General features: G+C 59.5%; 53 protein-coding genes and 12 tRNA genes. 27 read left to right on the forward strand and 38 right to left on the reverse strand.

Annotation, left to right across the window (positions count from 1 at the left end; translation table 11 throughout):
• Positions 1–5: 5 nt before the first annotated feature.
• From FCL40_RS16760 to gltX, 4 genes are all read right to left on the reverse strand, one after another.
• Positions 6–81, reverse strand: a tRNA-Glu gene (locus FCL40_RS16760).
• Positions 82–218: 137 nt separating this feature from the next.
• A tRNA-Glu gene (locus FCL40_RS16765) sits at positions 219–294 on the reverse strand.
• A 71-nt stretch (positions 295–365) separates the two neighbouring features.
• Positions 366–441: transfer RNA gene (locus tag FCL40_RS16770), tRNA-Ala, on the reverse strand.
• An 83-nt stretch (positions 442–524) separates the two neighbouring features.
• Positions 525–1,928 carry a glutamate--tRNA ligase gene (gene gltX, locus FCL40_RS16775; protein ID WP_136854454.1) on the reverse strand — a complete coding sequence of 468 codons (1,404 nt, stop codon included), beginning with the start codon at positions 1,926–1,928 and terminating at the stop codon, positions 525–527.
• Between the two features lie 331 nt (positions 1,929–2,259).
• Between gltX and FCL40_RS16780 the strand changes: the two genes are divergently transcribed.
• The 5 genes from FCL40_RS16780 (at position 2,260) to FCL40_RS16800 (ending at position 3,162) form a co-directional block, all read left to right on the forward strand.
• Positions 2,260–2,335: transfer RNA gene (locus FCL40_RS16780), tRNA-Val, on the forward strand.
• 39 nt (positions 2,336–2,374) lie between these two features.
• Positions 2,375–2,450, forward strand: a tRNA-Val gene (locus FCL40_RS16785).
• Positions 2,451–2,500: 50 nt separating this feature from the next.
• A tRNA-Val gene (locus FCL40_RS16790) sits at positions 2,501–2,576 on the forward strand.
• 50 nt (positions 2,577–2,626) lie between these two features.
• Positions 2,627–2,702: transfer RNA gene (locus FCL40_RS16795), tRNA-Val, on the forward strand.
• A gap of 223 nt (positions 2,703–2,925) precedes the next feature.
• Positions 2,926–3,162, forward strand: a complete 237-nt coding sequence (locus tag FCL40_RS16800; RefSeq protein ID WP_136854455.1) for a hypothetical protein — start codon at positions 2,926–2,928, stop codon at positions 3,160–3,162.
• On the opposite strand, the gene yfcC is transcribed toward FCL40_RS16800, so the two are convergent.
• The gene (gene yfcC / locus FCL40_RS16805) at positions 3,156–4,613 is read right to left on the reverse strand and encodes a putative basic amino acid antiporter YfcC (RefSeq protein WP_136854456.1); all 1,458 of its coding nucleotides are present in this window, start codon (positions 4,611–4,613) and stop codon (positions 3,156–3,158) included. The genes FCL40_RS16800 and yfcC overlap by 7 nt on opposite strands.
• Positions 4,614–4,785: 172 nt before the next feature.
• Here yfcC and FCL40_RS16810 point away from each other — a divergent pair, with 172 nt between their 5' ends.
• Entirely contained in the window at positions 4,786–6,015 is a 1,230-nt protein-coding gene (locus FCL40_RS16810; RefSeq protein WP_136854457.1) for an MFS transporter, read from the forward strand.
• Here FCL40_RS16810 and FCL40_RS16815 read toward each other — a convergent pair.
• Entirely contained in the window at positions 5,990–7,456 is a 1,467-nt protein-coding gene (locus tag FCL40_RS16815; RefSeq protein ID WP_136854458.1) for a carboxypeptidase M32, read from the reverse strand. The two genes, FCL40_RS16810 and FCL40_RS16815, sit on opposite strands and share 26 nt — an antisense overlap.
• 108 nt (positions 7,457–7,564) lie before the next feature.
• Here FCL40_RS16815 and FCL40_RS16820 point away from each other — a divergent pair, with 108 nt between their 5' ends.
• The gene (locus tag FCL40_RS16820) at positions 7,565–8,452 is read left to right on the forward strand and encodes a LysR family transcriptional regulator (protein WP_136854459.1); all 888 of its coding nucleotides are present in this window, start codon (positions 7,565–7,567) and stop codon (positions 8,450–8,452) included.
• Positions 8,453–8,501: 49 nt separating this feature from the next.
• Here FCL40_RS16820 and maiA read toward each other — a convergent pair whose 3' ends face one another.
• The 13 genes from maiA to pspA form a co-directional block, all read right to left on the reverse strand.
• A complete protein-coding gene (gene maiA / locus FCL40_RS16825; RefSeq protein ID WP_136854460.1) occupies positions 8,502–9,146 on the reverse strand; it encodes a maleylacetoacetate isomerase in 645 nt (214 codons plus the stop codon).
• 16 nt (positions 9,147–9,162) lie between these two features.
• The gene (locus FCL40_RS16830) at positions 9,163–10,143 is read right to left on the reverse strand and encodes a fumarylacetoacetate hydrolase family protein (RefSeq protein ID WP_136854461.1); all 981 of its coding nucleotides are present in this window, start codon (positions 10,141–10,143) and stop codon (positions 9,163–9,165) included.
• A 10-nt stretch (positions 10,144–10,153) separates the two neighbouring features.
• Positions 10,154–11,284: a homogentisate 1,2-dioxygenase gene (locus FCL40_RS16835; protein WP_136854462.1), complete on the reverse strand. Its 1,131-nt coding sequence runs from the start codon at positions 11,282–11,284 to the stop codon at positions 10,154–10,156.
• A 43-nt stretch (positions 11,285–11,327) separates the two neighbouring features.
• Positions 11,328–12,395, reverse strand: a complete 1,068-nt coding sequence (hppD, locus tag FCL40_RS16840; protein WP_136854463.1) for a 4-hydroxyphenylpyruvate dioxygenase — start codon at positions 12,393–12,395, stop codon at positions 11,328–11,330.
• Between the two features lie 201 nt (positions 12,396–12,596).
• Entirely contained in the window at positions 12,597–14,144 is a 1,548-nt protein-coding gene (gene tyrR / locus FCL40_RS16845) for a transcriptional regulator TyrR (RefSeq protein WP_136854464.1), read from the reverse strand.
• A gap of 214 nt (positions 14,145–14,358) precedes the next feature.
• Positions 14,359–14,697: a 4a-hydroxytetrahydrobiopterin dehydratase gene (locus FCL40_RS16850; RefSeq protein ID WP_136854465.1), complete on the reverse strand. Its 339-nt coding sequence runs from the start codon at positions 14,695–14,697 to the stop codon at positions 14,359–14,361.
• 9 nt (positions 14,698–14,706) lie between these two features.
• Positions 14,707–15,498: a phenylalanine 4-monooxygenase gene (gene phhA, locus FCL40_RS16855; protein WP_136854466.1), complete on the reverse strand. Its 792-nt coding sequence runs from the start codon at positions 15,496–15,498 to the stop codon at positions 14,707–14,709.
• Complete coding sequence (locus FCL40_RS16860) at positions 15,495–16,703, reverse strand: trans-sulfuration enzyme family protein (RefSeq protein WP_136854467.1); 1,209 nt, start codon at positions 16,701–16,703, stop codon at positions 15,495–15,497. Before FCL40_RS16860 ends, phhA begins: the two co-directional genes overlap by 4 nt.
• Before the next feature lie 131 nt (positions 16,704–16,834).
• Positions 16,835–17,824, reverse strand: coding sequence for a TIGR01620 family protein (locus FCL40_RS16865; protein WP_136854468.1), 990 nt, complete (start codon positions 17,822–17,824; stop codon positions 16,835–16,837).
• A complete protein-coding gene (locus FCL40_RS16870) occupies positions 17,821–19,218 on the reverse strand; it encodes a YcjX family GTP-binding protein (protein ID WP_136854469.1) in 1,398 nt (465 codons plus the stop codon). The genes FCL40_RS16865 and FCL40_RS16870 overlap by 4 nt, the downstream gene beginning before the upstream one ends.
• 63 nt (positions 19,219–19,281) lie before the next feature.
• Positions 19,282–19,665, reverse strand: coding sequence for an envelope stress response membrane protein PspC (gene pspC / locus FCL40_RS16875; protein WP_136854470.1), 384 nt, complete (start codon positions 19,663–19,665; stop codon positions 19,282–19,284).
• On the reverse strand, positions 19,655–19,885 hold the full coding sequence (pspB, locus tag FCL40_RS16880) for an envelope stress response membrane protein PspB (RefSeq protein WP_136854471.1): 231 nt from the start codon (positions 19,883–19,885) through the stop codon (positions 19,655–19,657). The genes pspC and pspB overlap by 11 nt, the downstream gene beginning before the upstream one ends.
• Positions 19,886–19,913: 28 nt before the next feature.
• Positions 19,914–20,582 carry a phage shock protein PspA gene (gene pspA / locus FCL40_RS16885; protein ID WP_136854472.1) on the reverse strand — a complete coding sequence of 223 codons (669 nt, stop codon included), beginning with the start codon at positions 20,580–20,582 and terminating at the stop codon, positions 19,914–19,916.
• Positions 20,583–20,768: 186 nt separating this feature from the next.
• Between pspA and pspF the strand changes: the two genes are divergently transcribed.
• The 10 genes from pspF to FCL40_RS16935 all read left to right on the forward strand — a co-directional run bounded on the left by pspF (position 20,769) and on the right by FCL40_RS16935 (position 30,079).
• Positions 20,769–21,824: a phage shock protein operon transcriptional activator gene (pspF, locus tag FCL40_RS16890; protein WP_136854473.1), complete on the forward strand. Its 1,056-nt coding sequence runs from the start codon at positions 20,769–20,771 to the stop codon at positions 21,822–21,824.
• 69 nt (positions 21,825–21,893) lie between these two features.
• Positions 21,894–23,498, forward strand: a complete 1,605-nt coding sequence (locus tag FCL40_RS16895) for an ABC transporter substrate-binding protein (protein ID WP_229360367.1) — start codon at positions 21,894–21,896, stop codon at positions 23,496–23,498.
• A complete protein-coding gene (locus FCL40_RS16900; RefSeq protein ID WP_136854474.1) occupies positions 23,499–24,530 on the forward strand; it encodes an ABC transporter permease subunit in 1,032 nt (343 codons plus the stop codon). It abuts the gene before it with no gap.
• Complete coding sequence (locus FCL40_RS16905; protein WP_136854475.1) at positions 24,517–25,407, forward strand: ABC transporter permease subunit; 891 nt, start codon at positions 24,517–24,519, stop codon at positions 25,405–25,407. The genes FCL40_RS16900 and FCL40_RS16905 overlap by 14 nt, the downstream gene beginning before the upstream one ends.
• Positions 25,407–26,405 (forward strand): oligopeptide/dipeptide ABC transporter ATP-binding protein, encoded by a 999-nt coding sequence (locus tag FCL40_RS16910; protein ID WP_136854476.1) that lies wholly within the window; start codon positions 25,407–25,409, stop codon positions 26,403–26,405. Before FCL40_RS16905 ends, FCL40_RS16910 begins: the two co-directional genes overlap by 1 nt.
• On the forward strand, positions 26,402–27,190 hold the full coding sequence (locus FCL40_RS16915) for a peptide ABC transporter ATP-binding protein (RefSeq protein WP_136854477.1): 789 nt from the start codon (positions 26,402–26,404) through the stop codon (positions 27,188–27,190). The genes FCL40_RS16910 and FCL40_RS16915 overlap by 4 nt, the downstream gene beginning before the upstream one ends.
• A 5-nt stretch (positions 27,191–27,195) precedes the next feature.
• Complete coding sequence (locus FCL40_RS16920; protein ID WP_136854501.1) at positions 27,196–27,426, forward strand: GDCCVxC domain-containing (seleno)protein; 231 nt, start codon at positions 27,196–27,198, stop codon at positions 27,424–27,426.
• A 427-nt stretch (positions 27,427–27,853) separates the two neighbouring features.
• Positions 27,854–28,438 carry a DarT ssDNA thymidine ADP-ribosyltransferase family protein gene (locus FCL40_RS18930; protein ID WP_407644158.1) on the forward strand — a complete coding sequence of 195 codons (585 nt, stop codon included), beginning with the start codon at positions 27,854–27,856 and terminating at the stop codon, positions 28,436–28,438.
• 3 nt (positions 28,439–28,441) lie between these two features.
• The gene (locus FCL40_RS16930; RefSeq protein WP_136854478.1) at positions 28,442–29,137 is read left to right on the forward strand and encodes a DarT1-associated NADAR antitoxin family protein; all 696 of its coding nucleotides are present in this window, start codon (positions 28,442–28,444) and stop codon (positions 29,135–29,137) included.
• A gap of 156 nt (positions 29,138–29,293) precedes the next feature.
• Complete coding sequence (locus FCL40_RS16935; RefSeq protein WP_136854479.1) at positions 29,294–30,079, forward strand: BRO-N domain-containing protein; 786 nt, start codon at positions 29,294–29,296, stop codon at positions 30,077–30,079.
• 224 nt (positions 30,080–30,303) lie between these two features.
• Here FCL40_RS16935 and FCL40_RS16940 read toward each other — a convergent pair whose 3' ends face one another.
• Both FCL40_RS16940 and FCL40_RS16945 read right to left on the reverse strand, forming a co-directional pair.
• Complete coding sequence (locus FCL40_RS16940) at positions 30,304–30,813, reverse strand: hypothetical protein (RefSeq protein ID WP_136854480.1); 510 nt, start codon at positions 30,811–30,813, stop codon at positions 30,304–30,306.
• Positions 30,813–31,529, reverse strand: a complete 717-nt coding sequence (locus FCL40_RS16945; RefSeq protein ID WP_136854481.1) for a caspase family protein — start codon at positions 31,527–31,529, stop codon at positions 30,813–30,815. The genes FCL40_RS16940 and FCL40_RS16945 overlap by 1 nt, the downstream gene beginning before the upstream one ends.
• Positions 31,530–31,874: 345 nt before the next feature.
• Here FCL40_RS16945 and FCL40_RS16950 point away from each other — a divergent pair, with 345 nt between their 5' ends.
• Positions 31,875–32,441 carry a recombinase family protein gene (locus FCL40_RS16950; RefSeq protein ID WP_136854482.1) on the forward strand — a complete coding sequence of 189 codons (567 nt, stop codon included), beginning with the start codon at positions 31,875–31,877 and terminating at the stop codon, positions 32,439–32,441.
• A complete protein-coding gene (locus tag FCL40_RS16955; RefSeq protein WP_136854483.1) occupies positions 32,438–33,397 on the forward strand; it encodes a ParB N-terminal domain-containing protein in 960 nt (319 codons plus the stop codon). Before FCL40_RS16950 ends, FCL40_RS16955 begins: the two co-directional genes overlap by 4 nt.
• A gap of 265 nt (positions 33,398–33,662) precedes the next feature.
• Here the strand turns inward: FCL40_RS16955 and FCL40_RS16960 are convergent, their stop codons facing one another.
• Positions 33,663–35,387 carry a recombinase family protein gene (locus tag FCL40_RS16960; protein ID WP_136854484.1) on the reverse strand — a complete coding sequence of 575 codons (1,725 nt, stop codon included), beginning with the start codon at positions 35,385–35,387 and terminating at the stop codon, positions 33,663–33,665.
• Between the two features lie 52 nt (positions 35,388–35,439).
• The gene (locus FCL40_RS16965) at positions 35,440–35,922 is read right to left on the reverse strand and encodes a YajQ family cyclic di-GMP-binding protein (protein ID WP_136854485.1); all 483 of its coding nucleotides are present in this window, start codon (positions 35,920–35,922) and stop codon (positions 35,440–35,442) included.
• 150 nt (positions 35,923–36,072) lie between these two features.
• On the opposite strand from FCL40_RS16965, the gene FCL40_RS16970 reads away from it, so the two are divergent.
• Together FCL40_RS16970 and FCL40_RS16975 are read left to right on the forward strand one after the other, a co-directional pair.
• Positions 36,073–36,438, forward strand: coding sequence for a VanZ family protein (locus FCL40_RS16970; RefSeq protein ID WP_407644157.1), 366 nt, complete (start codon positions 36,073–36,075; stop codon positions 36,436–36,438).
• Positions 36,423–37,316 carry a ketopantoate reductase family protein gene (locus FCL40_RS16975; RefSeq protein WP_205729154.1) on the forward strand — a complete coding sequence of 298 codons (894 nt, stop codon included), beginning with the start codon at positions 36,423–36,425 and terminating at the stop codon, positions 37,314–37,316. Before FCL40_RS16970 ends, FCL40_RS16975 begins: the two co-directional genes overlap by 16 nt.
• A 637-nt stretch (positions 37,317–37,953) precedes the next feature.
• Here FCL40_RS16975 and thiI read toward each other — a convergent pair.
• The 3 genes from thiI to pomA all read right to left on the reverse strand — a co-directional run bounded on the left by thiI (position 37,954) and on the right by pomA (position 41,244).
• The gene (gene thiI, locus FCL40_RS16980) at positions 37,954–39,408 is read right to left on the reverse strand and encodes a tRNA uracil 4-sulfurtransferase ThiI (RefSeq protein ID WP_136854486.1); all 1,455 of its coding nucleotides are present in this window, start codon (positions 39,406–39,408) and stop codon (positions 37,954–37,956) included.
• Between the two features lie 118 nt (positions 39,409–39,526).
• A complete protein-coding gene (locus FCL40_RS16985; protein ID WP_136854487.1) occupies positions 39,527–40,471 on the reverse strand; it encodes a flagellar motor protein MotB in 945 nt (314 codons plus the stop codon).
• Positions 40,472–40,479: 8 nt separating this feature from the next.
• Positions 40,480–41,244, reverse strand: coding sequence for a flagellar motor protein PomA (gene pomA / locus FCL40_RS16990; RefSeq protein WP_136854488.1), 765 nt, complete (start codon positions 41,242–41,244; stop codon positions 40,480–40,482).
• Positions 41,245–41,421: 177 nt separating this feature from the next.
• Here pomA and xseB point away from each other — a divergent pair, with 177 nt between their 5' ends.
• The 4 genes from xseB to FCL40_RS17010 all read left to right on the forward strand — a co-directional run bounded on the left by xseB (position 41,422) and on the right by FCL40_RS17010 (position 45,296).
• Complete coding sequence (gene xseB, locus FCL40_RS16995; protein WP_136854489.1) at positions 41,422–41,661, forward strand: exodeoxyribonuclease VII small subunit; 240 nt, start codon at positions 41,422–41,424, stop codon at positions 41,659–41,661.
• Between the two features lie 2 nt (positions 41,662–41,663).
• The gene (gene ispA, locus FCL40_RS17000) at positions 41,664–42,551 is read left to right on the forward strand and encodes a (2E,6E)-farnesyl diphosphate synthase (protein ID WP_136854490.1); all 888 of its coding nucleotides are present in this window, start codon (positions 41,664–41,666) and stop codon (positions 42,549–42,551) included.
• Between the two features lie 27 nt (positions 42,552–42,578).
• Complete coding sequence (gene dxs / locus FCL40_RS17005; protein WP_136854491.1) at positions 42,579–44,444, forward strand: 1-deoxy-D-xylulose-5-phosphate synthase; 1,866 nt, start codon at positions 42,579–42,581, stop codon at positions 44,442–44,444.
• A gap of 141 nt (positions 44,445–44,585) precedes the next feature.
• Positions 44,586–45,296: an HAD family hydrolase gene (locus FCL40_RS17010; RefSeq protein ID WP_136854492.1), complete on the forward strand. Its 711-nt coding sequence runs from the start codon at positions 44,586–44,588 to the stop codon at positions 45,294–45,296.
• A gap of 59 nt (positions 45,297–45,355) precedes the next feature.
• On the opposite strand, the gene FCL40_RS17015 is transcribed toward FCL40_RS17010, so the two are convergent.
• Positions 45,356–45,976 carry a transglycosylase SLT domain-containing protein gene (locus FCL40_RS17015; RefSeq protein WP_205729155.1) on the reverse strand — a complete coding sequence of 207 codons (621 nt, stop codon included), beginning with the start codon at positions 45,974–45,976 and terminating at the stop codon, positions 45,356–45,358.
• Between the two features lie 231 nt (positions 45,977–46,207).
• Between FCL40_RS17015 and FCL40_RS17020 the strand changes: the two genes are divergently transcribed.
• The gene (locus FCL40_RS17020) at positions 46,208–46,828 is read left to right on the forward strand and encodes a LysE family translocator (RefSeq protein ID WP_136854494.1); all 621 of its coding nucleotides are present in this window, start codon (positions 46,208–46,210) and stop codon (positions 46,826–46,828) included.
• Positions 46,829–46,899: 71 nt separating this feature from the next.
• On the opposite strand, the gene FCL40_RS17025 is transcribed toward FCL40_RS17020, so the two are convergent.
• The 6 genes from FCL40_RS17025 to FCL40_RS17050 all read right to left on the reverse strand — a co-directional run bounded on the left by FCL40_RS17025 (position 46,900) and on the right by FCL40_RS17050 (position 53,141).
• Positions 46,900–47,310, reverse strand: a complete 411-nt coding sequence (locus tag FCL40_RS17025; RefSeq protein ID WP_136854495.1) for a hypothetical protein — start codon at positions 47,308–47,310, stop codon at positions 46,900–46,902.
• Positions 47,310–48,857, reverse strand: a complete 1,548-nt coding sequence (gene gshA, locus FCL40_RS17030; RefSeq protein WP_136854496.1) for a glutamate--cysteine ligase — start codon at positions 48,855–48,857, stop codon at positions 47,310–47,312. The genes FCL40_RS17025 and gshA overlap by 1 nt, the downstream gene beginning before the upstream one ends.
• Positions 48,858–48,917: 60 nt before the next feature.
• Complete coding sequence (locus FCL40_RS17035) at positions 48,918–51,755, reverse strand: M16 family metallopeptidase (protein WP_229360368.1); 2,838 nt, start codon at positions 51,753–51,755, stop codon at positions 48,918–48,920.
• A 42-nt stretch (positions 51,756–51,797) separates the two neighbouring features.
• On the reverse strand, positions 51,798–52,232 hold the full coding sequence (locus tag FCL40_RS17040; protein WP_136854497.1) for a YqaA family protein: 435 nt from the start codon (positions 52,230–52,232) through the stop codon (positions 51,798–51,800).
• A gap of 4 nt (positions 52,233–52,236) precedes the next feature.
• Positions 52,237–52,674 carry a nitric oxide-sensing transcriptional repressor NsrR gene (gene nsrR / locus FCL40_RS17045; protein ID WP_136854498.1) on the reverse strand — a complete coding sequence of 146 codons (438 nt, stop codon included), beginning with the start codon at positions 52,672–52,674 and terminating at the stop codon, positions 52,237–52,239.
• Positions 52,675–52,898: 224 nt separating this feature from the next.
• Positions 52,899–53,141, reverse strand: coding sequence for a hypothetical protein (locus tag FCL40_RS17050; protein ID WP_136854499.1), 243 nt, complete (start codon positions 53,139–53,141; stop codon positions 52,899–52,901).
• Between the two features lie 235 nt (positions 53,142–53,376).
• Between FCL40_RS17050 and FCL40_RS18625 the strand changes: the two genes are divergently transcribed.
• Positions 53,377–53,553 carry a hypothetical protein gene (locus FCL40_RS18625; RefSeq protein ID WP_169307166.1) on the forward strand — a complete coding sequence of 59 codons (177 nt, stop codon included), beginning with the start codon at positions 53,377–53,379 and terminating at the stop codon, positions 53,551–53,553.
• A 99-nt stretch (positions 53,554–53,652) separates the two neighbouring features.
• Here FCL40_RS18625 and FCL40_RS17055 read toward each other — a convergent pair.
• The 5 genes from FCL40_RS17055 to FCL40_RS17075 all read right to left on the reverse strand — a co-directional run bounded on the left by FCL40_RS17055 (position 53,653) and on the right by FCL40_RS17075 (position 54,957).
• A tRNA-Arg gene (locus FCL40_RS17055) sits at positions 53,653–53,729 on the reverse strand.
• A 4-nt stretch (positions 53,730–53,733) separates the two neighbouring features.
• Positions 53,734–53,823: transfer RNA gene (locus FCL40_RS17060), tRNA-Ser, on the reverse strand.
• Positions 53,824–54,493: 670 nt separating this feature from the next.
• A tRNA-Arg gene (locus FCL40_RS17065) sits at positions 54,494–54,570 on the reverse strand.
• Between the two features lie 46 nt (positions 54,571–54,616).
• Positions 54,617–54,693: transfer RNA gene (locus FCL40_RS17070), tRNA-Arg, on the reverse strand.
• Positions 54,694–54,880: 187 nt separating this feature from the next.
• Positions 54,881–54,957: transfer RNA gene (locus FCL40_RS17075), tRNA-Arg, on the reverse strand.
• Between the last annotated feature and the right edge of the window lie 6 nt (positions 54,958–54,963).

The following is a 54,963-nucleotide window of genomic DNA, read 5'->3' on the forward strand; positions in this document are numbered from 1 at the left end:
ATAAGTGGCGTCCCCTAGGGGATTCGAACCCCTGTTACCGCCGTGAAAGGGCGGTGTCCTAGGCCTCTAGACGAAGGGGACCCTGGACTGTCACCGTTTAGGCTCTGGTGACATGAGCGAGCAAGTGGCGTCCCTTACGGGATTGTCGCCCTGTTGCGGCCGTGCATAGAGGGCGCGGTATCTACACCGCCCAGCCCCCGTCGACATCAACAGATAAGTGGCGTCCCCTAGGGGATTCGAACCCCTGTTACCGCCGTGAAAGGGCGGTGTCCTAGGCCTCTAGACGAAGGGGACCCTGGACCGTTTCCCACCTCTCGGAGAGGTTGGAAACAAAAGGCCGCAATATCTGCGACCCTTTTTAAACTTGGTGGAGCTACACGGGATCGAACCGTGGACCTCTTGCATGCCATGCAAGCGCTCTCCCAGCTGAGCTATAGCCCCAAGCTTGGCTGCACATCTTGGGAAGCATTCCCTGAGTGCGAGGCGCATTGTATGGATGCCCCCAAAATGTGTCAACCGGTTTTTCAGGAATTGGCTCTGTTTGCTACAAATTCAACCGCCTTGGTGATTCTGGCCACAGACCTTGTACGACCAATCAGCAACAGGGTTTGATCCAGGCCAGGCGATTGACCGGCACCGGTTACGGCAACACGCAGGGGCATGCCTACTTTCCCCATACCCAGCTCCAGTTCGGCTGCGGTATCCTGAATCGCTTGATGGATCGCCTCGGCGGTCCACTCCGTCAGGGCCTCGAGCTTCTCCTTCACCAGCTCCAGAGGCTGCTGAGCCACGGGACGCAAATGCTTCTTGGCAGCGGTGGCATCGAACTCCTCGAACTCCTCGTAGAAGTAGCGGCTGGCAGCGGCCAGTTCCTTGAGGGTCTGGCAACGCTCGGCCATCACGCCAATCAACTGTTCCAGGGCCGGCCCATTCTCCAGGTCGATCTGCTGATCCTGCATGTGCCACTGAAGGTGCTCGGCGACATAGGCCGGGTCCATACTCTTCATATAGTGCTGGTTGAGCCACAGCAGTTTTTCAGTATTGAATGCGGAGGCGGACTTGTTGATGGCGTCCAGGCTGAACAGATCGATCATCTCCTGACGGGTGAAGATCTCCTGGTCACCGTGGGACCATCCCAGTCGAACCAAGTAGTTCAGCAGGGCTTCCGGAAGGTAACCGTCGTCGCGGTACTGCATGACGCTGACGGCACCATGGCGCTTGGACAACTTGGCACCGTCGTCACCCAGAATCATGGAGACGTGGGCAAACTCGGGTACCGGTGCACCCAGTGCCTGGTAGATGTTGATCTGACGAGGGGTATTGTTGATGTGATCTTCACCGCGAACAACATGGGTGATGCCCATGTCCCAGTCGTCCACCACCACACAGAAGTTGTAGGTGGGGGAACCATCGGTGCGGCGGATGATCAGATCGTCCAGCTCGTTGTTGGCGATTTCGATACGACCACGAACGTGATCGTCAAAGACAACTGAGCCTTCGGTTGGGTTGCGGAAGCGGATAACATAGGGCGCCTCCTGGTCGGCGCCATCACGACAGGTGCCGTCGTAACGCGGTTTTTCCCCATTGGCCATCTGAGTTTCACGCAGCGCATCCAGACGCTCTCGGGAGCAGTAGCACTTGTAGGCCTTGCCCTCCTCGATCAACTGGTCGATAAGCTGGTTGTAACGATCAAAACGCTTGGTCTGATAGTAGGGACCCTCTTCCCAGTTCAGCCCCAGCCACTGCATCCCCTCCATGATGGCGTCTATGGCCTCCTGGGTGGAACGCTCCAGATCGGTGTCCTCAATGCGCAGTACAAACTCGCCACCCATATTACGGGCATAGAGCCAGGAGTAGAGGGCAGTACGGGCACCACCGACGTGCAGGTATCCCGTGGGGCTGGGTGCAAAACGCGTTTTAACAGTCATAACCTTCTCTAGATTGGTTCATTCGACGGTCCTGCCATCTGGGCAGGAAGAAAATCGCATCATTCTAGCAGAACTCCACCGGGGAAACCCAAGAGTGTTTTCTCTCTATAGAGGGAGGCCAATCCCGCGGGGGCGGCGCCGCCTCCCCGGCCCATTGCCAAGGCGGCGAAATCGCCGGCAGAACGTGACATTTGCCCACAAATCCAGCACCTTCCCAATTTTGCTGAACCTATTTCGCCCAGGCCGTTCGATAAGTCGCCACACGGTGGGTTTCGGGGAGAAATCTGTTGACACCCAAGGCGTGCCACCTATAATACGCCTCCGTTGCTGAGGGCGATTAGCTCAGTTGGGAGAGCACCTGCCTTACAAGCAGGGGGTCACTGGTTCAAGCCCGGTATCGCCCACCACTTTCTTCAGCGCAGTGTAAAAAAGACCACATATGATGTGGGCGATTAGCTCAGTTGGGAGAGCACCTGCCTTACAAGCAGGGGGTCACTGGTTCAAGCCCGGTATCGCCCACCACTTATTTATGATGGATGGTGTTAAACCTTCTATCAGCCACAGTTTGCTGTGGGCGATTAGCTCAGTTGGGAGAGCACCTGCCTTACAAGCAGGGGGTCACTGGTTCAAGCCCGGTATCGCCCACCACCTACTTATGATGGATGGTGTTAAACCTTCTATCAGCCACAGTTTACTGTGGGCGATTAGCTCAGTTGGGAGAGCACCTGCCTTACAAGCAGGGGGTCACTGGTTCAAGCCCGGTATCGCCCACCAAATTCAGAAAAGCGAGTCTCAGGACTCGCTTTTTTTGTGGCTGTCGTCCCCGGCGGCACTCTCCTCTCTTCCTTCTCGGCAGGCCCTGTCCGTAAGCCGGTTCCCCGCGGCTGCGGCCCGGCCTCCCTGTGCCGCCAGCACCCCGAAACGCCCGAACCAAAATCATCTGGCTATCTTAAATCTTCGTACTAGGGTTACTACATCAGGCTAGAGGAGAGTGACGATGGCCGATATCTCACAATCCGCCTCCAGGGGCAGCATCGCCGAGTACCTGCGACACGTTCAGGGACTGGATGCCGCTTCCGCCGAGCGGGAAGCGGCGGTAATCATCGATAACTTCGAACGGATGAAGGCGATGGGCTACATCAAGGGGTGGTGCTTCGATGAAGGGGGGCACCTGGACCTGATCCCGACAGACCAGATTGCCCACCTGCTTGGCGACGAACAGCAGGGTTACTGATAGCCCACCAGAGTGGCAATGAGCATGACTACTGTGGCCAGCCCCATGACGATCAGCGTAAATCGCCAGATGAAACCAACCCAGAGGGGCCATGCCAGCCGCGCCACGCCGAGGCATCCCACCAGGCTCGCCGACGTGGGAATGATGATGTTGGTCAGCCCATCTCCCAGTTGAAAAGCCAGAACCGCCACCTGACGACTGACCTGGAGCATGTCCGCCAGAGGCGCCATCAAAGGCATGGTCAGGGCGGCCTGGCCGCTACCTGAGGAGACCAGCAGATTGAACGCCGACTGGAACCAGAACATCACTACGGCCGCGGCTTCGCTGCCCAAGCCACTGAAGGCGCTGCCGGCGCCATGCAGCAGGGTGTTCAGGATCGAGGGCGCGGCGGGATCGTCACCACCGAGGAGCAGAATGATCCCCTTTGCCAGGGCAACCACCAGGATGGCCGGCATCAGTATCGCCGCCCCCTTGGTGAACTCATCACCCAACTGATTCATGGAACTCAACCGACCACCGATGCGGGCAATGACGCCGATCACCAGGCCAATCACCATGAACTGAGCCGCGATCTGAGGAATGTAGTAGCCTCGGGTGATCACCCCCCAGGTCACCCAGATCAAGCCCAACACCAGGGCCAGGATGATTCCCTGGTCCAACCGCTCCATCCGCTCTGTCGTCTCCCCCTGTTGATGACGCGCGCGCCAGTAGTGATCGGAGGCGTAGCTGGGCGATGACTCGGGGTTATGGCGAATCCGCCGGCCATAACGATAGAGGTAGAGCATGCCGGTCAGGGTGAACAGGGCCCAGATCGCCATACGAAACGGGGCGCCGGAAAGCACGGGCACACCGGCGATCCCCTGGGCGATAGCGACACTGAAAGGGTTCATCCAGCTGGTGCCAAACCCCACCTGGGTGGCCACGTAGGAGCAGCAAACCGCCGAGAGACTGTCGTACCCCAGGCGCACCATCATGGGGACCAAGATGACACAAAACGCCACCGCTTCCTCCCCCATGCCAAAGACGGCCCCCCCCAGGGAGAAGAGCAGGAAAAGTATCGGCAGCATCAGATCCTGATAGCGCGCCGACCTGTGAATCATGGAGACGATGGCCCTGTCCATGGCGCCGGTGGCCATGATGATGCCGAACGCCCCGCCGATGACCAGCAGAAAGGCGATGATGCCGATGGCGCTGCCCCACTTGGACCCGGATACCAGTCCCTCGAACAGCACATTGGCCAGGCCGGCCCCCCCCTCTTCGGAGAACCAGGGCATGGCCAGAGGAGCATCGGCGTAGTGGAAGCTTCCCTCGACCAGCAGGGTCCGATTCCCCACCTGGTGGACTTCGAACAAGCCAGCGGGCACCACCATGGTGGCCAGCCAGGCCATAATGGCCAGGAAACTGAGCAGAACCAGGGCATTAGGCACTCTGGCAGCGACGGGGCGGGACATGACTTCTCCTACAACTCTCTGTGAATTTCTCTACCCAGGTTCGGGGCGCCACTACCTTAGCCTGTGGCGAGGCCTAAGTCAGCGTCAGATGGTAATTTTGCGTCACGGGGTTTACAGACACCCTAACCAGGACCATTATATAAGCAAATAACTTTACTAAACAGGCGCAGAGATGGATGCTCGACCCTACTACACCTTCGGCGTTACCCTGCTGATCACCCTGATCAGCGTCAGCGGCATCGCCCTGCCCTACCCCATCCTGGCGCCGCTGTTTCTCGATCTGGGACACCCGGTCAGCCAGATTATGGAACTGCCTCCCAAACTGCTGCTTGGTGCCGCCCTGGCGATCTACCCGGTGGGGATCCTGATCGGCGCCAACTACATCGGCGCCTGGTCCGACCGAGCCGGCCGCAAGAGGGTGCTGGTCTGGACCATGCTGGGAGCCGCGCTGAGCTATGGCTTGACCGCCTGGGCCATCAGCCTGGGCAGCTTCGCGCTGTTTGCCCTCAGCCGGCTGCTGACCGGCCTGTTCGAAGGCAACCTGTCGGTGGCCAGGGCGATTGCCGCGGATCTGCACCCCAGAATCGACCGTACCCGCGCCTTCTCCTATCTGAGTGCCATGAGCTATGCCGGCTACCTGGTTGGGCCCCTGATTGGGGGGATGCTGTTGCCCCTGGGGGCCAGCCTGGCCTTCTGGGTTGCCGCCCTGGCCTGTGTCGCCGCCCTGGTTCTGATTATCCTGGCCCTGCCTAAAGATGCCCCCAAGGCGCTCCGCTCCAGCCGAGGCGGCAGCCTGAGCCTGTTGATTCAGCCCAAATACCGCGGCTTCTTCGCCTGCTACCTGCTGCTGATGCTGGGATTAAACGGGTTCTACGAGTTCTACCCGGTATGGCTGGTGGAATACCTGGCGTTCGACAGTCAACAGATCGCCTGGGCCACGGTACTGTTGACCAGTGCCATGATCGCCACTGCAACCCTGGCCACCATGAAGATGAAACGCCTGCTGGGGCTGGTCCCCTCGGCCCTGACGGGGATGGTGATCTTCGCCATTGCCGTCGCCAGCTTCCCCTATGGGGGCGGCCAATATGTTGCCAGCTTTGTTGCGGCCGGCGCCGGCATCGCCCTGTTTAACGCCATGGTGCCCAGCTACCTGTCAGAGCAGGGCCGGGACAGTGACGGCCAGGGTCAGCTGATGGGGCTGCTGACCACGGTGTTCTGCCTGGGCAATGTGGTGATCGCCGTCCTGGGAGCCTTGCTGGCGCTGCTGGACACCCGGCTGGTGCTGATGCTCAGCGCCGTGCTGGGCGTCGCGGCGGCTCTGCAGTTCCACCGGCTTAGCCGATCTGGCCCACTGGAAGCGAAGCCCGAGGGGGCGGTCAACTCCCCAGGTAGCGATGCCTGAGATGGTCCAGCAGGGGTTGAGCACTCAGGGGACGACCGCTCACCTGGAGACAGACCGAGTTCAGATCGCCGCCTCCGCCGTGGCGCCACACCTGATCCGCCAGCCGGCCGCACACCCACTGGTGGCGCAGAGGAGCGGGCTGGTGCCACTGCGGCTGGCGCTTCAGGCCAGCCAGGTGCTGAGCGGCAAACATGGCACCCAAGGCATAGCTTGGGAAGTAACCAAACTCGGCAAAACACCAATGGATATCCTGCAGACAGCCTTGGCGATCATTGCCGGGGCGTACCCCCAGCAGCTGCTCCATCCCCTGGCTCCAGGCGCCCGGCAGCTCGCTCAGGGGAAGATCACCGCCGAGCAGCGCCTGCTCCAGGCGGAAGCGCAACAGGATGTGGGCAGGATAGGTGACTTCGTCGGCCTCCACCCGGATTAGGGAGGGCACCACCTTCAGCACATGGGCGGCCAGGTTGTCGGCCTCCAGGGCGGCATCGCTGCCCCACTCCCTTTGCAGACATTCCGACAGCCAGCTGAGAAACTCCGGCTCCCTGGCCAGTTGCATCTCGAACGCCAGGGCCTGGGCTTCGTGCAACCCGGCGGACTGCACCCGGGCCATGGGGGTCTGGTGCCACTTGGGGTCGATCCCCTGTTCGAAGCGGGCATGACCCACCTCATGGATGATGGAGTAGAGGCCGGATAGCGGGTTGGCCAGGTCGTACCTGGAGGTGATGCGGACATCCCCGGGCACCCCGGCAGTGAAGGGGTGGGTACTGACATCGATGCGGCCGGCATCCGAGTCAAATCCCAGTTCTCTTGCCAAGGCTTCCGCTGTCCGCCTCTGATGCTCCAGGTCGATTCTGGGCAGGGGCAGAGGGTGTCGTTCCCGGCTGCGGGCACTGGCCTGCTGAATCAGCTCAGGCAACTGGGCTTCGATGGGCGCAAACAGGGCGATGAGCTCCGCCAGGCTCAACCCCGGCTCAAACTTGTGCAGCAGGGACTGGTAGAGGGGCTCTCCCGGATCACTCCGCCGCTGCGCCTCCTCCCTGAGCAGTTCGAGCAGCGGTTCGAAGGCCCGGGCAAACAGGGGGAAGCGGTCCTGGTTGCGAGCCTGGCGCCAGGCAGTTTCACAGGCAACAGACAGGGTGGCCTTGCGCCGGATAAAGGGCTCATCCAACAGCGTGGCGTCCCGGTACCGCCTCACCATCAGGGTCTTCATCCGCCGCTGCTCGCCATTGTCCTCGGGGGCCGACTCCAGGGCATCGGCGACCCACGCCTGGGTGAGGCGGCGATGAATCTCCGCCTCCAGCTCTGCCATCGCCTCCCCACGGGCGGTCTGTCCGGCGTCGCTGCACAGGGTGGCCTGATCCCACTGGAGCAGGGCCAGGGCATGTTCCAGCCGACAGATTCCGGCAAATAGTTGAGACAGGTCACTCGGGGTTTGTGTCATGGAGCCATCCTTACTAATTACGCTTAAAAATTCGTTAGGTAATAGCGCATTTGTTTGGCATAGTAATAAATCAATTATATTAATTCTTCCAAAAAGAAATAATCCGTTATGGACCTCCGTCAACTACGCAACTTTGTCACCGTCGCCGAACAGAGCAGTTTTACCCGTGCCGCCCGCATCCTGGGTGTGGCCCAGCCGGCGGTGAGCACCGCCATCAAGAAACTGGAGACCGAACTGGGTCTGGTACTGTTGCACCGACAGGACAAACGCGTGCAGTTGACCGCCGAAGGGCAGGAACTGCTGCCCCACGCCAAGGAGATCCTGTCCCGGGTTGAGCTGGCCGAATCCGCCATGACCCGCCTACAACAACTGGGACGTGGCGAGGTGAAGATTGCCCTGCCCGGCATGATCGGCTCCTACTATTTCCCCGCACTGCTGATGGCCTTCCACCACCGCTATCCCGAGCTCAAGCTGTCGCTGATAGAGGCGGGCACCCGGGAGATCCAATCGATGATCGAGCGCGACGAGATCGACATCGGCATCGTCATCGACGGTGATACCCAGCCGACCCTGGAGACCATCCCCCTGACCAAGGAGGAGATGATCGTCGCCTGCGCCCTGGATCATCCGCTGGCGGAGAAGGAGTCGATCAAATTTGAGGAGTTCCTCGAGCATGAACTGGTGATGTTCAAGCGCGGCTACTACCACAGGGAGCGGATGGATCAGATGGCCAAAACGCACAACCTGGAGCCGCAGCTGGCGTTCGAGACCAACCTGATTGAGCTGATCCGCTCCATCGTCCGTCAGGGCTTCGCCATCACCACGGTGCTGAAGATGGTGGTCGATAACGATCCGCAAATTAAGGCGGTCTCCTTCGCCGAGCCGCTGTTCATGGATCTGCATGTTGCCTGGAAACGGGGCCGGGCCCTGACCCAGGCGGACCGCACCTTCCTGGACTTCCTGCTGGAGCAGCGGGACAGTGCCAAGTCGATCTGACCCCCATGTCAGATGAAAAAGGCCGGTGAAAACCGGCCTTTTTCTTTGGTCAGATCACCGCATCGGGCTGGTTTTCCGGCGCCGCCAGGGCGAAGGGCTCCAGCTCGCGGCAGCGGCCGACGATGCCATTGATCAGGGGGTACTCCCCCATGGGCAGCTCGAAGCGCTCGGCGTTGTAGACCTGAGGCACCAGGCAGAGGTCGGCGACGGTGATCTCATCGCCGACGCAGTAGAGCCCGGCACTCTGCTCCAGCTGCAGCTCAAAACCGCCAAAGGCGGTCTTGAGCCAGTGGTGATACCACTGCCTCTTCTGCTGCTCATCGATGCCCAGCTCCGCGGTGAGGTATTTCAATACCCTCAGGTTGTTCAGCGGGTGGCAATCGATGGCCAGGTTCTGCGCCAATGCCCGTGCCCTCGCCCTGCGTGTCGGTTCATCGGGCAACAGCGAGGGCTCGGGGTAGGCCTCGTCCAGATACTCGATGATCGCCAGGGACTGATTGAGGATCAGATCGCCGTCCTGGAGGGTGGGCACCAGGTGATTGGGGTTGAGCACACCATAACAGGGCTGGTGCTGCTGCCCGCCATCCTTAACCAGGTTGATCGAGATGTTCTCGTATTTCAGCCCCTTGATGGCACAGGCGATCCTGACCCGATAGGCAGCGCTGGAGCGCCAGTATCCATACAGTTTGAGCATCGGCAACGGCGCCCCCTTAAGACTGTTCCAGTCTTTGTTCTATAGCACCAAAAATGGAATTGTGCCGTGGATCAAGCATTTCAATTCTGACGACATCACCAAACTGCATAAATGGGGTCACCGGCTGGCCCTGATCGATGATCTCCAGCATTCGCTTCTCCGCCAGGCAGGAGCTGCCGGCACTGCGATCGTAGTTGGAGACGGTGCCGGAGCCGATGATGGTGCCGCTGCCCAGGGCGCGACTCTTGGCGGCGTGGGCCACCAGGGTGGGAAAATTGAAGGTCATGTCCACCCCGGCATCGGGGCGGCCGAAGCACTCGCCGTTGAGGTGGGTGATCAGCGGCAGCTTGACCTTGCCGTCCGCCCAGTGCTCACCCAATTCATCCGGAGTCACCGCCACCGGGGAGAAGGCGCTGGAGGGCTTGGACTGGTAGAAGCCGAAGCCCTTGGCCAGCTCAGCGGGGATCAGGTTGCGCAGAGAGACGTCATTGACCAGCATCAGCAGCTTGATGTGGCCCATCGCCTGCTCCGCAGTGGTGCCCATGGGCACATCATCGGTGATGACCGCGATCTCCGACTCGAAATCCACGCCCCAGTCGGTGGTGGGCATGCGGATCGGCTCATGGGGCGCCAGGAAGGTGTCGGAGCCCCCCTGATAGATTAGCGGTTCGGTCCAGAAGGTGTCGGGCATCTCGGCACCTCGGGCCTTGCGCACCAGCTCCACGTGGTTGACGTAGGCGCTGCCGTCGGCCCAGTGATAGGCCCTGGGCAGGGGGGAGTGACAGGCCTGCGGGTCGAAGGGGATGGCCTCGCCCAGGGTACCGTCGTTCAGCATCTGGTAGCGCGCTTCCAGCAGTGGTCGGGCGACACTCCAGTTGTCCAGGGCCGCCTGCAGGGTGGGGGCGATCTCCGCCGCGGACGCCGCTCGGGTCAGATCCCGGCTCACCAGCATCAGTTCGCCGTCGCGACTGCCGTTATTCAGTGTGGCTAGTTTCATCTGTTGTTCCTTACTCTGTCACCTGCCAGCTGTTGGCATAATCGGGGTTTTCCAGGGCCTTGGCCTGGTCGGACAGCACCAGGGGATCCCGGGTATCCACCATCACCGCCACCTCATCGGTAAACTTCTTGGCATGGGCCAGTCCGGCGGCAAACGCCTTGGGATGGGGACCATGGGTAAAACCGCAAGGGTGGAAGGTCACCATGCCCGCCTCGATGTTGTCGCGGCTGAAGAAGTCGCCGGCGTGGTAGAACAGCACCTCATCGAAGTCGTCGTTATTGTGGTAGAAGGGCACCTTCAGGGCACCGGGATCGCTCTCTATGGGTCTGGGCACGAAGGTGCAGACCACGAAGCGGCTGGCGACAAAGGTGGTATGGGCCGAGGGCGGCAGGTGGTATCTGTGGCTCATCAAGGGACGGATCTGCCGCCAGTTGATGCGCACCGGGGCCAGATCGCCGTGCCAGCCGATGGCATCCAGGGGGTTGAAGGGGTAGCTGACGCTGGAGAACTCCCCCAGCCGCTTGATGTTGACCCGCCAGGGGGTCTCATCCTGCTGAGCCAGGAAACGGTCATTGATCTGCGGCAGATCCAGCATGGCCGGGTCGAAGATGGCGTGGGGGCCCACCAGCCCCTTGTCGGGCAACTGGAAGCTGTCGCCGGTGGCCTCGATCATCAGGATCTGCAGGGGCTCGAGCACCTCCAGGCGCCACATGGTGGATCGGGGCATCATCAGGTAGTCACCGCTCTCCAGGGTCATGTGGCCATAGTCGCAATAGAGTTCGGCCCGCCCCGCGTGGATGAACATCAGTTCATCGCCGTCGGCGTTGCGCATCAGCTCAGTCATATCACCGTCCAGCTGCCACAGCCGCATCTGACAGTGACGGTTGTACAAGAAGGCGGGGACCTGCCAGGGGATCGATGCCCGCTCGCTCTGACGGTTGAGGTCCAGGGCCCGGGGCCGCAAGGGCCCCTGCCACTCGCTCCAGCCCGTGGGCGGGTGACGGTGATGAAAATGGGCGGCGGGACCGAAAAACCCCGAGCGGCCAGCTTCGCGCTCGTAGATCGCCTCCTCGGGCAGATCGGCGTGGGCCTGGCGGGAGACGGTGCCCGCCTTGTGGGGGAAACTGATCCACTTTCTCATAGAGACTCCTTGGCAAAAACGGAGGCCTGAGCCTCCGATTCAATCAGATGACGCCGCGGCGGATCTGATCCTCTTCGATGGACTCAAACAGGGCCTTGAAGTTGCCTTCGCCGAACCCCTCATTGCCCTTGCGCTGGATGATCTCGAAGAACACCGGCCCGATGACGGTCTGGGTGAAGATCTGCAGTAGGATGCCATCCTTCATCGGCGCACCGTCGATGAGGATGCGCAGGTCGCGCAGACGCTGCAAATCCTCGCCATGGCCCTCGACCCGCTCATCCACCTTCTCGTAGTAGGTGTCCGGGGTGGGCATGAACTCCATGCCACCGGCACGCAGGTCGGCCACGGTCCGGTAGATGTCCTCGGTAGTCAGGGCAATATGCTGGATCCCCTCCCCTTTGTACTCCTTGAGGTACTCCTCGATCTGAGACTTGTCGTCGGAAGACTCGTTGATGGGGATGCGGATCTTGCCACAGGGGCCGGTCATCGCCCGGCTCACCAGGCCTGTCAGCTTGCCCTCGATATCGAAATAGCGGATCTCACGGAAGTTGCCGATGCGCTCATAGAAGCCGGCCCACTTGTTCATGTTGCCCTGAAACACGTTGTGGGTGAGGTGGTCGACTTCGATCAGTCCCTTGTCGTTGGCGGCCATGGATTGCTGCCAGTCGGCATAGAACTGGAAGTCCACGTCATAGATGCTCCGATCACCATAACGGTCGACGAAATAGAGGGTGGAATCACCGATGCCGTGCACCGCCGGGATGTTCAGCTCCATGGGGCCAATGTTCCCCTCGAAACGCTCGGCACCGTTGGCCAGGGCGTGTGCCAGCGCCTTGGGGGCATCCTTAACCCGCCAGGCCATGCCGCACACCGAAGGGCCGTGGGCGGCGGCAAACTCGGCAGCCTGGCCGTGGGGCTGGGCATTGATGATGAAGTTGATGTCCCCCTGGCGATAGAGCCAGGCCTCCTTGCTTCGGTGCTTGGCGATCTCGGTGAATCCCAGCAGGGCAAACAGCTGCTTGAGCTTGCCAATCCCCTCGGCATCAGGGGCGGTGTACTCCACAAACTCGAAGCCATCGGTCCCCAGAGGGTTGTAATCCATAGAGGTCATTCTCTTCTCCCTTGTTGATCGCTGTTGGCCGCCCTTCTGATGATGGGTGAGGCGGTCCGGGTGCCGGCAACGAAATGCCGACACGCTAGTAACCAAACGCTAACAAAGGATGGCGAAGCGTGACAGAGATCACGAGAAACTGAGGGGGAGGTGAAGATGTCACCCCTGGTTTACAGGGGTGACTAAGTCAATGTAGATCAATTATTTACGCTTTTTCCCAATGCCATATTCCCGCAGTTTGTTGGCGATGGCGGTGTGGGAAACCCCCAATTTCTTGGCCAACTGGCGGGTGCTGGGATAGGCGGGGTAGAGTCGGCGCAGCAGGCTGGATTCAAACTGCTTCGCCGCCTGCTCCAGGGTGCCCTCGAACTCCTGATCGAAATAGCCGAAGCCTTCGGTCCAGGCGGGCAGGCGCAGATCATCGGAGCTGATCTCCCCCAAGCCGTCAGCCATGGAGACCGCGCGGAACAGGGCGTTTTTCAGCTGACGGACATTGCCCGGCCAGGCGTAGTGGCGGATAAACTCCCGGCACTCACCGGAGAGCTGGCGGGCAGGACTGCCCAGCTGCTGACTGTAGTGCTCGAGAAACAGTTCGGCCAGGGGCACGATGTCCGCCTGACGCTCACGCAGCGGCGGCAGCATCAGGTTAAGCACATTGATGCGGTAGTAGAGATCCTCGCGGAACTTGCCCTGCTGACAGAGATCGGAAAGATCCTTCTGGCTGGCACAGATGATGCGCACATCCACGGCGATCTCCTCATCGTCACCGACCCGGCGGAAACGACCATCCTGGATGAAACGCAGCAACTTCACCTGCAACTGGGCAGACATGTCTGCCACCTCATCCAGGAAGATGGTGCCGCCATCGGCCTGTTCGATCACCCCCTTCTTGATCGGCTGCCCCGGCGCCGAGGCCAGGCCGAACAGCTCACTCTCCGCCACCGCATCGGGCAGAGAGGCACAGTTGATCACCACGAAGGGCTTCTCGGCACGCAGGCTTGCGTCGTGACAGGCCCTGGCCATCAACTCCTTACCGGTGCCGGTTTCGCCACAGATCAGCAGGGGCGCCTCCAGCTGGGCCATGCGCCTGGCCTGATCCAGCAACGCCTTCATCTTGTCGCTCTGGGCCAGCACGGTCTCGAAACCGGTCACCTGCTGCTGCAGGGCGTTGAACTGCTTGCCCACCCGAGAGGGGGACTTCAGCAGCACCACGGCGCCGGCCAGGGAGGTGCCCTCGCCGCCCGCCTCGGGAAGATGGATAGGGAACATCTCCGCCAGGTAGTCGCTGCCATGGACCTGGACCCGGCTGGCCTGCGGGAGCACCTCTTCGGACTGGAGCCAACGCTGGAAGCCAAACCCCTGAACCCAGTTGCTCAGCAGTTGCCCCTCCACCTGGTCCCGGCTGCACCCGAAGATCGCCACCGCCGAGTCGTTGGCCATGGTGACCTTGAGGCGGGTATCGATGGAGAGCACCGCATCGGGCAGGGTACTGAGCAGGGTCACCAAGGCGTAGTGCTCCCGCTCCGAAGGCATGAAGGGCACGGTGCGGACATCCTTAACCGCCTCAATTTTACGCAGGATAGGCAGCAACACGGCGAGCTCATCGAAACTCAAATCCGGCAGCTGCAGGTAGATGTAGCCCTGACTCTCGGCATCGATGGCGTTGACGTTGATCTGGTGCTGCTCCAGCACTTCCAGAATCGCCCTCGCCAACCCGATGCGGTCGTCACAACTCACTTCCAGGCGCATAAAAGGTCCTAAATTGCTGTTCGATAAAGCCTCATAATACTCCTAAACGCCATGAGGCACTACGCTGTCAGTAATTCTTTACATGTTTTTGGGTGTTTTTTGAGCGAATGCCCAGTGAATTGGCACCACTTTTGACGAGGAGATTGGCCCGTGGCCAGGGCCGCACACAGCAGAAGGGGGCCCCGTACGGCCCCCTGTCATGCCGGCAATAGGCTCAATCCAGCAGTTGGTCGGTCTTGGCCGCCATGATGAAGTCATTCCGGTGCAGCCCGCCGATGGCATGGGTCCACCAGGTCACGGTGACCCTGCCCCACTCCAGCAAAATCCCGGGATGGTGGAACTCCTCCTCGGCCAGTTCGGCCACCTTGTTGGCGAAGGCCCAGGCCAGCTTGAAGTTTTTGAACTTGTAGACCCGCTCCAGCTGCATGACGCCGTCGCGCACCTGGGTCCCCCAGTTGGGGATCTGGCTCAACAGGGCTGCCAGCTCCTGGTCGGAGACCTGGGGGGCACCGGCCTGGCAGGCTTCGCATTTCAGTTGTGACAATTCAGACATGGCTTTTCCTTAGCTTACTTTTTGTTTTGGCCGAAACTTGGGCTGATGCAGGCCGAGCTCCTGGGCCTGCTTCACCAGGGACATCAGATCCAGTTCGGCAATATCGAACAGATCGTCCAGATTGCTCAGCACGTAATAGATGGGCTGCATGATGTCGATGCGATAGGGGGTCCGCAGGGCGTCCACCACTGACATCGCCACGCGTTCCGGCTCATCGGAGAGAGCGTAACGGGTCTCCCCCGGTGAGGAGAGGATCCCACCGCCGTAGATGCGCAGTCCCTGTTCGGTGTTCACCAGGCCAAACTCCACGGTAAACCAGTAGAGACGCGCCAGGAACACCCGCTCCTTGGGCGAGGCCGCCAGCCCCAACTTGCCATAGGTGTGGGTGAAGTGGGCGAAGGCGGGGTTGGTGAGCAGCGGGCAGTGGCCGAAGATCTCGTGGAAGATGTCCGGCTCCTGCAGGTAATCGAACTCCTCGCGGCGGCGGATGAAGGTGGCCACCGGGAAACGTTTCTGTGCCAGCAGTTCGAAGAAGTGCTGGAAGGAGATCAGCGCCGGAACCTGGGCGGTACGCCAGCCGGTAGCCTGCTCCAGCACCCGGTCCACCTCGACCAGCTGGGGGATGCGATCAGCGGGCAGGTTGAGTTTCTCCAGCCCTTCGAGGAACTGATCGCAGGCACGGCCGGGAATCCAGGTCAACTGCCTGGCCAGCAGCTCACCCCAGATCCGGTGCTCCTCGTCGCTGTAGTGGATAAACCCGGTTTCGTCGGGCTGGCGTGCGGTATAGCTGGTGCCTTTCATAGGGCCTCCTCCAGGGTGCTGCTCTGGCTCAGAGGCGCCAGGGCCTGGCGCAGATCCGCCAGCAGATCGGCCACATTCTCCAGTCCGGCGGAGAGGCGGATCAGGGTGTCACCGATTCCGGCCCGGTGCCTGTCCTCCACCTGGTAGGTGGCGTGAGTCATGGAGGCGGGGTGCTGCACCAGGGACTCGGCATCCCCCAGGCTGACGGCGATGCTGAACAGCTTGAGCCGGTTGACGAAGGCCACCGCCTGCTCGAAGTCCGCATCCAGTTCCAGGGCCAACACCCCGCCGGCAGCGCCCATCTGACTGCCCAAAAGATGGTGACCAGGATGAGACTCGAGGCCGGGGTAGTAGACCCGGGTCACCGCCGGATGGGACTCCAGGAACTCAGCCAGGGTCTGGGCGTTGAGGCAGTGGCGCTCCATGCGCAGGGCCAGGGTCTTCATCCCCCTGAGGATCAGCCAGGCATCGTGGGGCGACAGCACACCGCCGATGTCCTTGAGGCTGCGGTGACGAAGCAGCTCCAGCGTGTCGCCGTCGGCGCACACCACCCCGGCGATGACGTCACCATGTCCGTTGAGGTACTTGGTGGCACTGTGCAGCACGATGTCGATCCCCAGGCTCTTGGGGCGCTGCAACAGCGGGGTCATGAAGGTGTTGTCCACGACTGAGACAAGTTGCGCTTCCCGGGCCAGGGCGGCGACGGCGGCCAGATCATACACTGCCAGGTGTGGGTTCACCGGTGACTCCAGCAGCAGCATCTTGGTGCTGGGGCGAATGGCCGCCCGAACCGCCTCCAGGTCGGCGAAATCCACCTGGGTCACCTCGATGCCAAATCTGGGCAGTTGCTCACTCACCAGCGAGTGGGTGCAGCCGTAGAGGCAGGTGTTGCAGATCAGGTGATCGCCGCTGCTGAGCAGCCCCAGCAGCACCGCGGAGACCGCCGCCATGCCGCTGGCAAAGCCGACGGCACCGTCGGCCCCCTCCAAATGGGCCATGCGGCGCTCGAACTCCGCCACCGTCGGATTGCCCAGGCGGGTGTAGATGGGACCGGACTGCTCGCCGGCGAAGCGGGCCGAGCCGGTCTGGACGTCGTCGAACACGAAGGTGGCCGACTGATAGATGGGCGACACCAGACTGCCCTGAGGTTCACGGAGACGGCCGGCGTGGATCACCGCCGTCTCCGGGTGCATCTTTGAAGCCATGTTGCTTAACTCCCCATAACGCACCCGTTGTTGGATTTTTGTGATCTTGGGCGCACTTTATAGCCCTACCATAATCCAGCCACCCCGTGGCAACAGCCCGTTGGAAAAATCCTCCGCCGTTTTAATGTAAATTATTTGTTACGATCGACAGTTTCCCTGGCTCGCTTCAGGGCCCCGGCGGACCAGCGGGTCAGTTCGCCCAGCAGCCGAACCTGAACCTTGATCAGCCTCGGCCTGGGGGAGACCTGGGGCAGCGGCCGACACAGGGCCTGCGCCTGATATCCCAGCCTGGCGGTGAGCATGCCGGCGCCCAACCCCTGGGCCACCCGGCCGGACAGTTTGCCGGTGAGCTCGGCCGTCAGCAGCTGCCCCCCCAGATCCAGCACCAGCTCGCTGCCGCCGGCGTAGATCAGGTTGACCAGCATCTGCCGCACCAGGGAGAGCCGCCCCAGATAGCCGGGCTCCACGCCGTAGAGGCGGGAAAGCTCATCCAGCATCCTCTGGTTCCGCCAGAGCATCAGCGCCATGTCCATCACCGCCAGCGGGCTGGCGGCCAGCATCACCGCCGCCTGGGCGGAGTAACGATAGATGATCGCCTCCGCCTGCTGGTCAAGAGGCGCCACCAGGGCGCCATCGGCCAGCGCCAGCAGCTCGGCGTCACTGTGGTGGGGCTGACGCCGGCGCTCGAACTCGGGCCAGCGCTCACGGGCGCCGGGCAGCTCGGTTTTCAGTCCCTCCAACAGCGGCAGAGCCGCCCCCATCTGTTCGCTGCCGACCAGGGGCTGGAGCTGCTCCCTGAGGGCGTGGCGGTTTCTGAGTCGCCGCAGGCGGGCAACTTCGCGGCCAGCCAGGGTCAGCAGGCCGCCCAGGGCCAGGGAGACGAACAGGGCGTAGAGGCCGAACAGCCAGGGGCTTTGGCCCCAGGCGCGCATCAGGGTCAGGCCGGTCTCCGTCAGCAGCAGCAGGACACCGCTGGCCAGCAGCGCCTTACCCCATAAGCCCATGCGACGACGGCGCGGCAGCACCTCCACCGGCTCAGGGGCGATGAGGCTCTCCTCCTCTGGTCTCACCTGCGGCTCCAGCTCCGGGCTGAACTCTTCGGCGGCTTTTAAGGGTTTCATCGCATCTTGTCTCCAATGAGGAACTGCAGGGCATAGTCCAGCCTCATGTGCGGCAGGGCATCGCGGCCATCCCAGTCGGGGGGACTGAAGGGCTGGAAGTTAAACCCCTGCGCCTGCCAGAACTCATTACCGGGCAGCGAGGCGGGCACCTCCCCGGGGAAACGGACGCTCTTGTCGCCGTCGAGGCTGGTGCCGGAGATCACCGATACCGTCCTGCCCTGTCGCTCCACCTGCCCCTGGCGGGTGGCGTTGATGGCACTCAGGACCAGGGTTTCCATCTGGGTGCCAAAGTAACGGGGCTGACGCCGGGAGGATCTCATCAGACTGTGCATCAACTGCAGCAGGTTATGGTGCTGATCGACGGTGAGGTGATCCGCCTTGGTGGCGGCGAACAGCACCCGGTCGATCCTGGGCCGGAACAACCGGGTCACCAGGGATCCGGGACCATAACGGAAGCTGTGACTCAGCGCCTGCAGGGTCTGGGCCAGCTGATCCACCTGGTCCCGCCCCTGATTCAACGCCGAGAGGCAGTCCACCAGCACCACCTGGCGATCCAGCTTGGCAAAGTAATCTCGAAAGAAGGGGGCCACCACCTGATCCCGATAGGCTTGGTAGCGGGACTCCAGGGTCAGCTTGAGCACAGACTCTTCCGGCAGCTCGGCCAGCCTGTGGGGCGGGAGGGGGAACCAGGCCAGTACCGGTGCCCCGGCCAGCTCGCCGGGCAGCAGGGCCCGGCCCGGCTGCAGCAGGCTGGCCCCGCACCTCTGTTTGAGCTGCAGCAGCAGATCGGCGTACTCCCCGGCCAGCTCGGCAATCTCCGCTTCGGTGGCGTCGGCGCACAGCGCCTGGGCCCGGCCACACCAGGCCTCTGTCACTTCCCGCCAGGCGGGCAGTTGCAACTGGGGCCAGATCTGCTCGCACCACTGCTGATACGCCTGCTGCAGCAGCGGCAGGTCCAGCAGCCACTCTCCGGGATAGTCGATGATGTCCAGATAGAGGGTGACCGGCCGCCCCAACTGCCCCGCCAACCCCTTGTCGGGCAGGTAGCGCAGGGCCAGACGGATTTCGCTGATGGTGCGGGTGGAGGGGGGCCAGCTGGGCGGCTGAGCCTTGAGGCAGACGATGGCCCCACTGTAATCGAAGGGTTTGAGGGTCAAATCCGGCTGGGGGGCGATGCGTCCTCCCAGGTAGCGCCCCTGATGCATCACCTGCCAGGCAGGCAGTTGATGGCTCTCCGCCTGCAGCAGCTGGTTGACCAGGGCGGTAATGAAGGCGGTCTTGCCGGCACCGGAGATGCCGGTGACTCCGAGGCGGATATGGCGATCCAAGCCACGCTGGGCGATCTCCTCCAGCTGGCTTGTGAGACGTTTTACCCTGTGTTTGATGGCACTCATAGGTTCGTTGTTTGATGGGGCTGGGAAAGGGCTGGGCCCGGTTGCCAGACCGGGCCCTCGAGGTTAGAGGTTGTCGATTTCGCGCTTCAGGTGGAAGGCGTCGGAGGTTACATGCTTCTCCAGCCTGCGCAGCCTGAGCTCCAGGTTGCGGAAACGGGTACTGACCTCCTGCATCGCCTTCTGGGGCGAATCGCCGGCCTGCCACACCTTGGTTTTCAGCTCCGGCTGGTGGGTCTCCTGCTTGGTACTGCCCTTGTCCAGCAGCACCCAGGCGATGATGTAGAGTAGCAGCGGCAGGCTGAAGATGCCGGTCAGCAGGATGGCGGAGAGGGTGACGATGCGTACCAGCCACACCTCCAGGTTAAAGTGCTCGGCGATGCCGGCACAAACCCCCGCCACCTTGCCCTGGTCCGGCAGGCGGACCAACTGGGATCGCTTATCCTTCATGCTTGGTCCTCCATTCCGGTGATTCCTGGTCCAGCAGCGCCTCCAGGGTCTGAATGCGCTCGCTCATCTTGTCCGCCCGGGTCAGCAGCTGGTTCAACTGCTGATACTCCTCCTCGCTCAATCCCTGAGCCAGCTGTCTCTTGCTCCGGTAGTGCAGGATGAGCCAGATGGGCGCCACGACAAACAGAAATACCAGCAGCGGCGCAATGAGTAGTCCCATGATCTCTTCCATTCCGACTCCTCCCTAATCAGTCTTTCTTCTTCTTGAGCTTCTTCTTCATCTGCTCAAGTTCATCGTTGATCTTCTCTTCGGCGGCCAGGGCAGCGAACTCGTCCTCCAGGGACTTGGGCTGCATCATCTCGTGGGCTTCCACCTCCGCCTCCAGGGTTTCCACCCGGCGCTCATACTGCTCGAACTTCATCATCGCTTCGTCGATCTTGCCGGTATCCAGCTGGCGCTTCACGTCCAGGCGAGAGCTGGCAGTCTGCTTGCGCATGATGATGGTCTTCTGACGGGCGCGGGCGTCATTGAGCTTGTCCTGAAGCTGGTTGATCTCCTGCTTCAGGCGGTCGATCTGCTCTTCGATGTAGACCAGTTCCTTCTTCAGGGTCGCCACCAGATCGGCCCCCTTCTGCTTCTCCATCAGGGCCGCCTTGGCCAGGTCCTCACGATCCTTGCTCAGGGCCAGCTCCGCCTTGGCGGCCCAGTCCTTGACCTGTGCCTCGGCACGCTCGATGCGGCGAATCGCCTCCTTCTTCTCTGCCAGAACCTTGGCGGAGGTGGAGCGCACCTCAACCAGGGTGTCCTCCATCTCCTGGATGATTAGGCGAACCATCTTTTCAGGATCTTCCGCCTTGTCCAGCAGGGCGCTGATATTGGAGTTTACGATGTCGGCAAACCTTGAAAAAATACCCATAATCTCGTTCCTCTAAAAGTCTGTATTGGCCCTCTTGCCCTTAGTGTTACAGAAAGCGTGCCAACTTTTTTCATGACTTTATTTAATTGTTTTTATTTGATTTTTTTAAAAACCTTTATTTTGCCTGCCCCAGTCCCTATTATGAAATCCACTACTATTTAGCCAATCACACTACATCAGGGACCGATGGCCAATTCACCCAAGCAAGACAACCTGATCGGCGAATCCAACGCCTTTCTCAGCATCCTGGATCATGTCTCCCAGGTCGCCCCCCTGGACAAGCCGGTGCTGATCATCGGTGAACGGGGGACCGGCAAGGAGCTGATCGCCAAGCGTCTGCACTTCCTCTCCAGCCGCTGGGAGCAACCCTACATCACCCTCAACTGCGCGGCACTTAATGAGAATCTACTGGAAAGCGAGTTGTTTGGCCATGAATCCGGCGCCTTCACCGGCGCCGCCAAGCGCCACGAAGGACGGTTCGAACGGGCGCACAAGGGCAGCCTGTTTCTCGATGAACTGGCCAACACCTCCGGGCTGATCCAGGAGAAGCTGCTCAGGGTGATCGAGTACGGCGAGTTTGAACGGGTCGGGGGCAGCCGCAGCGTACGCACCGACGTGCGTCTCATCTGCGCCACCAACGAGGATCTTCCTGCCCTGGCGGAGAGGGGGGAGTTTCGAGCCGACCTGCTGGACCGGCTCGCCTTTGATGTGATCACCCTGCCACCGCTGAGGGAGCGGGTCGAGGATATCCTGCTGCTGGCGGAGCACTTCGCCATCAACATGGCCCGGCAGCTGCATATGTCGATGTTCCCCGGGTTTACCAGCAAGGCTCAGCAGACCCTGCTCAGTTACCCCTGGCCCGGCAATGTGCGGGAGCTGAAGAACGTGGTGGAGCGCAGTGTCTACCGACACAACAACGATGCCCTGCCGGTGCACCAGATCATCCTGGACCCCTTCGATTCTCCCTGGCGGCCGGAGCAACGGGTCAAGACCCAGGACAGGGTGAGCCCGACGTCTCCGCTCTCCGTGCCGGTTGCTGCGCCCGAGTCCCCTGAGGTCCCGGCCACCAATGGCAAGACCGCCCTCCCCCTGGACTTCAAGGAGACGGTACAGGGGTTCGAGGTGGACCTGCTTAAACAGGCACTGGAGGAGAGCCAGTTCAACCAGAAACGCACCGCCGAAATGCTGGGGCTAAGCTACCACCAACTGCGGGGCATACTGAAGAAGTACGACCTGTTGTGATCCGGAGCAGATGATTCAGGTCCAGAGCTTTGTTACACTAGCCGGATCCCAAAAACGTCAGTTGACCCAATGACTCACTTTCGTGTTCTCGCGGCGCTGCTGTTGCTTGGCCTGTTTCAGGGCTGCAGCCGTACCGATTCCGCCCCCACCCAGGGACTGGTGTACTGCTCCGAAGCCAACCCGGAGCTGTTTAACCCTCAGCTGGTCACCTCCAGCAGTGCCCTGGACGCCAGCGCCAAGCAGATCTACAACCGTCTGCTGGGGTTCGATGACCTTAGCGGCCAACTGGTTCCGGAGCTGGCGGAACATTGGCGGGTCTCCGAGGATGGCCGCCACTACCACTTTACCCTGCGCAAGGGGGTCTGGTTCCAGACCAGTGAACGCTTCAGCCCCAGCCGTCCCTTTAACGCGGACGATGTGCTGTTCAGCTTCCAGCGAATCACCCAGGTGAACCACCCCTATCACGGCGTGGGCGGCGGGCAGTACCCCTTCTTCCAGAACATCGAACTGACCGAGAACCTGGCCGCGATCCGCAAGCTTGACGACTACCAGGTTGAGTTTGAACTGCGCCGGCCCGATGCCACTTTCCTCACCAACATCGCCACCGATTTCGCGGTGATCCTCTCCGCCGAGTACGGCAAGCAGCTGTCCGAGGAGGGGGAGATGTCACTGATCGATCATCAACCCATCGGCACCGGTCCCTTCCAACTGGTGGACTACAAGAAAAACCGATTCGTGCGCTATAGGCGTCACCCCGAGTATTTCCGGGGACCGGCGGCCATGGAGCAGCTGATCTTCGACATCACCCCCAACGCCACCGGACGGATGATCAAACTGATTGGCGGCGACTGCGACGTGGCCGCCCTGCCCCAGGTGGGCCAGCTGTCACTGCTGCAGGAGTATGATGACCTGAAGCTGGAGGCCCAACCCAGCTTTAACGTAGCCTACTGGGCGTTCAATACCCAGAAACCCCCCTTCGATCAGCTGCCGGTACGACGGGCCCTGGCGATGGCGGTGGACCGGCAGAAGATCCTCAAGGCGGTGTACCACAACACCGCGGCACGGGGTGAGGGGCTGCTGCCCCCCATCTCCTGGGCCTACCAGCAGGGCCACTCCAGCCTGCCCTACAATCCGGAGCTGGCCCGCACCCTGCTGGCCCAAGAGGGACTGGCAGGGATGAGCCTGGAGATCTGGGCGCCCCCCATCGGCCGCAGCTACAACCCCAACGCCATCAAGACCGCCGAGCTGATTCAGCAGGATCTGGCGGCCATCGGGGTGAAGGTCACCATCAAGAGCTACGATTGGAGCCTGTTTACCAGCATGCTGCGCCAGGCGGAGCACGATTCGGTGCTGCTGGGGTGGAACGCCGACAACACCGATCCCGACAACTTCTTCACCCCCATCCTCAGTTGCAGCGGCCTGGTCTCAGGCACCAACCACGCCCGCTGGTGCAACAGCGAATTTGATGCCCTGCTGCAGCGTGCCAGGACCAACGAGGATCGGGCGATGCGGCGCATCCAATACCAGCAGCTGGAGCAGCACCTGGTGCAACAGGTTCCCCTGCTGCCCCTGGCGCATGCCACCCGCACCCTGGGACGGATGCGTCATCTGGAGGGGCCGATCCTGACCACGGTAGGCGGCATCCAATTCGGCCTGGTTAAACGAGTGGACTGAATGCTTAACTACCTGCTTCGTAGAATCAATCTCTTCGTCCTCACCACCCTGATGCTGTTCGCGGTGGTGTACGCGGTGACCCGGGCGCTGCCCGGCGATCTGGTCTCCAATCTGTCCGGCGTGCGCGCGCCGGACATCGCCCAATTGGCCGAGATCAGTGACACCTACAGGCTGGAACACGGCCCCATTGTCGGCTACGTGGCCTATGTCAACGCCCGGCTCAAGGGGGACTTCGGCGTCTCCATGAACTCCGGCGAGCCCATCGCCGATCAGCTGCTGCAGGTACTGCCGGCGACCCTGGAGCTGGGGATGCTCTCCATCGGCCTGGCCCTGCTGATCGGCATCCCCATCGGCATGCTGGCCACCCTGAGCCGCAACACCACGGTGCAGCGGCTGGTGATGACCCTGACCCTGGTGGGCTTCTCCCTGCCGGTGTTCTGGCTGGGCCTGCTGCAGATCATCACCTTCGGCATCCAGTTCGACTGGCTGCCCGCCTCGGGGCGCATCAACCTGATGTATGAGATCCCGGAATTCAGTGGGTTGCTGCTGGTGGACATCTTCCTGTCCGACAGCCCTTGGCGAGCGGCCGCCATGGCAGACGCCTGGGCGCACCTTGTCCTGCCGATGTCGGTGGTGATGGTGCTGCCCCTGACCATCATCGTCCGCATCACCCGTTTCTCCCTGGCGGAGGAGCTGGATAAAAACTACATCCGCGCCCTTGAGGCCCGTGGGGTATCGCGCTATACGCTGATCATGAACCACGCCCTGCCCAACGCCATGGCACCGGTACTCCGGGTCCTGGCCCTGCAGTTGGGGCCCATCGCCAGCTCCATCATCATCGTCGAGCTGCTGTTCTCCTGGCCCGGCGTCGGTGCCTGGCTGGTGGCGGCCCTGCGTCAGGGGGACTACACCGCCCTCCAGGGCGGAGTGCTGACCATCTCCCTGTTCATCGTGTTCCTGAGCATTCTGTTTGACGTGGTCCACACCACACTCAACCCCATCAGCCGGAAAGAGATCTATGGGCAACGTTAATATCTACTACGAGGAGAAGATCCCCTCGCTGTGGCAAACCATCTGGGAGAGCTTTACCCGCAACCCGCTGTCTCTCATCGGATTGTGGGTGCTGATGCTGATTCTCTCCATGAGCCTGCTGGGCCCGCTGGTGGCCCCCTACCCCGCCTCCTACCAGGACCCGGCCGCCCTGCTGTTGCCCCCCTCCTGGGCTGACGTCGGCACCGTGGAACACTTCCTCGGTACCGACGATCTGGGGCGGGACCTGTTCTCCCGCATCCTGCAGGGGGCCCACCTCACCTTCGGCTACGCCCTGGTGATCGTGCTGCTGTCCCTGGCGTGTGGCTTTATCATCGGCAGCCTGTCCGGCATGACCAAGGGACTGAAGGCCAGCGTGCTCTCCCACCTGCTGGATACCCTGCTCTCCATGCCGTCGCTGGTTCTGGCGATCCTGTTTGCCGCGGTGCTGGGCCCCGGGCTGGAGAACGTGATCTGGGCGGTGGGCCTGTCTCTGGTGCCCCGTTTCGTGCGCACGGTGCACAACGCGGTGCACGAGGAGATGCAGAAGGAGTACGTGGTGGCGGCCCGCCTCGACGGCGCCGGATCCTGGCAGGTATTCTACGACTCCATCCTGCCCAACGTCTGGAACGCGGTGATCGTCCAGACCACCCTGGCCTTCTCGGTGGCGATCCTGGATATCGCCGCCCTGGGCTTTATTGGCCTGGGCGCCCAGTCCCCCTCCCCGGAATGGGGCGCCATGGTGGAGCAGGGTCTGGACAACCTGCTGACCGCCCCCTGGACGGTGACCATGCCGGGCATGGCGATCCTGTTCAGCGTGCTGGCCACCAATGTGGTAGGTGAAGGGCTGCGCCAGGCCCTGCTGGAGGGGCGTGGCTGATGCACCTGCTCGATATTCGTAATCTCACCATCGAACTCAACACCCCCCACGGCCGGCTGGTGGCGGTGGACAAGTTCAGTCTCACCCTGCAGGAGGGGGAGATCCACGGCCTGGTGGGCGAGTCCGGCTCCGGCAAGAGCCTGCTGGCCCAGGCGATCATGGGGATCACCGACAAGCGCACCCGCATCATCGCCGATCGTCTCAGTTGGCGAGGCGAAGACCTGCTGACCATGTCCATCAACAAGAGACGCAAACTGATGGGGCGGGAGATCGCGATGATCTTCCAGGAACCGGCCTCCTGTCTGGATCCCGGCAGCCGGATCGGCGGCCAGCTGATTGAGGCGATGCCCGACTTCGACGACCTGCCCTGGTGGAGGCGCAACCGGGCGCGCAAGGAGATGGCGATCGACCTGCTGCACCGGGTAGGGGTCGACAACCACACCCGGGTGATGCGCGCCTTCCCCTGGGAGCTGTCGGAGGGGCTGGCACAGAAGGTGATGATCGCCATGGCGGTGTCCCACCGTCCCAAGCTGCTGATCGCCGACGAACCCACCACCGGGCTAGAAACCGCCACCGCGGCCCAGATCTACCGGTTGCTGTCCAAGCTGAACCAGACCAAGAGCGTGGCGATCCTGCTGATCAGCCATGATCTCAACTCTGTGGCTCGCTGGAGTCACAACCTCAGCGTGCTCTACTGCGGCCAGATGATGGAGTCCGGCAGCGTCGCCGCCCTGATCAAGGAGCCCTACCATCCCTACACCCAGGCCCTGATCGCCAGCGCCCCCAGCGCCAACATGACGGTGCTGCCCAAGCGCCAGCTCAATACCCTGGAGGGGATGATTCCGCCGCTGCAGCATCTGCCCATTGGCTGCCGCCTGGGGCCCCGTTGCCCCCATGCCCGCAAGGAGTGCGTAAACCCGCCGCGGGTCGCCACCAAGAGTGGCCACGCCTACCGTTGCCACTTCCCGCTGAACATGGAGGAGGAGGAGAAATCATGAGCACCCCCCTGCTGCAGGTGAAAGATCTGTCGAAGAAGTTTCCCGCTGGCTACCGCCGCTTTCGCAAGGTGTATGACACCGCCCTGGAGCCGATCTCCTTCGAACTCTACCCCAAGGAGACCCTGGCCTTTGTCGGCGAAGCGGGCTCCGGCCGCACCACCCTGGCCAAGATCCTGGCGGGCGCCGAGCAAGCCAGCAGCGGCGAGATCCTGCTGGACGGGGAGCACCTAGAGCTGATGGACCACAAACGCCGCTGCAGCCTGATTCGGATGATCTTCCAGGATCCCACCACCTCGCTGAACCCGCGCCAGCGCATCGGTCAGCTGCTGGAGGAACCGCTGAAGTTCAACACCAACCAGGACAAGGCGGAGCGTGAACAGACGGTCAACCGCATCCTGAAGAAGGTGGGGCTGCTGCGAGAACACGCCGACTTCTATCCCCATATGATCTCCCACGGCCAGCGGCAGCGGGTGGCCATCGCCCGGGCGCTGATGCTGGAGCCGAAGATCATCATCTCCGACGAGGCCCTGTCCGGGCTGGACTCCTCCCTGAGGGCACAGTGCGTCAACCTGCTGCTGGAGCTGCAGCAGAAGCTGGGACTGAGTTACATCCTGATGTCCCACGACCTGGGGCTGGTGCGGCATATGAGCGACCGGGTTATCGTCCTCAAGCGGGGCGAGGTGGTGGAGGAGGGGCGCACCATGGAAGTGTTTGCCAACCCCCAGCACAAGTATACCCGGCGGCTGCTGGAGGAGCAGATGCTCATCATCGAGCAGCCGCAGTGACCCTGATGACGCCGCAGCTGAGCTCCACCCTGACCTGTCCCCACTGCGGACACCGGCGCACCGAGCAGATGCCCACCGACGCCTGCCTGTGGTTCTACCGATGCCACGGCTGTGACCGTCTGCTGCGCCCCCTGCCCGGCCACTGCTGCGTGTTCTGCTCCTACGGCAGCGTCCCCTGCCCGCCCATGCAGCTGGGCGACGGCTGCTGCCACTCAGCAAAAAACGGGGAGCCCTAGGCTCCCCGTTTTCGTTTCTCCCTCTCCCTGCGATCAGTCGCGGAAGTTCTCGAACTGCATTTCTAATGATGACCTAATTAACTGGCTACTTCCTCACCAAGTACTAAACATGCCATAAGCACCTTCGCTTCATTAAACTAGCAAGCTGTACAATAAGATACCCATCGAGCCGAAGCAGAAACCACAATACCAAAACCAGATAACGCCGCAGTAGAACGCCATCTGCTTTTTAAACAAAAGCACTCCGCAGACACTGCTAGGGCATGAACACATTTCGAACATTTCCAGTTCATTCAGTTACCAGTAAATCTAGCAAGCCGCTCTTCCATAACCACTAACGCATCCATATAATGGATCATTAAAAACAATAGGTTATGTAATTGTGACGATTCAGCAAATTTGCCAACAGCGCAACATTCAGGAACTAGTGCACTTCACTGACGTAAGGCATCTACCGAGCATCCTCCAGTTTGGGCTGATGACCCGAGCCCAAATCGCCGGACTCCAAACACCCGTGTACCCAAACGATGACGTTCGTCTGGACGGCCACCCAAACTCTGTCAGCGTGTCCATTTCCTTCCCTAACGACAGAATGCTTTACAAGTACAGAAGGCAGGTACAAAGGCAGTTCGCTATAGTTTGTCTACACCCATCGGTACTCTGGACACACAGAACAGCGTTTTACCCTGATAACGCTGCGAACACGACAATGCGTCAGTTACACCCTCGGAATCTCATGGCTCCGCACTCACTCGAAGCTTTATTTCAAGATATGAACGGTGTACGCTCTCGGGCAGATCAGTGCCTAGAACCTTGCCATACGACCAATGTACAAGCAGAAGCACTGGTTTTTGGACAAATACACCCTCAGTTCATAACCCGAATTGTATTCAACAACCAGGCATTGCTACAGCAGTACAATCCATATGTGCGCTTCGCAGGCAAACATTCAGTATTGCATGGAGCCAATTCAGGTTACTTTGGATCGCGGACGTTTATGCTAGAGCATTAATCCATGGCAACTAGACCAATTTTTCTTCCTGCCCCAGTAGGACAAGTTGGGGTGATCGAAAAGATGCTGGAATTCAAGTGGGTTCCAGGTATGGCTGTTATCCAAAAACAAAAGTCGATACGCGAGTTGCATAAGACAGCAGCAGCATACGGCATTAGCCCTGTACTTGAAATCTCTAGCAAATCCGAAGACCAACTGGGTCAACGCCTAAGTGCCTTCAACCTTACCTTTACGACAAAAAAACACAAGACAACCTACACCGTCGAATCTGCGTTCCAAGGCAGCAAAGTGTTTCAGTCAGCAGGGCCGTTTATCGATCTAATGGAGGCAACCCCCAGAGAAGCCAAAAGGGACATACGGCTTAAGGAATCCGGCAACCTGATAGGCTTCGAATTTCTCGGGAAACGATTCCCATCGGAACCAAAAACTTTTTTTTACGACTGGTTATATATCAATGCCCTCCACCAAAACAGTGAGTTAGCTGACCAAATATGTCACTTCTCAGGTTTCACAGATATTGAATTCAACCCCAAGAAGTCTATCAACTGCCAAGGATACGCAGCAGCTCTGTACCTTAGCCTAAAGATCAATGACAAGCTAACACGGGCACTAGAGTCACCAAGTGAGTTCCTAAGGCTAACCCACGAACAGTATAAGAACCAGCTCCGAGCAACCCCAGTACAAAACAAAATGTTTTGAACAGCCCTATAAGATGCTCTCAGGCCTACTCAAAAAGTAAACACTCCATACTCCTTTAATTGAGATGGAAGAATATTCACCCAAGCAGATTTGTGGTAACTATCTGCCTTGAACCGGTAAAATAGACATACCATAAAATCAGAGGAACTTGGCAACATGGACAAAAATCGAAGCTTGATTGAAGTCTGCTATCAAGGAGAGGCGGGTCAATCAAACGTACGCACCCAAATTTTTGATGGTGAAATTTATGTATCCCTCTCTGATACTCTACAAACACTTAGTAGAGAAAACGCAATCATAGACCCAGAGCATCGCCCCTCATCCCTAACCAATCGCTTAAAGCGTGTAATTAATACTCTCGAAGCTGATGAGTATCGGAATATCATGGTTGATGATCCACGTTACAGATCAGGCATAGATGATCCTAAACGTGCGAAGATGCCTGACACGTTCATCAACCAAACCGGCTACTTAAGAGTTCTTGCCGGTGACACTAGCGAAGCAGGAAAACGTTTTCAGAGGTGGCTGTTCCGCGATGTGATACCTACAATCTACAAGCATGGCGAATACCCAGCCCCAGTAGATTCTTCCAGATCTCTTTTGGAACAATCTACAGCTTTGCTTGTTCGCTTAGCAGAAGATCTAAACCAAAACGTACAAGAAACAGAACAATTAAAACGAGATATGGCTGGCATCAATGACCGCTTAACCGTTATAGAAAGTGTTCAATCTCCAGGATCTAGAATGATCTCTTTAAACGCTCGATTGCTAGAGTTGGAGATTAAGTTTAATGATTCTCAAATGGCTCATTCTGCTGCCCTATGTGACAAACTTAGAGCTGAGGTAAACGGCCCTTGGATTGAATGTCCCAAAGGAGGCAGTAGATACGACAAGCAATTTGAGCAATCGATTGTGGATACTGCTATTAAACAAGTGCGTTAAGCAAACTCCTGTTCACTGAACCTAATTGTCAATTTCAAAAAAAGTGGGGAGTCCTAGCTCCCCGTTTTTATTTCCAGATTCTATAAGTCACGAAAATGCCCAAAGCACTCTACTATTGATGACCTACATTCCAGGTAACCCAGTGAAACAAGGTGATAGTATTTGCAAAGATCACCAATATCCCACTAACAAACAGGCGGCCCTATAAAAACTAAACCCACGCTTCATTTCATCCAGCCGTCAACCATATCGCAAAACTTACCATCATAAGTATCTCGATTGGAGTGCGAGTCCAAAGGATTCTCCCACCAGCACTTATGCGACCTACACCAACTTTTAAAATCTATGTTCTGGAGTAGCTTCTTTTCATTTCCCGCTGCATCAAAAGACGAAGAAGCCAGATTGAATATCATTTCGCAGTATTGTTCGTACTGAAAATACCTTTGATTGCTCTCACAACTAAAGTCAATCGAACTCCGATTACTAGTATACTTTTCTTTGAATTCATTCCAACCAGAAATAAAGTGCTGGTTCTCTAAAAATGGATGGGAAAGCGATAACTCCTGCAACTTAAAGAGTCTTTCATTAGATCTGTTTTTATCGCCATCCTTGCTGTTCCGTTTAAATATCCAAACGGTAATGCAGTTAGTCAACAGTACAGCAAAGAAATAGAGATACAACCTAAACTCTTCGATAGGAAGTCCTAATACAAAATTTCCGTCCGCTTCAGGCATTACTCACCAACCGCAATAGGTAGCTTGGAACCACGGCGTGCCGAGCAATAGTACTGAGGGTTCTGCTTACCCATACTAACACGACTAACCACTTCAGATGCCGCCACATGAGCCTCTAGGGAACTAACATCAGCATGGTGGCTAAGGTTAAACGCCTGTGACAGCAAGTTAAAGGAGTATGTTCCACCTTTGGTCGTATCGGAAGAATACTCTTCAATATCGCAGGAATAAAGTACGATTTCTTGAGGTGGACATGCCATTACATTGTTTTCAAAGACAGTACGGTGATTCCGGTACATATTTCGCGCTGATAATCCTTCAAAGATCATCTCTGCCTTTTTTTCCAACACAGAATCGTCTCGCGCAGCACAGTTATCCAGTATAAGTAACTGCCTATTGCACAACTGCCTTAAGTCTGTTTCATAAATATATTCGCGGTCTACATATAGACGCCTACACATCGCCTGATCAGAGTATTCTCCATGCCCAGAGAAAACAACCAATAAATAATCTAAGTGTTCACGTTTAATCTGATTCAGCGCGTTCTGGATACTATATTTGCTTTGATTGTATAGCGTTACGATCTCCGAGGAATACCACCTTCCTCCACGATCACTTTGAAGAAAACTATTAAAGTTCTTCATGTCTGCCTGTACACCTGGTAAGAAATCGCTACCAGATCCAGGGCAGCCTATTATCAATGCTCGCCTTTTCACTTAACACCTCTTTTCCAATCGGTCACCAATTACTTACTCTATGGTACTGCTGACCACTGCTCGAAGCAACTCATTGGAATGGCTATAGTTTTTATACCCCAAGCGAAAGAAACACTCCTAATCTGGCTTACAGCAAAGTCCCGCCAGTCCCTCCATCTAGGCAACTAGCTGATCAAAATTTCCTCGCCCCCCTCCTCTTTCACAATCGATAAAGCAGCATTGTGTTCTTTAGGTATACCCACACGGGTATGGTCAAAATCCCCCCAGACAGTACCCGTTAGGATTGACTCCAATTAACCAGCACAGCAAAATACCCTGCATCTTAGAACCATACGAGTACACCCAGTGGCACACATCGCATACATGCGGGTATCTACCGCAGACCAACGCACAGACCGCCAGCTCTCCGATACGGGCATCCAGTGGGATAAGACCTTCATTGATAAATGCAGTGGCGGTACTACGAATCGTCCAGCCTTGGAAGAGCTAAAGGGATACGCCAGGGAAGGGGATACCATCCATGTCCACAGCATCGACCGCCTTGCCCGTAACCTCGTTGACCTGAAGCAGTTGGTTGATACCTGGAACGGTAAAGGCGTGAACGTCAGGTTCCATAAAGAGGGCCTGAGCTTTACTGCTGGCGGTAGTGACCATATGTCTGAGCTAATGCTGAATATGCTGGGGGCAGTGGCACAATTTGAACTCGCGATGATTAAGGAACGACGCCAGGAAGGTATTGAGAAGGCAAAGGCCGCTGGGAAGTATCGAGGCCGTCCCACTAACCAGACCAAGCACCAGGAAATCCGTCAGTTACGCTCTGAGGGCGTTTCTTTACGCAAGATAGCCACACAGGTAGGGGTATCCCTTTCCACAGTACAGCGAGCCCTAGCGGCCCCTGAAGAGAACAAATGAACCAATACATTTCAGACAGCAAACGAGCAGAGTTGGACCCAAAACTACTGATCCTAGATTCAGCCATGCAGGCGCGTGACGTTTCGTTGATTAAAGATAAGCAGGTACGAGCCGCTCAAGAGATTAAGCAAGACGCACAGGATAGGGAAATCCTCGATGACCTCCGTAACGGACTTGGGATTAAACAGCCCATTGATGTGTTTGTAGTCGATGGGAAGCACTACGTTGTCGATGGGTTTCATCGGACGGGTGCCTGCCTCAAATACCTGGAGGAGAACCCAGACTCCGGACTCACCATCACTGCTCGAGTAATTGAAAATCGTACCTACCAGGAAGCATTCGCAGCGGCTCAAGAGGCGAATCAGTCTCATGGTGTAGGTGTCACCAACGACGAAGTGATGCAGTCCAAGTTCCGAGCATTGATCGTGGGTGAGAAATCCAGCCTAAGCGTCTCCCAGGTGGCCGAGAAGGTGGGCTGCAGTCGAGGTCAGGCAAACCATATCGCAAGGGGCCTGAAGGCATGTAGGGAAGCTCTGGGGGATGAGCACGAATACGAGTTCAACGACCTGGCTCGTTTCGCTGAGTCTTTAAAAGAAGGTCTGGAAAAGAAACACTACCTGCCCACCAGCGCATGGGATTCCAAAGGCTTCCCAAAAATCAGGCCGCTATCGGATGCAGTTACTGGTAAGGGATTCCTCCCCAAAGATATGAACAATGATGAGTGGGAGCAGCACCAAATCAAGGGAGCCTCAGAGGCCGTCAGCCGCCTCGTAGCACAATACGGAGAGGATTACTTCCGAGAGGGGCTACGTAAAGCAGTGAAGGGCTTAGGGCTCGGTGTCTCCGTCACCCTGCGTAACAAGTGGCTGGAAGAAGCTGGGGCAATGGAAGGAGATGAGGCTCCCCAGGATTGGGATAGCTCTAGTGATAATTCTTCTTCTGATCCTGACTTTTAGGGTCACATTGTAAATCCCCTGAAGGCTCGTCACGTGGCCTCTGGGGGATACTTTACGGGGTGCTGTACACACGTGTACACCTTGAGGGATTCGTCAGGTGTACACAACAGTGTAAGCACCACTGCTAAACATCCACGCCAAGGGATGAATACTCAGGCAATAAAATCGCATAAAAGTAAACAACACTTTTTGTAGAAAGCATGGGACGCAGCAATCGTTATTCGAATCCCCTATCTCCGTATAGTCCCCCCTGGGTAGTAGCTGCTTATGTGAGTTGTTCGGCGAAATCGTTGAGTATACGAACCCTGTCCATTCTCACATTGCCACTCTCGTCGTACATATCGAGTTCTGGCACATTGGGTTCATCCACAGGATCGTATTCCAAATGAAACCCTCCACCCAGATCCTGACCGGCAATAGAAACCCAGGTAGTAATTTTTCTTGCGTTGTCCGGAGTACCGTACTCGATTATTCTCCTCTCCCTTTCTATCGGGACATCTGAAAGGGTAGCCAGGTAGCCGTCAGCGTCTCTAAAACGGATGGTTTTGTGTTCAATCCAGGTTTCGGTATCACCGATGCGAACCACTCCATCCTGCAGTGTAAACCGTGCCTCCTCTATGGAGTGAAGCAGGATATTAAACTTGGCTGCAGCTTCCTTTAATCCCTCTAGCACCATTTCCACCAACTCAGGAATATCACGTGATGCGATAAGAGACCGCCGCGCACGCTCTACCTCTGGGTCAGCAGGATCCACCATAGTAGACAGCTTCTGTTTCAGATCTTCCCTTTTAGCCTGAGCGTCACGCAGTTTAACTGCAATCTCCTGTACATTAGGTGCCATACCGATAGCTTCAACCAGGTTCGATATCTGTCCATCCAGCCCATCAATTTCGTGCTGTACACTCTCCCGCTGAGATCCCTGCTCCTTGGGCTTCGGCAGAAGCTGTTGACCCAAACCTTTACTCAGGGCTGCCACCATTCCAACGATAATGGCCTTGTAACGAATGGAACGCTTGTTACTGCAAACTGCACCACCGTCTACAGCCGCCCTACAAACTGCTGTACGGTACTTCGCTCTACCGCTGTACTTCAACACACTGCCGCAAGCACCACACCGTCCCAAGCCGGAAAGGGCACTAGACCACTTCTGACTGTTTCCCTTTGAGCGAACCCTGGTATCCAACGCTTTGCCAGCTTCTTCAAAGCGCTCTATGGACATTATGGGAGGATAAACCTTGAACAGTTCCTTTGACTCCTTTCGCTGGTGCCAACCAATTAGGCGTTTATTACGAATGAGTTGGGTCACTGAACTAGCAGTCCACATTGTTCCGGACTTCGTCGTAATGCCATCATTATTTAGCGAACGCGCTATCTCCGCACACCCATAACCGTCAATGCAGCCTTGAAAAACGCACTCTACGACCTCCACCCACTGAGCTACCGGCCTCACGTTGTCCCCATCACGTTCTAACCAAAAGGGCATCCGCATCTTGGGCAGTTCTCCTGCCAGGAGCTGTTTGGCTTTCTTTTCCCAGGCAAAATTCATGCGGTCACTTTTGGCCTTGGATTCATCGTGGCCTCGTTGTAAACGAGCTAACAGCATCACGAGTTTCCCGAAACCAGCATCGGCATCGTACTTTTCCCCATCGTCAAGGGTAACCACAACCAAGCCCGCCAGCACCAATTGCTGAATAACCTGCAATCCCTCTAGGACGGCTTGGCGCGTAAGGCGATCCGTTTGCTCTACGAGAAGGTGCGTACCTTTTGGAATAGTGCCGTCGTTGACCTTGTCCAGCAGTAACTTAAGCTGACCGCCTTCCTCTAGGTGTTTTGCATGGAATCCTGACCTTCCCGCATCGTGGAATGACTCAAGGAGAGTGAGGTTGTGTTGCTGGCAGTAATCCTCGGCCATTTCCGTTTGGCGGGAAAGACTGGTGCCGTGTTGTTGGCGTCCGGTGGAGAATCGACTGTAGGAGATTGCGTACTGCATTAAACCGCCCCTGGGGAAGTAGAGGCGGGGGAGTATATATCAGGTCATCATTCTATCGGAAGTTCTCAAACTGGAATGGTTGCCCCAGCTCCGCCTCGCGCACCAGGGCCATCACCGCCTGCAGGTCGTCGCGCTTCTTGCCGGTGACCCGCAGCTTGTCGCCCTGGATCTGTGCCTGCACCTTGAGCTTGCTGTCCTTGATCATCTTCACCAGCTTCTTGGCGGTGGGCTGATCGATGCCCTGCTTGAACTTAACGTTGCGGGAGAAGGTCTTGCCGCTGTGCAGGGCTTTCTCATCCACCTCCATGGCACTGGCATCCACCTTACGGGCCGCCAGGGCGCCGCGGAGGATGTCCTCCATCTGCTTCAGTTGGAAGTCGGACTCGGTCTTCATGGTCACCACCATCTCTGCCAGGGAGAAGCTGGCTTCAACACCGCGGAAATCGAAACGGCTGGTCAGCTCGCGGCTGGCGTTGTCCACCGAGTTACGCAGCTCGACGGCGTTTACCTCGGACACTATGTCAAAAGAGGGCATCTTAATCTCCTGAAAAGCCACAAGCCTTTGTTGGCCTAATCTATTCTAGCCAAAGAGTTTACCCGCAGATCCCCGCGGAGCAAGACGCAAAGGGTCAAAAGGGGTGATTAGTCATGGCCTGCGGCCGTCGGCGCGGCTATCATTGCATCCATGATGATCCTGACCTCTCCCAATCCGCAGCAGCGACTGTGGTTCCGATTCAGCCTGCTGCTGATGCTGGCGGCCTTCTCCTACCTGCTGTTTGGCCAACCCAACTATCCCCAGCCCATCGCCCATACTGACAAACTGGGCCACCTGCTGGGCTTCGCCGCCCTGGCGATGATGCTGCACCTGGCCTTCGACTGGCCCAGGTGGCGCCAACTGCTGGTGCTGGCGGGCTATGCCGGCCTGGTGGAACTGGTACAATCCAGGCTGCCCTACCGCCAGGCCGATCCCCTGGATTTCGCCGCCGACATGACCGGCGCCCTGCTGTTTCATCTGCTGCTGATGCTGGTGGTGCGATGGCAGAGCCGATAGCCCTGCTCGGCGGTGGTGCCATCGGCCAGCTGCTGGCCGCCCTGTTGGCACGCCAGGGGGTGGAACCGGTGATCATCGGCCGCCCCGGCACTTCCCGGGAGGTGAGAGAACACCAACTGACCAGGCTGGATGGCAAGCGATTTCGCCACAGGCTGTGCCACCTGCCCCCCGAGTCCATGGCGGCCTGCCAGGCGCTGCTGGTGACCACCAAGGCCTACCAGGCAGAGCAGGCGCTGACGCCCCTGCTGCCCCGCCTCTGCCCACAGACCCCCATCGTACTGCTGCACAACGGCATGGGCCCACAGCAGCGGCTGGCGCAGCGCCATCCCGACAAGCAGTGGTGGGCCGGCACCCTCACCGACGGCGCCCTGAGGGAAGCCCCCTGCTCGGTGCGCCACACTGGGCTGGGGCAGCGTTTTGCCGGTCCCCTGGGAGAGGGCGGCACCCTGCCCCAGGGCCTGGCAGCCATCGGTTTTGAGATGGATCGCAATATCCACCTGAGGCTGTGGCAGAAGCTGGCGGTCAATGCGCTGATCAACCCGCTGACCGCCCTCCACCGATGCCGCAACGGTGAGTTGACCCGACCGGAGTTTCTCGAGCCGCTGACCCGGCTCAGCCAGGAGCTGGTTCAGGTGGCCGCCAGCCAGGGCGTCGTCCTGGACGCGGCCCAGGTGCTGGCGCTGGGATTGACGGTGGCCGAGGCCACCGCCGCCAACCGCTCCTCCATGCTGTCCGATATCGAAGCGCAGCGAAAGACCGAAATTGAGGCGATCAGCGGTTACGTGGTGACGGTGGCGCGCAGTGCCGGGCTGGAGGCGCCCGCACACCATGACAACCTCCAGCAGGTATTGGCCCTTGAGGCTCAAAGCCTCGGCTGAGGCCGCCCCCTGGCAGCGGAGATCAGCCCGCCCCCGCTGGCACGGCTCCAGGGCGCGCGCCTGGTAGCGGCTAATGAGCCAGGCGCCCCGGGTAAACTGCTGCTCCAGGCGGCGGCTAACGCAGTTCACCACCTGGCGGACCTCCCGCTTGTCTCCCTCCACGGGAGGGTCGCTGCGCTTAAGGAAATCATTCATAAAGACCTGCAACTCCCTCTGTTCGCCCCGGACACAGCGCGTACGCGTCAGGATCACCGTCATCGGATGGTCGATGTCAAACACCATCCCCTCGTCAAGGCTGTCACGAAATGCTATCCCGTCGAGCTGATCCCCCTGGAGGTTGACGGTGTGGCTGATGCAGACCTCATCTTGTCCTGCCAGGACAGGCAGGCTGAAGAGGGTGCAGAGGGCGGCGGCAAGCACAGCAGTTCCGGATCGTCTCAGGTACATAACTAAATCCCTTTAATTCTGTTCCAGGCGTAGGCGGCCACCATCCCTTTTAGCGCGACCGCCGGAGCCTACCATGGTAACATCAAGCTTATAATTCAATCGATTAGCTCAAGAATACGGCCTGTCTTTACTCCACCGGCCACCACAAAAAAACCGCCTTGCGGCGGTTTTTTTACTCTCTAGCGGGTCATCAGGGGCGGTAGACCTTGATGTTGTTGAAGCCCTGCTCCTTGAGGTAGAGGGCCTGAAGCTTGGACATGACGCCGCGGTCGCAATAAAGCAGGTAGGTGCGCTGCTGGTCCAGCTCCTTGAACTGGGAGCCCAGCTTGAAGAAAGGCAGGGTCACCACCTCGACACCGTCGAGGTCCAGCGGGTTCTGCTCCTCCTCTTCCGGGGCGCGGATATCCAGTACCACGGCGCCGTCGATGGGGCTGTCCACGGTCTCCATCTCGGTGACCTTGGCCTGCTCCTCCTTGGCAATATCCCGAATGTCTATCATCTTCGCCTCCGCCAATACTCGCTCCACCAGGTCCTCGGAGAACTTGGCCTCCTCCTCTTCGATCTTGGAGAGGACCGCCTTCACCGTTGGCTTCTGAGAGATGACGCCACAGTACTCCGGCATGCTGGCGGCAAACTCCTCGGTACCGATCTGGCGGGCCATATCGATGATCTCCTGCTTGTCCCAGGTAACCAGGGGCCGCAGGATCACGGTGTCGCTGACCTTGTCGATCACATTGAGGTTGGTCAGGGTCTGGCTCGATACCTGGCCCATCGCCTCACCGGTGACCAAGGCGGGGATGTTGTACTTCTGGGCGACGGCACTGGCCACCCTCATCATCATCCGCTTGAGGATCACACCCATCTGACCGTTGTCGATGCGCTCGAGGATCTCCTCGACCACCGGCTCGAAGGGGATGGAGATGAAGCGCACCTTGTGGGAGGAGCCGTATTTGTTCCACAGGAAGTAGGCCACCTGCTTGACCCCCTGTTCGTGGGCGGCGCCACCCAGGTTGAAGAAACAGTAGTGGGTGCGGGCACCGCGCTTGATGCACTGGAAGCTGGAGACGCCGGAGTCGAACCCACCGGAGATCAGCGACAGGACATCCTCCTGGGTGGCGATGGGGAAGCCGCCCATGCCGTCGTGGCGCTTATGCACCAGGTACAGCTTGTCGTCCTCGATCTCCAGGCCGATCACCACGTCCGGATCCTTGAGGCGCACGCCTAGGGCTTCGGTGTGCTGATTGAGGCCACCACCGACGTAGCGCTCCACCTCCAGGGAGTTGAACTCGTGCTTGCCGCGGCGCTTGGCGCGGACGCAGAAGGTCTTGCCCTTGAGACGCTCGGCGAACACCGGCAGCGCATGCTGGTAGATGTCGTCCAGGGTCTCGAAGTTGTATTGGCGCACCTCCATAAAGTGATGGATGCCCGGCATGTTGCGCAGGGATTCCACCAGTTTGGCGGTGTTGGCCGGCTCATCGTTGCTGCTGGTGGCGGAGATGTGATCCCAGTTGAAGCGAACCCGTACGGTCTCATCGGTCCGGCGCAGCACGTTGCGGATGTTGGACTCGAGCAACTTACCGAAGCGCTTACGCACCGACTTGCTCTTAATCATGATCTCGGGATGCAGCTTAACGATAAATTTCATGAGCTTCCTGTACGGGCAAAAAAAATAAAGCGCGGCATTATACCCGAGCTTCAGCATTGGGGGAACCGCCGGCAGGGAGGAGAGAGGGCCACGCCGCGCCGGGCGTGGCCAGCTCAGGTTACTGAACCGCCGGGATCTCTTCGGAAAGTTTAGGCTTACCCTGGGTGATCGCAATCTCGACCCGACGGTTTTTGGCCCGGCCGACCGCCTCATCGTTGCTGACCAGGGGCTGGGTGTTGGCCTTGCCAATCACCTCCATGCGGCTGGGTTCAAACCCCTCGACCTTGATCATCTCGTGAGCCACCGAGACCGCCCGCTGGGCCGACAGCTCCCAGTTAGAACGGTAGAGTTCGTTGTGGATCACCGCATTGTCGGTATGCCCGGTGATGGTGATGATGCCGGGTACGTCCTTGAGCAGGCCGGCGACCGCCTGGATCACCGGCCGAAACTTGGGTTGCAGGAAGGCGGAGTTGGCGGGGAAGGCCCCCTTCTCGCGGATGCGGATCACGATCTGCTGCCCGAGGGACTCAATCTCGATGGCCCCATCCTCGATCTGTTCCTGAAGCTGCTCCGCCAGCTTCTTGGCCAGGGCGGTGCTCTGAGCCTGGGCCTGGGTCTGAGCCCTGGCATCCACCGATGGCGCACTCTCCTCACTGGCCCCACCCTTGAGCTTGCCGTCGTTGGTCTGCTCGCTGCCGGCCACAGGATCCCTGCCCGGGTCCACGTCCAGGTGGTTCTTGGTGAACTGGATGGTCTGCTGGTTGATCACCTCGATAGGTGTAGGCTCGGGGCGGCCCGGACGGAACTCCTGGGCGATCACCGAGGTACCCTTGGGGATATCCTTGACCTCCAGCTTGTTCTGCACCCCGAAGGCGTACTTCATGGAGCCGGCGATCTGCTTGAACTTGAGCACGTCCATCTCGGAGAAGGCCAGCAGCAGCACGAAGAAGCACATCAACAGGGTGCTGAGATCGGCAAAGGTGGCCATCCAGGCGGGGGCGCCGGCGGCCTGCCTCTTCTTCGGGCCAGCAACCTCCTCGTCGCGATTGGCGGTCAGAGTCATTGGGCGGCCTACTCGTCGGTGGTGGAGACTTGGCGCTTCTTCTCGGCCAAGTAGTTCTTGAGGAAGCCTTCGATCACCCTGGGGTTCTGGCCATCCTGAATGGAGAGCACCGCGTCCATGATCAGGCGGCGGTTGAGCATCTCCTCTCCCATCCTCAGCTCCAGCTTATCGGCGATGGGCGCCGCCACCATGTTGGCGATGATGGCCCCATAGAGGGTGGTCAGCAGCGCCACCGCCATCGCCGGCCCGATGGACTTGGGATCGTCCATGTTGTTGAGCATGGCCACCAGACCGATCAGGGTGCCGATCATCCCCATGGCCGGCGCCACGTCGGCCAGGGCGCGGAAGATGCTGGAGCCATTCTGGTGGCGCTCGATGGTCAGCCCAATGTCTTTGGAGAGTGCCTGGCGCACCACGGAGGCATCGTGGCCGTCCACCAACAGGTCGACCGCCTTCTGCATGAAGCTGTTGTCGATCTCCGCTTCCTCCAGGGCGAGGAAGCCCCCCTTGCGGGCGGAGTCGGCCATCACCACCGCCTGCTCGATCAGCTCTTCCGGTTTGTCGATCTTAAACATGAAAGCCTTGGCGGCGATCTTCACCGCGCCCAGGAACTGACCGATGTTGAACTTCATCATCACCACGAACAGGGAGCCACACACCACGATGAGGACCGAGGGGATATTGATGAACACCCCGGGATCGCCCCCATTCATCATCGCCATGATCACAAATGTGAAAGCGCCTAAGAGGCCAATTAGGGTCGCGAGATCCACAAACTCTCCTGAACTGTCTGAATTCCTGGTCGTCCCATCAGGTGGAACTGGGTAGTCTATTGTCTTTATCGGTCCAATCGAAGGCAAGTTTAATGAAATTTAAGCTTGATACGGGAGCTCCATTGATCCGGGGTCGACAAAGCAGTACCTTTGTCCAGCGATTCAAGGAGCCTAACGATGGCAAAAAGACCGGACAACCTAAGTTTTGAGCAGGCGCTGCTGGAACTGGAACAGATTGTGGGGAACCTGGAGCAGGGCAATCTGCCTCTCGAACAGGCACTAAAGCAGTTCGAGCGGGGTATTCACCTGGTACGGGCCAGCCAGCAGAAGCTGACCCAGGCCGAACAGAGCGTACAGATGCTGACCAAGGATGGGGAAGGCGAAGCGCAACTGGTTGATTTCGAACCTCAGGAGTAAGCATGCTGAGCGCTGCCCTGACCCGCTACCGTGAGCGGGTCAACCAACACCTTATCCACCATTTCGACTCCCTGCCCCCCTGTGCTCCCGACCTGTTGGAAGCGATGCGCTACGGCACCCTGTTGGGCGGCAAGCGGGTCCGCCCCTTTCTGGTCTACAGCGTGGGCACCATGCTGGGCGCCGACGAGAAGGATCTGGATCCCCTGGCGGCGGCGGTGGAGTGCATCCACGCCTACTCGCTGATCCACGACGATCTGCCCGCCATGGACAATGACGATCTGCGCCGCGGCCAGCCGACCTGTCACATCGCCTTCGACGAGTCGACCGCCATCCTGGCCGGGGACGCACTGCAGACCCTGGCCTTCGAGATCCTGGCCAACGCTCCACTTCCCGCCGAGCTGGAGAGGAACAGGGTGACGATGATCCGTACCCTGGCTCGGGCATCCGGCTACCAGGGGATGTGCGGTGGCCAGGCGATCGATCTGGCCGCCACCGGCAAGCGTATCCCCCTGGAGGCGTTGACCCAGTTACACCGTCTGAAGACCGGTGCGCTGATTCGCGCCAGTGTCGAGCTGGCCACCCTGGCGGTGCCTAAGCTCGATCCGGCTCACCGGGACGCCCTGGTGGATTACGCCGAGGCGATCGGCCTGGCATTCCAGGTGCAAGACGACATCCTGGACATCACCGCCGACACCGAGCAACTGGGCAAACCCCAGGGCTCAGACACCGAGGCCGATAAGAGCACCTTCCCGGCCCTGCTGGGACTGGAGGGGGCGTGTGAAGTGGCGCAGAGTCTCCATAAAGATGCCCTGACATCTTTGGCTCAGTTGCCATACAATACCGAACAACTTACTGACTTTGCCCGATACATTATCGAGCGAGGCCAATAATCACGATAACAAGAAGCGACTGTCATAATGAGTCTGGATCTGAACGATTATCCACTCCTGGCCAAGGCATTGATGCCTGAGGATCTGCGCACCCTGCCCAAGGCCGAACTCCAAGATTTGGCGGAAGAGCTGCGCCAGTACCTGTTGCGCTGCGTCAGCCATTCGTCGGGCCACCTGGCCTCGGGGCTGGGGACGGTGGAGCTGACGGTCGCCCTGCACTATGTCTACAACACCCCGTTCGATCGGCTGGTGTGGGATGTGGGTCACCAGGCCTATCCCCATAAGATTCTCACCGGCCGCGCCAAGGAGATGCCTACTATCCGCCAGAAGGATGGTCTGCACCCCTTCCCGTGGCGGGAGGAGAGCGAGTACGACACCCTGAGTGTGGGTCACTCCTCCACCTCCATCTCTGCCGCCCTGGGTATGGCCATCGCCGCCGACCGGGAGGACCAGGGGCGCAAGGTGGTGGCGGTGATCGGCGACGGCGCCCTCACCGGCGGCATGGCGTTCGAGGCACTGAATCACGCCGGCGACATCCACAAGGATATGCTGGTGATCATCAACGACAACGAGATGTCCATCTCCGAAAACGTCGGCGCCCTGAACAACCACATGGCCAAGCTGATGTCCGGCCGCCTGTACACCACCATTCGCGAAGGGGGCAAGAAGGCGCTCTCCGGCCTGCCTCCCATCAAGGAGCTGGCCCGCCGTGCCGAGGAGCATCTCAAGGGGATGGTGGTTCCCGGCACCCTGTTCGAAGAGCTGGGCTTCAACTACATCGGCCCCATCGATGGTCACGACGTCGGCGGGCTGGTGGACACCCTGAGCAACATGCGCAACCTCAAGGGGCCGCAGATCCTGCACGTGATGACCAAGAAGGGCAAAGGCTACAAACCCGCGGAAGAGGATCCCATCAGCTACCACGGCGTGCCCAAATTCAACATCGCCGAGTCCAAGCTGCCCAAGTCAAAGCCGGGCCAGCCCACCTTCTCCAAGGTATTTGGCGACTGGCTGTGTGACATGGCGGCCAAGGACGACAAGCTGGTGGGGATCACCCCGGCGATGCGGGAGGGCTCCGGCATGGTCGCCTTCTCCCAGCAGTTTCCCGAGCAGTACTTCGACGCCGCCATTGCCGAGCAACATGCGGTCACCCTGGGCGCCGGCTTTGCCTGTGAGGGCTACAGGCCGGTGGTGGCCATCTACTCCACCTTCCTGCAGCGGGCGTATGACCAGGCGATCCACGATGTGGGCATCATGAACCTGCCGGTGCTGTTCGCCATCGATAGAGGCGGCCTGGTGGGCGCCGATGGCCAGACCCACCAGGGGGCGTTCGACCTCTCCTACCTGCGCTGCATCCCCAACTTCACGGTGATGGCCCCGGCAGACGCCAACGAGTGCCGCCAGATGCTCTACACCGGCCACATGATGGAGACCCCGGCGGCGGTGCGCTATCCCAGGGGCAGCGGCCTCCAGGTGGAGATCCAGCAGGAGATGGAGACGCTGCCCATCGGCAAGGCGGAGATCCGCCGCCGGGGAAGCGGGGTGTGCATCTACAGCTTCGGTACCCTGCTGCCTTACGCCCTGGCGGCGGCGGAGCAGCTGGACGCCACCGTGATCAACATGCGCTTCGTCAAGCCCATCGACGAGGAGATGGTACTGGAGATGGCCGCCAGCCACGATCGCCTGGTGACCCTGGAGGAGAACGCCGTCATGGGCGGCGCCGGGTCTGCGGTCCTCGAGGCCCTCAACCGCCATAGGGTGGCCAAACCGGTGCTGCAGCTGGGCCTGCCCGATCGCTTTATCGAGCAGGGTGAGCAGGAGGTGATGCATGCGGAGCTGGGACTGGATGGTCCGGGCATCGTCAGGCAGATTCACGACTATTTCGGCGACTGAGTCGCCGGGATGAGAAAACCGGAGCCTGGCTCCGGTTTTCTGCTTTTGGGGGCGGTGTGCGAACACTCATTTCTGGGCGGAGCACTTTTTCCCCGGCGTGTTCGGTGGCACAGTAGCGCCAATATTCAGAAGGAGCCCCCTATGCCTCAAGCCGCTATCCTATGGGACTACGACGGTACCCTGGTCAACTCCGCGCCCAGGAACATCAGCATTACCCTGTCGATACTGGACGAAGTGGCTCCCCGCCTCAGCGGCGATAACCTGCCCCACTGCCTGCGCAGCGAAGCACGCTACCATCAGGCGAACCATGCCGCCGAAAACTGGCAGGATCTCTACCTAAACTACTATGGCCTGACTCCGGGGGAGGCGGCCCTGGCGGGGCCGCTGTGGGCCAAACACCAGAGGCGAAACACCATGGAGGTGGGGCTGTTCGAGGGCATCGCCGACGCGGTGGCGCAACTGCAGGCACTGCCCCACGGCATCTGTTCCCAGAACGACTCGACCACCATCTGGCGCCAGCTCAGACAGGCAGACATTGCCGAGCCATTCCGGGCCGTGGTCGGCTACAACGAGGTGGCGGGAGAGGCGCAAAAACCCCACCCCGCCGGCGGTCTCAAGTGCATCGAAGCGATCTTCGGCAAGCGTTGTCCCGACACCCTGTTCTACATCGGCGACCACCAGGGCGATGTCCAGTTTGCCCGCTCCCTGGAGCAGGCCCTGGCGGGACGCAGTCGGGTGATCGCCATCGCCGCCGCCTACAGCGGCGCCCTCCCCGGCAACTGGGTCTACCAACCGGACCAGGTTGCCCACTCTCCCGCAGAGCTGCCGGCACTGTGTCGGCGATACCTGTGACCTCCCCATGAAAAAAGCCAGCGACACGGGCTGGCTTTTTTCAGGGTCGGCGGCAAGACTCAGCCGAAGAACAGTCGCCACAGCCAACTGCGATCCAGATCCTCTTTACACCGATGATACTGGGCGGCATAACGCTTGGAGCGGGCCTCCACCTTGCGGGAGGTCTTCACCAGCCACTGCTTCTTCCTGTAACTTCCGCGCTTATACCCGCCCCAACCTTCGTGGTAGTTGAGGTACTGGCGATAGGCATCCCATTTAGACACCCCGTTGATCTTGTGGGTCTTGTAAATATACCAACCCATGAAGTCCATGGCGTCATCAAAGTCACTGCGACTGGACCAGGTGTTGCCGGTCTCCCGGGCGTACTGATCCCAGGTGACGGTTTTCGCCTGGGCGTAGCCGTAGGCACTGGACTTGCGGCCGATGGGGATGAAACCCAGGAACCACTCCATGGGAGGCTGGGCGTTGTGCCTGAAGGAGCTCTCCTGATACATCATCGCCATCGGGACATGAACCGGCACCCCCCACTTCTCCCTGCTCTCCTTGGCGGCCTGATACCAGTCGCGGTTCTCCATAAAGATGTTACACAGGTTTTCCGGATCCCGTGGCGGTGGCGTGGCACAGCCTGCCAGGGAGGCAAGCAACACCAGGCTCAGCAGTGGCTTTACAATTTTCATCATGAGTCTAGGCAGCGGTCAGTGTTCCCTCAGAGCCTAGATTCTGCCCTGAGGCGCCGACAAATGCCATCACAAGCTGCTGAATTACAGCCTGAGGTGAAACATTTCCCCCTTTGTCAGCCAAAGCTGACAGGTTCGATCTCAATTCCTTCGGCCGAATGGCACTCAGCCCTTTACAGCGTGCGACGGCACTGGTTAAATGCGCCCCTTTCCCAGTAAACCCGTCATTTTCCGATGTCGACCGAGCTCTATCTGGTATACCTTGCCACCGTTATTGTTCTGCTGATCGCTCCAGGTCCCATGACCCTGCTGACCCTGTCCACCAGTGTCCGCCATGGCCACCGCAAGGCCCTGGCCACGGTGCTGGGCTCCAACCTGGCTGGGTTGGTTCTGATGCTGCTGTCCGCCACCGGCGTAGGGGCGCTGATCACCAAACACCCCGCGCTGTTCGAACTGATGCAGTACGGCGGGGCCGGCTACCTGCTCTGGCTGGGGATCTCCGCCTGGCGCTCCCGTCCGGATGAACACCTGGAGTCCGGCTTCCGCTACCGTGACGACGCCTCCGCCTGGGGACTGTTCCGCCAGACACTGACCATCGGACTGGCCAACCCCAAAGGGCTGATCTTCTTTGCCGCCCTGTTCCCGCAGTTCCTGGATCCCGAGCAGGCGATGCTGCCGCAACTGCTGCTGCTGTGTTCCACCTTTACCGCGGTGGATTTCGTGGTGCTCAACCTGGTGGCGTTCGGTGGCTGTCAGCTGGCCAACCGGCTGTGCAGCACCACCGCCCAGAAACGGTTTAACCGGCTGTGCGGCATCACCTTTATCGGCCTGGGTGGCGCAATGGCAATCGCCTGAGGCGTCGAACAGGATCAGAAAAGGCCGCGATTGCGGCCTTTTTCGGTTGAGGGCGGAGTGACGCCACAGGATCAGGGCTCCAGGGAGCAGCTGTGCTGCCGGCGTTGCCAGATCACCGGCTCCCAGTAACGGCCGCCGTCGGGCTTCTGTCCCTGCAGATCGAAACGGGCGGCCAGCAACAGCTCCTGATCCGGCTGCAGTTGCAGGGTCAGCTCGCGGTAGCTGCGCGCCCTGAGGTTGACCCCAAGACGGGGATCGTCAATCAGCTCCACCAGCCTCAGGTCATGCCTTCCCGGGCTCAACCGGTAGCTGGCCTTGGACACCACCGGCTGACCGTCGATGTGGGTCACCAGCACCTGAAACAGCCCCTGCTCCGCCGGAGGGCGGGCTCCGCTGGAGACGACCCCGCAGGCAAACTCCTGGTTGCTGGCGCACCCGGCCAGCAACCCCGTCAGCAGCATCGCTCCAACCAGGCGGTTCACTACTCATTGCCCTTGAAGTAACGCTCCAGGTACTCCTCGAAGCTGCCGCTCTGCTTCTGCTCCAGGGCACGTTGGCGCTGGCGGGACTCGGCGGCCTCCTGCTCCAGGCGAGCTTCGCTGAGGCGCGTTGACTGGCCCTGCAGCCAATACTGCCGATGGGACTGAGCCAGGGCCATCACCGGGTTGGCCTCGCGGGTCTGCAGGGCAAGAATGCGACCGGAGAGGGTCTTGGCGGGATCGGACACAGACGGCTGCCACTGGTCGAGGGCCTCCAGGTAGTCGCGCCCCTGTTCGCCGTCGATTTCCGCCGCGATTCGGCGCCAGCGGTCGAAGCTCTCTCCCAGCCACTGGCTCAGGAGCTTGCGTTCACCACAACCGTGCTCGAGCGCCAGCCCCGGCTGGCGCCCGCGGGTGACCACGGTATCGAAGTTACGCTGGGTCTGCTGCTGACACTCGTCGGTCCAGCAGGGACTGGGCAACAGCAGGCAATCCAACAGGAACAGGTCCAGCAACAGAACCTGATCCCGGCTGATGCCGTGGGGGGCGAAGGGGTTCACATCCAGGGTGCGCACCTCGATATACTCGACGCCGGCCCGGGCCAGGGCATCGGAGGGGGTCTCCCCACTGTGGGCGGTACGCTTGGGCCGGATGGCGGAGTAGAGCTCATTCTCGATCTGCAGGATGTTGGTGTTGAGCTGAACCCTCTGCCCCCCCTCCTCCAGTCCCAGTTGAGCGAAACGCTCTGAGGGCAGGGTGATGGCCCGCTTCAGGTCGGAGACATACTCCTCGACGGAGTTGTAGCGGATCCGCAGGTTGCTCTGCTCACTGTTGGTGTAGCCAAGGTCACTCATCCTCAGGGAGGTAGCCCAGGGCAGGGCCAGCAGTCCGCTGGGCAGCGTCTCGAACTCCAGTGTCACCTCACGGTCGTCCAGGAAGGAGGGACACAGGGTGGGAGAGGCGCCGAACAGATAGGGCAGAATCCAGGCCTGATGGCGGAAGTTGCGGATCAGGTGGAAGTAGCCGGCGGAGATGGTCTCCTGGTCGCTGTCACCCTGCAGTGCCCTCCACAGGGACTTGGGCAGGGAGAAGTTGAAATGGACCCCGGCAATGGATTGCATCTTGGCGCCGTAACGGCGCTTGAGCCCCTCCCGGTAGAGGGTCTTCATCCTGCCCACGTGGGAGCGGCCATACTGGGCGATGGGCACATCCTCCTGGTGATCGATAAAGCAGGGCATCGACTGGGGCCACAACAGCTGATCACCGATATGGCGGCTGACGTAGCGGTGGATGTCACCCAGTTCCTCCAGCAGGCCGTCGACACTGGTGTTGACCCCGGTGATCAGCTCCAGCAGGGACTCAGAAAAATCAGTGGTAATCCACTTGTTGGTCAGCGCCGACCCCAGGGAATGGGGGTGGGGATCCCTGGCCAACAGGCCCTGGGGAAGGATACGCAAGGCTTCACGCTCGATTCCCCGCCCCAAAGAGCGCAGGGCCAGCCGCCCCTCCTCATCGGAGAGTCGGCTCAGGTTCCGTTCAAAATCCGTCAAGTCAGATACTCGTCAAGGCGGGAGGGGTTCCCCTCCCGGTGTCATTGGAAAGGGTCAATTCTACAGCGTCAGTGTGACGATATCATAGCCCAGTTCGCGCAGAGAGGGTTCAACGCTGGATTTATCACCAACCACCAGAATCGCCATGCGGGAAAGGTCCAGCTGTTCGGCGGCCAGGCGGTTGAGCTCCTCAAGGCTGATGTTGCGGATCAGCGTCCCCTGTTGCTCGACGAAGTCCTTGGGCAGGTTGTAGCGCTGCAGCTTGCCCAGGAAACGGGCCTTCTGTCCCGGGGTTTCGAAGCTGAGGGCGTCCGACTGAGTCACCGAAGCCCGCATGAAGGCCAGCTCCTGCTCGGTCATCCCCTCGGCGGCAAAGTGCTGGATCTCGCTGATGAACTCCTTAACCGAGGCGGCGGTGGCATCGGCACGGACGCTGGCACCGGCCACGAAGGAGCCCAGCTCGGGTCCACCGCGGAAGCTGCTGCGGGCCCCATAGGTGTACCCCTTGTCCTCCCGCAGGTTCAGGTTGATTCGGCTGTTGAATGCGCCCCCCAGGGGGTAGTTCATCAATCCGGACTTGAAATAGTCGCCGAGGGCATCGAAGGGGACGCCACGACGGCCAATCTTGATCACCGACTGAGCGGCGCCGGGCTTGTCGAGCAGATAGATCTTGGGACCGGCCAGTTCGGGCATCGCCATCAGCGGCGCCCACCGGCTGCCCTCCCCCTGCCACTGTCCCAGCCATTGCAGCTTGGGCAGCAGCTCATCCTGGCCCAGGTTGGATACGGTGACAATACTGGCATTGCCGGCGCGGAACTGCTCCTTGTAGAACGCCTTCACCTGCTCCAGGGTCAACGCCTGAACGCTCTCCAGGGTACCGCCTACCGGCCTGCCGGCGCTGTTGTCACCATAGAGCAACTCGCTCCAGGCGGTGTTGGCCAGCCAGCCAGGATCGTTGGCCTGATGCTGCAGCCCCTGCAGCTGCTGGACCTTGACCCGCTGGAAGTCGGCGTCGCTGAAGGCGGGCTTGAACAGCCGCTCCTGCAGCAGCGCCAGGGTCGCATCCAGGTTGGCGGTGAGGGCGCTGACATTGACGTAGGTACGGTAGCCGGAGGCGCTGACGGAGATGGTGGAGCCCAGCTTCTCCAGCTCCAGGGCGATCTCTTCGGTTGAGTAGGACTCGGTGGACTCGGCCATCATGGTGGCGGTCAGCTGCGCCAGCCCCGCCTCGGCGGCGGAGGTGAGACGCTGGCCGCCGTCGAGGGCGATCATGATTTCGGTGGTGGGGGTCTCGTCGCTGAGGGTGCCGATCACCTCGATGCCATTGGCCAGACGCTGCTGCCACAGCCCAGGTACCTTGAGCTGGGGTGCGGGACCGGAGCCCGGCACCTGACTGCGGTCGAAGTCGTCCTCAATCTTGGCCTGGGCCACCTTGTCGGCATGGCTCAGTTGATCCTTTGGTACGGGACCGGGTGCCGTGTAGTTGGCGGGCGCCGCCGCCAGGGCGACCTGCCCCTGGGGCACCACACTCATGATCACCGCGTGCTTGTCCTTGATGTAAGTGTTGAACACCCGCATCACATCCTCGGCGGTCACGTTGCGGTAGCGCTCCAGATCCGGCTGAAGCAGATCAGGCTCACCGAAGAAGGTCTGGTTGTGGGCCAGAGAACTGACCTTGCCGCGTACGCTCTGCAGACCGAAGATGGTGGTCGCCTCATGGCCCACCTGGGCTTTCTTCAGATCGTCAGCCAGCACGCCACGCCGCTCGAATTCGTCCACGGAGTCACGGATCACCTTCACGATCTCGGCCAACTGGGGCATCTTGCCCGGATTGGCCAGGGCATACATGGTGAACTCACAGGCAAGCTCACGGCATGGGTGGCCGACTCCGGCCTGAACCGCCAGACCGGATTTCACCAGGTTCTTGTAGAAGATGGAGGTCTTGCCACCGCCGAGAATCTCCGCCAGCAGATCCAGGGCCGCCTCATCCTGATGGCGGGCGTAGACCGTGGGGAAGGAGAGATAGATCAACGGCAGATGAACCTTGTCCTCCAGGGTCAGGTAGCGGTCGGCGGCCAGAGACGCCGGCGCCTTGGCCAGAGGAGCGACCTCCGGGCCGCGGGGGAGGCCACCGAAATACTTCACCACCCACTGCAGTACCTGGTCGCGGTCAAAATCACCGCCAATGGTCAGGGTGGCGTTGTTGGGGCCATACCATCGCTTGAAGAAGGCCCGCAGGTCATCGACGTTGCCGTTGTCCAGCTCCTCCATCCAACCGATCACCGGCCAGGAGTAGGGGTGCCCCTTGGGGTAGAGTGCCTGGGACACCAGTTCGTTGAGCCGGCCGTAGGGCTGGTTATCCACCCGCTGACCGCGCTCGTTCTTGACGGTGGCCCGCTGCACCTCGAACGCCTCTTCGGTCACCGCGGGTAACAGGAAGCCCATGCGATCCGCCTCCAGCCAGAGCATCTTCTCCAGCTGATTGGCGGGAACGGTCTCGAAGTAGTTGGTCCTGTCGCTGTTGGTGGTACCGTTCAGGGTGCCACCGGATTCGGTCACCAACTGGAAGTGCTGCTCATCGGCGACATTCTCTGAGCCCTGAAACATCATGTGCTCGAAGAAGTGGGCGAAACCCGACTTGCCCAGCTCTTCACGGGCTGAGCCGACGTGGTAGGTCACGTCGACGTGGACCAGGGGATCGGAACTGTCCTTATGGAGGATCAGAGTCAAGCCGTTATCCAACTCGAACTTTTCGTAAGGAATTGTTACCTCAACCTGTTGAGACAGGTTGGAACCCAGATAGGCCACTCCCTCGGGCAAGGATGAGTCTGGGGTATCGGATGCACATCCGGCCAGGACGAGCGCCAGGCTGAGTGCCAGCGGCTTGAGCAGTTTCACGGAATCCCTCCTGTTACGGGCTGCGGCCCAGGCGGGCCGCTCCTATAGTTGGTTGATGATGCCGAGCATGGTCAGGGCTATCACCAGGTATCGAAAAAACTTACCAATAAAGATCAACAGACTACTAGATAACACTCCAAACCGGAACCATCCCGCCAGCAGCGGAATGGCATCGCCGATCAGCGGCAACCAAGCCAACAACAGGCTCCAGGGGCCGAAACGCTGCACCCGGGGTACCAGCCACGGATGTTTGCCCTCCAGCAACGCCTCAGGCGACTTGGCGCGCCGACCCAGGCGCCCGAGAAAGTAACTGGTCAGGGAACCCAGAGTATTGCCTATGGTGGCGATGATGACGAGGGAGAGCCAGGCACCGGGGGTGGATTGAACCAGGTAGCCCAGCAGCACCTCGGAACCACCCGGAGCCAGAGTGGCAGACACGAAGGCACTGACAAGCAGCCCCAGTTCGGCGCTGAGCAATGGTCTACTCGATGGTTTCGGCGGGAATCATCAGAGCCTTGAGCTCTGAGTTGTTGGCGAGCATGTCCGCCAGGGTGTATCTGTCCAGGGTCGCCAGAAACGCGTTGGTGGCCTCGGTCAATACCTGCTTAAGACGGCAGGCGGGCAGGATCTTGCAGTAGGGCTCACCGCAGTTGATCAGTTGCAGCGGTTCCAGGGCACGGATCACCTCGCCCAGCCCTATCTCTTCGGGTGCCTTGGCCAAACAGATGCCCCCCTTCTTGCCTCGGACCGTCTTGACAAACCCGGCATGCCCCAACTTATTGATCACCTTAACCATATGATTACGGGAAACCCCGTAGATCTCGGTCACCCGGGTGATGCTGGTCAGCTCTCCTTGGGGCAGAGTGGCCATATACAGCAGGGAGCGAAACGCGAAGTCGCTGAAACTGGTGAGTTGCAAGAGTCCTACCTCCAATGGTCCGCCACGTCGGCGTTCAGAGGTAATGAGTTACGGGGCCTCTGATCCCCTTGTGTTCAAAAAGGCTGTGACTGCAGACAGCTGTACCGATCGATCCTGATCTCCTGGCTGGTGTTCCCCGTACCCTCTTGATAGAGGTGACGGTATACCATGCCAAGCTCCTGCCGCTTGCGGTAATAAGCGCTGGTACAGAAACTGAGGATGGTCTATTGAGCGTGATTTTCCACCACGGCACCAAAGGCGCCAAGGCTGCCCCCATCCAACTGCCGATAGTACAGGATCATGATGCCATCGCCATACTCGGCTTTGACAAAATTCGGGCTTTGTCCGATACCACTATTGAGATCCAACACCAGTTGGTGACTCTCTGTGTCCAGCCTGTTGGGCACCGCATCGAACCAGGCTAGAGCGGGCAGGGAGAACAAAGCCAGCAAAATCAGGTAACGCATGTTCAATTTGATGATCCCCCAGAGGACCTATGCTACACCCGAACGACGAAATAAGAAGCCAAATTGCCAAATTTTTACACTTGACTCACACGACGCAACCTACTGATAAACACCCCCCATGCGCCAGGTCGGCCCCGACGGGACCGATGGCTGAAACTGAATCCCTGGTTTGATAATCAGTCAAACTCTTGGTATTTATTAAGAAATTACTAGGTTTTCCTGGAGAGGACGCCGAATGATAGGAAGACTGTTCCTGATCCCGATCATCCTGTCTCTGCTCTGGTATCTGTTTCTGACGGTCAACGGATACAGCCTCAAACAGGGGCAGAAGGGTTTCTACTGGATCTTTGGCATCTGCTTCGGGTTGCTGGGCTTCTTCGCCCTGATGATACAGCTGACCCAGCCGGGCTGATGCTACGCCCTGTCTCGCTGCCCCGAAACGCGGCCCCTATCGGGAACTGCGACGAGCGGGCACAAAAAAACCCGAGCTTCCGCTCGGGTTTTTTGTAAATGGCGCGCTCGGAAGGATTCGAACCTTCGACCGCCTGGTTCGTAGCCAGGTACTCTATCCAGCTGAGCTACGAGCGCGCAATGGCGGTGAGGGAGGGATTCGAACCCTCGATACCGATCAAGGTATACGCCCTTAGCAGGGGCGCGCCTTCAGCCACTCGGCCACCTCACCATTTTCGCCCGGTTACGGGTCCTGCATCGACCTTAGTGGCCAACACAGGTGTGCTATCTTAAGGCCTTATCCGAGGATGTCAAACCCCAAAGAGGCAACAAGTTCGCCCCAGGTGTTTGATTGCACAACAAAGCTTCAATACGCCCCAGCTGTGAACAAAATCCGCCGAAGCCGACATCAACCACCAAAGCCTGAGGCAGCGCGCCCCTCCTGCCGGCTATCCGACCAGCGGACTCAAAGAAGCCGAGCTTCCGCTCGGGTATCAATACCAATCGCATCGACCAGCCCCACGCCCGCGCAAGGAGACCCGCCTTAGGCTAGGAAGATACTTGAAGATATGGTGGGGTCATGTCGAGACGCTCTAACGACGCTTAAGGCGGATTTGACTCCGCCCAAAGGGAGCGCCCCTAGCAGCCCAGTTCGTTGTCCTGTTGACTCGCCCCCCCCTGACATCGACCATACTGCTGGATCTGAACTGCCACGAGGCGTTAAGACAAAGGTAGGGTCAATGTGATTGCTATTGGGAAAATGGCACGCTGGGGGAGAAGTTGAGTCGGAGCAAAGAAAGCGCAGCTTTCGCCGCAACAACGCCAGAGGGCCTCGCCCGCAGGCCGGAAATCCGACGAGCGGGCACAAAAAAACCCGAGCTTCCGCTCGGGTTTCGTGAAGATGGCGCGCTCGGAAGGATTCGAACCTTCGACCGCCTGGTTCGTAGCCAGGTACTCTATCCAGCTGAGCTACGAGCGCGCAGAATTCTGATTGTAGTCAATTCATACAGAACTGACTGAAAATATGGCGCGTCCGGGAGGATTCGAACCTCCGACCGCCTGGTTCGTAGCCAGGTACTCTATCCAGCTGAGCTACGGACGCACATATTTTGTGTTCAGGAACCGGGCAAAGCCCAACACCCTAAAAAATGGCGCGCTCGGAAGGGTTGGCGCGGAATCGAGAAAGCGAAGCTTTCGCCGCGGCAACGCCTAAGGGCTTTGCCCGCAGGCCGGCAATCCGACCAAGCGCATAGAACCCCTGAGCGAAGCTCAGGCATCCTTTAACAAAATGGCGCGCTCGGAAGGATTCGAACCTTCGACCGCCTGGTTCGTAGCCAGGTACTCTATCCAGCTGAGCTACGAGCGCGCAATG

This window comes from Ferrimonas sediminicola, assembly GCF_005116715.1.
GTDB classification, from domain to species: Bacteria; Pseudomonadota; Gammaproteobacteria; order Enterobacterales; family Shewanellaceae; genus Ferrimonas; species Ferrimonas sediminicola.

Excerpts from the sequence above, each read along its gene's own strand:
- gltX (WP_136854454.1), bottom strand. The coding sequence starts at position 1,928 with ATGACTGTTAAAACGCGTTTTGCACCCAGCCCCACGGGATACCTGCAC.
- FCL40_RS16800 (WP_136854455.1), top strand. The coding sequence starts at position 2,926 with ATGGCCGATATCTCACAATCCGCCTCCAGGGGCAGCATCGCCGAGTAC.
- yfcC (WP_136854456.1), bottom strand. The coding sequence starts at position 4,613 with ATGTCCCGCCCCGTCGCTGCCAGAGTGCCTAATGCCCTGGTTCTGCTC.
- FCL40_RS16810 (WP_136854457.1), top strand. The coding sequence starts at position 4,786 with ATGGATGCTCGACCCTACTACACCTTCGGCGTTACCCTGCTGATCACC.
- FCL40_RS16815 (WP_136854458.1), bottom strand. The coding sequence starts at position 7,456 with ATGACACAAACCCCGAGTGACCTGTCTCAACTATTTGCCGGAATCTGT.
- FCL40_RS16820 (WP_136854459.1), top strand. The coding sequence starts at position 7,565 with ATGGACCTCCGTCAACTACGCAACTTTGTCACCGTCGCCGAACAGAGC.
- maiA (WP_136854460.1), bottom strand. The coding sequence starts at position 9,146 with ATGCTCAAACTGTATGGATACTGGCGCTCCAGCGCTGCCTATCGGGTC.
- FCL40_RS16830 (WP_136854461.1), bottom strand. The coding sequence starts at position 10,143 with ATGAAACTAGCCACACTGAATAACGGCAGTCGCGACGGCGAACTGATG.
- FCL40_RS16835 (WP_136854462.1), bottom strand. The coding sequence starts at position 11,284 with ATGAGAAAGTGGATCAGTTTCCCCCACAAGGCGGGCACCGTCTCCCGC.
- hppD (WP_136854463.1), bottom strand. The coding sequence starts at position 12,395 with ATGACCTCTATGGATTACAACCCTCTGGGGACCGATGGCTTCGAGTTT.
- tyrR (WP_136854464.1), bottom strand. The coding sequence starts at position 14,144 with ATGCGCCTGGAAGTGAGTTGTGACGACCGCATCGGGTTGGCGAGGGCG.
- FCL40_RS16850 (WP_136854465.1), bottom strand. The coding sequence starts at position 14,697 with ATGTCTGAATTGTCACAACTGAAATGCGAAGCCTGCCAGGCCGGTGCC.
- phhA (WP_136854466.1), bottom strand. The coding sequence starts at position 15,498 with ATGAAAGGCACCAGCTATACCGCACGCCAGCCCGACGAAACCGGGTTT.
- FCL40_RS16860 (WP_136854467.1), bottom strand. The coding sequence starts at position 16,703 with ATGGCTTCAAAGATGCACCCGGAGACGGCGGTGATCCACGCCGGCCGT.
- FCL40_RS16865 (WP_136854468.1), bottom strand. The coding sequence starts at position 17,824 with ATGAAACCCTTAAAAGCCGCCGAAGAGTTCAGCCCGGAGCTGGAGCCG.
- FCL40_RS16870 (WP_136854469.1), bottom strand. The coding sequence starts at position 19,218 with ATGAGTGCCATCAAACACAGGGTAAAACGTCTCACAAGCCAGCTGGAG.
- pspC (WP_136854470.1), bottom strand. The coding sequence starts at position 19,665 with ATGAAGGATAAGCGATCCCAGTTGGTCCGCCTGCCGGACCAGGGCAAG.
- pspB (WP_136854471.1), bottom strand. The coding sequence starts at position 19,885 with ATGGGACTACTCATTGCGCCGCTGCTGGTATTTCTGTTTGTCGTGGCG.
- pspA (WP_136854472.1), bottom strand. The coding sequence starts at position 20,582 with ATGGGTATTTTTTCAAGGTTTGCCGACATCGTAAACTCCAATATCAGC.
- pspF (WP_136854473.1), top strand. The coding sequence starts at position 20,769 with ATGGCCAATTCACCCAAGCAAGACAACCTGATCGGCGAATCCAACGCC.
- FCL40_RS16895 (WP_229360367.1), top strand. The coding sequence starts at position 21,894 with ATGACTCACTTTCGTGTTCTCGCGGCGCTGCTGTTGCTTGGCCTGTTT.
- FCL40_RS16900 (WP_136854474.1), top strand. The coding sequence starts at position 23,499 with ATGCTTAACTACCTGCTTCGTAGAATCAATCTCTTCGTCCTCACCACC.
- FCL40_RS16905 (WP_136854475.1), top strand. The coding sequence starts at position 24,517 with ATGGGCAACGTTAATATCTACTACGAGGAGAAGATCCCCTCGCTGTGG.
- FCL40_RS16910 (WP_136854476.1), top strand. The coding sequence starts at position 25,407 with ATGCACCTGCTCGATATTCGTAATCTCACCATCGAACTCAACACCCCC.
- FCL40_RS16915 (WP_136854477.1), top strand. The coding sequence starts at position 26,402 with ATGAGCACCCCCCTGCTGCAGGTGAAAGATCTGTCGAAGAAGTTTCCC.
- FCL40_RS16920 (WP_136854501.1), top strand. The coding sequence starts at position 27,196 with ATGACGCCGCAGCTGAGCTCCACCCTGACCTGTCCCCACTGCGGACAC.
- FCL40_RS16930 (WP_136854478.1), top strand. The coding sequence starts at position 28,442 with ATGGCAACTAGACCAATTTTTCTTCCTGCCCCAGTAGGACAAGTTGGG.
- FCL40_RS16935 (WP_136854479.1), top strand. The coding sequence starts at position 29,294 with ATGGACAAAAATCGAAGCTTGATTGAAGTCTGCTATCAAGGAGAGGCG.
- FCL40_RS16940 (WP_136854480.1), bottom strand. The coding sequence starts at position 30,813 with ATGCCTGAAGCGGACGGAAATTTTGTATTAGGACTTCCTATCGAAGAG.
- FCL40_RS16955 (WP_136854483.1), top strand. The coding sequence starts at position 32,438 with ATGAACCAATACATTTCAGACAGCAAACGAGCAGAGTTGGACCCAAAA.
- FCL40_RS16960 (WP_136854484.1), bottom strand. The coding sequence starts at position 35,387 with ATGCAGTACGCAATCTCCTACAGTCGATTCTCCACCGGACGCCAACAA.
- FCL40_RS16965 (WP_136854485.1), bottom strand. The coding sequence starts at position 35,922 with ATGCCCTCTTTTGACATAGTGTCCGAGGTAAACGCCGTCGAGCTGCGT.
- FCL40_RS16970 (WP_407644157.1), top strand. The coding sequence starts at position 36,073 with ATGATGATCCTGACCTCTCCCAATCCGCAGCAGCGACTGTGGTTCCGA.
- FCL40_RS16975 (WP_205729154.1), top strand. The coding sequence starts at position 36,423 with ATGGCAGAGCCGATAGCCCTGCTCGGCGGTGGTGCCATCGGCCAGCTG.
- thiI (WP_136854486.1), bottom strand. The coding sequence starts at position 39,408 with ATGAAATTTATCGTTAAGCTGCATCCCGAGATCATGATTAAGAGCAAG.
- FCL40_RS16985 (WP_136854487.1), bottom strand. The coding sequence starts at position 40,471 with ATGACTCTGACCGCCAATCGCGACGAGGAGGTTGCTGGCCCGAAGAAG.
- xseB (WP_136854489.1), top strand. The coding sequence starts at position 41,422 with ATGGCAAAAAGACCGGACAACCTAAGTTTTGAGCAGGCGCTGCTGGAA.
- ispA (WP_136854490.1), top strand. The coding sequence starts at position 41,664 with ATGCTGAGCGCTGCCCTGACCCGCTACCGTGAGCGGGTCAACCAACAC.
- dxs (WP_136854491.1), top strand. The coding sequence starts at position 42,579 with ATGAGTCTGGATCTGAACGATTATCCACTCCTGGCCAAGGCATTGATG.
- FCL40_RS17010 (WP_136854492.1), top strand. The coding sequence starts at position 44,586 with ATGCCTCAAGCCGCTATCCTATGGGACTACGACGGTACCCTGGTCAAC.
- FCL40_RS17015 (WP_205729155.1), bottom strand. The coding sequence starts at position 45,976 with ATGATGAAAATTGTAAAGCCACTGCTGAGCCTGGTGTTGCTTGCCTCC.
- FCL40_RS17020 (WP_136854494.1), top strand. The coding sequence starts at position 46,208 with ATGTCGACCGAGCTCTATCTGGTATACCTTGCCACCGTTATTGTTCTG.
- FCL40_RS17050 (WP_136854499.1), bottom strand. The coding sequence starts at position 53,141 with ATGCGTTACCTGATTTTGCTGGCTTTGTTCTCCCTGCCCGCTCTAGCC.
- FCL40_RS18625 (WP_169307166.1), top strand. The coding sequence starts at position 53,377 with ATGATAGGAAGACTGTTCCTGATCCCGATCATCCTGTCTCTGCTCTGG.